The organism is Georgenia sp. X1117 (genome assembly GCF_057784635.1).
The window spans coordinates 1-57,110 of sequence record NZ_JBYMUV010000002.1 but is presented as its reverse complement, the minus strand read 5'-3'; the positions used below and the strand labels follow the sequence as shown (position 1 = coordinate 57,110).

At 69.7% G+C, this 57,110-nt stretch carries 49 protein-coding genes, 2 pseudogenes and 1 riboswitch (1 of these 52 running past the window's edge); of the genes and pseudogenes, 26 read left to right on the top strand and 25 right to left on the bottom strand.

What is annotated here, in order from left to right; translation table 11 throughout:
• Both AC3D3D_RS15345 and AC3D3D_RS15340 read right to left on the bottom strand, forming a co-directional pair.
• Positions 1–2,533: the 5' portion of a DNA methyltransferase gene (locus tag AC3D3D_RS15345; protein ID WP_463663508.1), read on the bottom strand. Its footprint begins 326 nt before the window's first position; 2,533 of the gene's 2,859 nt are visible here — the first part of the coding sequence; it begins with the start codon at positions 2,531–2,533; its stop codon lies beyond the left edge, outside the window.
• 881 nt (positions 2,534–3,414) lie between these two features.
• Positions 3,415–4,077 (bottom strand): helix-turn-helix domain-containing protein, encoded by a 663-nt coding sequence (locus AC3D3D_RS15340; RefSeq protein ID WP_463663509.1) that lies wholly within the window; start codon positions 4,075–4,077, stop codon positions 3,415–3,417.
• 403 nt (positions 4,078–4,480) lie between these two features.
• Between AC3D3D_RS15340 and AC3D3D_RS15335 the strand changes: the two genes are divergently transcribed.
• Positions 4,481–5,035: a hypothetical protein gene (locus AC3D3D_RS15335; protein WP_488512696.1), complete on the top strand. Its 555-nt coding sequence runs from the start codon at positions 4,481–4,483 to the stop codon at positions 5,033–5,035.
• A gap of 29 nt (positions 5,036–5,064) precedes the next feature.
• Here the strand turns inward: AC3D3D_RS15335 and AC3D3D_RS15330 are convergent, their stop codons facing one another.
• The 4 genes from AC3D3D_RS15330 to AC3D3D_RS15315 form a co-directional block, all read right to left on the bottom strand.
• Entirely contained in the window at positions 5,065–5,478 is a 414-nt protein-coding gene (locus AC3D3D_RS15330; RefSeq protein ID WP_463663511.1) for a ParB family protein, read from the bottom strand.
• Positions 5,475–6,233 carry a ParA family protein gene (locus AC3D3D_RS15325; protein ID WP_463663512.1) on the bottom strand — a complete coding sequence of 253 codons (759 nt, stop codon included), beginning with the start codon at positions 6,231–6,233 and terminating at the stop codon, positions 5,475–5,477. The genes AC3D3D_RS15330 and AC3D3D_RS15325 overlap by 4 nt, the downstream gene beginning before the upstream one ends.
• A complete protein-coding gene (locus AC3D3D_RS15320) occupies positions 6,230–6,610 on the bottom strand; it encodes a single-stranded DNA-binding protein (protein ID WP_463663513.1) in 381 nt (126 codons plus the stop codon). Before AC3D3D_RS15320 ends, AC3D3D_RS15325 begins: the two co-directional genes overlap by 4 nt.
• Before the next feature lie 100 nt (positions 6,611–6,710).
• Positions 6,711–7,256 carry a glutaredoxin domain-containing protein gene (locus AC3D3D_RS15315; RefSeq protein ID WP_463663514.1) on the bottom strand — a complete coding sequence of 182 codons (546 nt, stop codon included), beginning with the start codon at positions 7,254–7,256 and terminating at the stop codon, positions 6,711–6,713.
• 531 nt (positions 7,257–7,787) lie between these two features.
• On the opposite strand from AC3D3D_RS15315, the gene AC3D3D_RS15310 reads away from it, so the two are divergent.
• The gene (locus AC3D3D_RS15310) at positions 7,788–8,066 is read left to right on the top strand and encodes a glutaredoxin domain-containing protein (protein ID WP_488512694.1); all 279 of its coding nucleotides are present in this window, start codon (positions 7,788–7,790) and stop codon (positions 8,064–8,066) included.
• A 16-nt stretch (positions 8,067–8,082) separates the two neighbouring features.
• Here AC3D3D_RS15310 and AC3D3D_RS15305 read toward each other — a convergent pair whose 3' ends face one another.
• The 6 genes from AC3D3D_RS15305 to AC3D3D_RS15280 all read right to left on the bottom strand — a co-directional run bounded on the left by AC3D3D_RS15305 (position 8,083) and on the right by AC3D3D_RS15280 (position 12,863).
• The gene (locus AC3D3D_RS15305) at positions 8,083–9,111 is read right to left on the bottom strand and encodes a hypothetical protein (RefSeq protein WP_463663516.1); all 1,029 of its coding nucleotides are present in this window, start codon (positions 9,109–9,111) and stop codon (positions 8,083–8,085) included.
• Positions 9,112–9,331: 220 nt separating this feature from the next.
• Positions 9,332–9,577, bottom strand: coding sequence for a hypothetical protein (locus AC3D3D_RS15300; RefSeq protein ID WP_463663517.1), 246 nt, complete (start codon positions 9,575–9,577; stop codon positions 9,332–9,334).
• 56 nt (positions 9,578–9,633) lie between these two features.
• Positions 9,634–11,004: a MinD/ParA family ATP-binding protein gene (locus AC3D3D_RS15295; protein ID WP_463663518.1), complete on the bottom strand. Its 1,371-nt coding sequence runs from the start codon at positions 11,002–11,004 to the stop codon at positions 9,634–9,636.
• A gap of 13 nt (positions 11,005–11,017) precedes the next feature.
• The gene (locus AC3D3D_RS15290; protein ID WP_463663519.1) at positions 11,018–12,067 is read right to left on the bottom strand and encodes a M23 family metallopeptidase; all 1,050 of its coding nucleotides are present in this window, start codon (positions 12,065–12,067) and stop codon (positions 11,018–11,020) included.
• Positions 12,067–12,612, bottom strand: a complete 546-nt coding sequence (locus AC3D3D_RS15285; RefSeq protein ID WP_463663520.1) for a hypothetical protein — start codon at positions 12,610–12,612, stop codon at positions 12,067–12,069. The genes AC3D3D_RS15290 and AC3D3D_RS15285 overlap by 1 nt, the downstream gene beginning before the upstream one ends.
• Before the next feature lie 23 nt (positions 12,613–12,635).
• Positions 12,636–12,863, bottom strand: a complete 228-nt coding sequence (locus AC3D3D_RS15280) for a helix-turn-helix domain-containing protein (RefSeq protein WP_463663521.1) — start codon at positions 12,861–12,863, stop codon at positions 12,636–12,638.
• 325 nt (positions 12,864–13,188) lie between these two features.
• Here AC3D3D_RS15280 and AC3D3D_RS15275 point away from each other — a divergent pair, with 325 nt between their 5' ends.
• From AC3D3D_RS15275 to AC3D3D_RS15235, 9 genes and pseudogenes are all read left to right on the top strand, one after another.
• Positions 13,189–13,731, top strand: coding sequence for a DUF6668 family protein (locus AC3D3D_RS15275; RefSeq protein ID WP_463663522.1), 543 nt, complete (start codon positions 13,189–13,191; stop codon positions 13,729–13,731).
• On the top strand, positions 13,724–14,017 hold the full coding sequence (locus AC3D3D_RS15270) for a hypothetical protein (protein ID WP_463663523.1): 294 nt from the start codon (positions 13,724–13,726) through the stop codon (positions 14,015–14,017). Before AC3D3D_RS15275 ends, AC3D3D_RS15270 begins: the two co-directional genes overlap by 8 nt.
• 25 nt (positions 14,018–14,042) lie before the next feature.
• Positions 14,043–14,825 carry a DUF8175 domain-containg protein gene (locus AC3D3D_RS15265; protein WP_463663524.1) on the top strand — a complete coding sequence of 261 codons (783 nt, stop codon included), beginning with the start codon at positions 14,043–14,045 and terminating at the stop codon, positions 14,823–14,825.
• The gene (locus AC3D3D_RS15260; protein ID WP_463663525.1) at positions 14,822–16,507 is read left to right on the top strand and encodes a TrbL/VirB6 family protein; all 1,686 of its coding nucleotides are present in this window, start codon (positions 14,822–14,824) and stop codon (positions 16,505–16,507) included. The genes AC3D3D_RS15265 and AC3D3D_RS15260 overlap by 4 nt, the downstream gene beginning before the upstream one ends.
• Complete coding sequence (locus AC3D3D_RS15255; RefSeq protein ID WP_463663526.1) at positions 16,491–18,002, top strand: SCO6880 family protein; 1,512 nt, start codon at positions 16,491–16,493, stop codon at positions 18,000–18,002. Before AC3D3D_RS15260 ends, AC3D3D_RS15255 begins: the two co-directional genes overlap by 17 nt.
• A complete protein-coding gene (locus AC3D3D_RS15250) occupies positions 17,999–19,501 on the top strand; it encodes an ATP/GTP-binding protein (RefSeq protein ID WP_463663527.1) in 1,503 nt (500 codons plus the stop codon). Before AC3D3D_RS15255 ends, AC3D3D_RS15250 begins: the two co-directional genes overlap by 4 nt.
• 656 nt (positions 19,502–20,157) lie before the next feature.
• Positions 20,158–20,919: pseudogene (locus AC3D3D_RS15245) on the top strand (LAGLIDADG family homing endonuclease); the annotation flags it as partial.
• 255 nt (positions 20,920–21,174) lie between these two features.
• Positions 21,175–22,503, top strand: a pseudogene (locus AC3D3D_RS15240) (type IV secretory system conjugative DNA transfer family protein); the annotation flags it as partial.
• Positions 22,500–22,925, top strand: coding sequence for a DUF4913 domain-containing protein (locus AC3D3D_RS15235; RefSeq protein ID WP_463663528.1), 426 nt, complete (start codon positions 22,500–22,502; stop codon positions 22,923–22,925). The pseudogene AC3D3D_RS15240 and the gene AC3D3D_RS15235, both read left to right, overlap by 4 nt.
• Positions 22,926–22,947: 22 nt before the next feature.
• Here AC3D3D_RS15235 and AC3D3D_RS15230 read toward each other — a convergent pair whose 3' ends face one another.
• The 3 genes from AC3D3D_RS15230 to mobC are packed head-to-tail and all read right to left on the bottom strand — an operon-like array spanning position 22,948 to position 25,788.
• Entirely contained in the window at positions 22,948–23,769 is an 822-nt protein-coding gene (locus tag AC3D3D_RS15230; protein ID WP_463663529.1) for a coiled-coil domain-containing protein, read from the bottom strand.
• Positions 23,762–25,360 carry a relaxase/mobilization nuclease domain-containing protein gene (locus AC3D3D_RS15225; RefSeq protein ID WP_463663530.1) on the bottom strand — a complete coding sequence of 533 codons (1,599 nt, stop codon included), beginning with the start codon at positions 25,358–25,360 and terminating at the stop codon, positions 23,762–23,764. The genes AC3D3D_RS15230 and AC3D3D_RS15225 overlap by 8 nt, the downstream gene beginning before the upstream one ends.
• On the bottom strand, positions 25,357–25,788 hold the full coding sequence (mobC, locus tag AC3D3D_RS15220; RefSeq protein WP_463663531.1) for a plasmid mobilization relaxosome protein MobC: 432 nt from the start codon (positions 25,786–25,788) through the stop codon (positions 25,357–25,359). Before mobC ends, AC3D3D_RS15225 begins: the two co-directional genes overlap by 4 nt.
• Positions 25,789–26,220: 432 nt before the next feature.
• Between mobC and AC3D3D_RS15215 the strand changes: the two genes are divergently transcribed.
• Positions 26,221–27,294, top strand: a complete 1,074-nt coding sequence (locus AC3D3D_RS15215) for a hypothetical protein (RefSeq protein ID WP_463663532.1) — start codon at positions 26,221–26,223, stop codon at positions 27,292–27,294.
• Positions 27,295–27,319: 25 nt separating this feature from the next.
• Complete coding sequence (locus tag AC3D3D_RS15210) at positions 27,320–27,628, top strand: hypothetical protein (protein ID WP_463663533.1); 309 nt, start codon at positions 27,320–27,322, stop codon at positions 27,626–27,628.
• Here AC3D3D_RS15210 and AC3D3D_RS15205 read toward each other — a convergent pair.
• The 5 genes from AC3D3D_RS15205 to AC3D3D_RS15185 all read right to left on the bottom strand — a co-directional run bounded on the left by AC3D3D_RS15205 (position 27,625) and on the right by AC3D3D_RS15185 (position 36,189).
• Positions 27,625–32,472, bottom strand: a complete 4,848-nt coding sequence (locus tag AC3D3D_RS15205; protein WP_463663534.1) for a helicase-related protein — start codon at positions 32,470–32,472, stop codon at positions 27,625–27,627. The genes AC3D3D_RS15210 and AC3D3D_RS15205 overlap by 4 nt on opposite strands.
• 176 nt (positions 32,473–32,648) lie before the next feature.
• Positions 32,649–33,059 carry a TnpV protein gene (locus tag AC3D3D_RS15200; protein WP_463663535.1) on the bottom strand — a complete coding sequence of 137 codons (411 nt, stop codon included), beginning with the start codon at positions 33,057–33,059 and terminating at the stop codon, positions 32,649–32,651.
• A 351-nt stretch (positions 33,060–33,410) separates the two neighbouring features.
• Positions 33,411–34,217 carry an AAA family ATPase gene (locus tag AC3D3D_RS15195; protein WP_062946887.1) on the bottom strand — a complete coding sequence of 269 codons (807 nt, stop codon included), beginning with the start codon at positions 34,215–34,217 and terminating at the stop codon, positions 33,411–33,413.
• Positions 34,218–35,612, bottom strand: a complete 1,395-nt coding sequence (locus AC3D3D_RS15190; protein WP_062946888.1) for a Mu transposase C-terminal domain-containing protein — start codon at positions 35,610–35,612, stop codon at positions 34,218–34,220.
• 1 nt (position 35,613) lies between these two features.
• Positions 35,614–36,189, bottom strand: a complete 576-nt coding sequence (locus tag AC3D3D_RS15185; protein WP_463663536.1) for a recombinase family protein — start codon at positions 36,187–36,189, stop codon at positions 35,614–35,616.
• A gap of 133 nt (positions 36,190–36,322) precedes the next feature.
• Here AC3D3D_RS15185 and AC3D3D_RS15180 point away from each other — a divergent pair, with 133 nt between their 5' ends.
• The 5 genes from AC3D3D_RS15180 (at position 36,323) to AC3D3D_RS15160 (ending at position 42,502) form a co-directional block, all read left to right on the top strand.
• Positions 36,323–38,023 (top strand): transposase, encoded by a 1,701-nt coding sequence (locus AC3D3D_RS15180; protein WP_463663537.1) that lies wholly within the window; start codon positions 36,323–36,325, stop codon positions 38,021–38,023.
• A complete protein-coding gene (locus tag AC3D3D_RS15175; protein WP_463663640.1) occupies positions 38,020–38,952 on the top strand; it encodes a TniB family NTP-binding protein in 933 nt (310 codons plus the stop codon). Before AC3D3D_RS15180 ends, AC3D3D_RS15175 begins: the two co-directional genes overlap by 4 nt.
• Positions 38,949–40,193, top strand: coding sequence for a TniQ family protein (locus AC3D3D_RS15170; RefSeq protein WP_463653449.1), 1,245 nt, complete (start codon positions 38,949–38,951; stop codon positions 40,191–40,193). The genes AC3D3D_RS15175 and AC3D3D_RS15170 overlap by 4 nt, the downstream gene beginning before the upstream one ends.
• A gap of 125 nt (positions 40,194–40,318) precedes the next feature.
• Entirely contained in the window at positions 40,319–40,951 is a 633-nt protein-coding gene (locus AC3D3D_RS15165) for a recombinase family protein (RefSeq protein WP_463653448.1), read from the top strand.
• Positions 40,952–41,263: 312 nt separating this feature from the next.
• Positions 41,264–42,502, top strand: a complete 1,239-nt coding sequence (locus AC3D3D_RS15160; RefSeq protein WP_006590959.1) for an HAD-IIA family hydrolase — start codon at positions 41,264–41,266, stop codon at positions 42,500–42,502.
• Between the two features lie 213 nt (positions 42,503–42,715).
• On the opposite strand, the gene AC3D3D_RS15155 is transcribed toward AC3D3D_RS15160, so the two are convergent.
• The 4 genes from AC3D3D_RS15155 to thiM form a co-directional block, all read right to left on the bottom strand.
• Positions 42,716–43,417 (bottom strand): TenA family protein, encoded by a 702-nt coding sequence (locus tag AC3D3D_RS15155; protein WP_017824196.1) that lies wholly within the window; start codon positions 43,415–43,417, stop codon positions 42,716–42,718.
• Positions 43,414–44,259 (bottom strand): bifunctional hydroxymethylpyrimidine kinase/phosphomethylpyrimidine kinase, encoded by an 846-nt coding sequence (gene thiD / locus AC3D3D_RS15150; protein ID WP_006590957.1) that lies wholly within the window; start codon positions 44,257–44,259, stop codon positions 43,414–43,416. Before thiD ends, AC3D3D_RS15155 begins: the two co-directional genes overlap by 4 nt.
• On the bottom strand, positions 44,256–44,903 hold the full coding sequence (gene thiE / locus AC3D3D_RS15145; protein ID WP_463662511.1) for a thiamine phosphate synthase: 648 nt from the start codon (positions 44,901–44,903) through the stop codon (positions 44,256–44,258). Before thiE ends, thiD begins: the two co-directional genes overlap by 4 nt.
• A complete protein-coding gene (thiM, locus tag AC3D3D_RS15140; RefSeq protein ID WP_463662512.1) occupies positions 44,900–45,727 on the bottom strand; it encodes a hydroxyethylthiazole kinase in 828 nt (275 codons plus the stop codon). The genes thiE and thiM overlap by 4 nt, the downstream gene beginning before the upstream one ends.
• Positions 45,719–45,815, bottom strand: a riboswitch (TPP riboswitch). It overlaps the preceding gene by 9 nt.
• A gap of 648 nt (positions 45,816–46,463) precedes the next feature.
• Here thiM and AC3D3D_RS15135 point away from each other — a divergent pair.
• From AC3D3D_RS15135 to AC3D3D_RS15100, 8 genes are all read left to right on the top strand, one after another.
• Complete coding sequence (locus AC3D3D_RS15135) at positions 46,464–46,622, top strand: hypothetical protein (RefSeq protein ID WP_269365821.1); 159 nt, start codon at positions 46,464–46,466, stop codon at positions 46,620–46,622.
• The gene (locus AC3D3D_RS15130; RefSeq protein WP_062946889.1) at positions 46,619–46,708 is read left to right on the top strand and encodes a potassium-transporting ATPase subunit F; all 90 of its coding nucleotides are present in this window, start codon (positions 46,619–46,621) and stop codon (positions 46,706–46,708) included. Before AC3D3D_RS15135 ends, AC3D3D_RS15130 begins: the two co-directional genes overlap by 4 nt.
• On the top strand, positions 46,708–48,378 hold the full coding sequence (kdpA, locus tag AC3D3D_RS15125) for a potassium-transporting ATPase subunit KdpA (protein WP_062946890.1): 1,671 nt from the start codon (positions 46,708–46,710) through the stop codon (positions 48,376–48,378). The genes AC3D3D_RS15130 and kdpA overlap by 1 nt, the downstream gene beginning before the upstream one ends.
• 2 nt (positions 48,379–48,380) lie before the next feature.
• Positions 48,381–50,570, top strand: a complete 2,190-nt coding sequence (gene kdpB / locus AC3D3D_RS15120) for a potassium-transporting ATPase subunit KdpB (protein ID WP_062946891.1) — start codon at positions 48,381–48,383, stop codon at positions 50,568–50,570.
• A 19-nt stretch (positions 50,571–50,589) separates the two neighbouring features.
• Complete coding sequence (gene kdpC / locus AC3D3D_RS15115) at positions 50,590–51,204, top strand: potassium-transporting ATPase subunit KdpC (protein ID WP_062946892.1); 615 nt, start codon at positions 50,590–50,592, stop codon at positions 51,202–51,204.
• A 2-nt stretch (positions 51,205–51,206) separates the two neighbouring features.
• Positions 51,207–53,708 carry a DUF4118 domain-containing protein gene (locus tag AC3D3D_RS15110; RefSeq protein WP_062946893.1) on the top strand — a complete coding sequence of 834 codons (2,502 nt, stop codon included), beginning with the start codon at positions 51,207–51,209 and terminating at the stop codon, positions 53,706–53,708.
• Complete coding sequence (locus AC3D3D_RS15105; protein WP_062946894.1) at positions 53,705–54,406, top strand: response regulator; 702 nt, start codon at positions 53,705–53,707, stop codon at positions 54,404–54,406. The genes AC3D3D_RS15110 and AC3D3D_RS15105 overlap by 4 nt, the downstream gene beginning before the upstream one ends.
• Positions 54,407–54,580: 174 nt before the next feature.
• Complete coding sequence (locus AC3D3D_RS15100; protein WP_463663507.1) at positions 54,581–55,210, top strand: recombinase family protein; 630 nt, start codon at positions 54,581–54,583, stop codon at positions 55,208–55,210.
• A gap of 41 nt (positions 55,211–55,251) precedes the next feature.
• On the opposite strand, the gene AC3D3D_RS15095 is transcribed toward AC3D3D_RS15100, so the two are convergent.
• A partial coding sequence (locus AC3D3D_RS15095; RefSeq protein WP_488512685.1) for a class I SAM-dependent DNA methyltransferase occupies positions 55,252–57,110 on the bottom strand: 1,859 nt, incomplete at its 5' end.

The window sequence follows — 57,110 nt, the reverse complement described above, 5'->3', positions numbered from 1 at the left end:
GATCAGACTTCAGCCGGCCGCCGACGGTCTTCATCCAGGTGATGAACATCGACGACGAGGCGATCGCGAAGATGAAGCCGTCCTCGTCGGCGGCGCCGTAGACCTTGTTGGAGATGATCGTGCCTCCCGGGAGGTGCGCGACCGGGAGGTAGCGACGGTTCTCGCTACTGACCTCGGGGATGCCGACGAAGTCGGCATCGGAGGTGAAGCCGAACTGTCTGAACAGGTGATGGTGCGGGTAGCTACGAGTGGTCGCGGCCTTGCTCTTAGCCCGGAAGTCTCGCACCGCCTCGACGCGGCGGCGCAGTTCTGGGCTCCGGGCGATCTCGTGGCCTGTGGCGTCCACGAGCCAGAGACACCAGCGTTCAAGGCCGTTGATGAGTTCACGTGAGCCGATGTATGAGCGCACGTACGGAGCTGTCTGCGGATCTGCTCGAAGGTGCTCCGCCTCCGGCTGGTCAAGGACAAAGAATCCACCGTCAGTCGCCATCGAGCCTTTCTCAACAGTTGGCATCCCTGGCGAGAGCGGCTCCGTTCGCTTGCCGACGAGGACGTTGGGGCCGTCAACGAGGTACGCGTTGATCTGCCTGGCGGTCTCCTCATCTGGTTCGCCCCGCAACTGCTCGTACTCGAACAGGCGCGGCGCTGGTCGCTGTTCACGATCGAATCCGATGATCACGCAGTGCACGGCGGCAGCAGAGGGCGCCTCTGAGGTCCAGGAGAAGGTGCGGTGGGCGAAGCGGATACGCCAGTTCGCCGAGAAGATTGGGCCGAACAAGCGCCCGGGTTGGTCGCCCTGGGTGATGGAGTTGGTCGAGACGTAGGCCCACCGTCCGTTGATAGCTCCGAAATAGTCGAGGGCCTTCTTGTACCAGCCGGTCACGTAGTCGAGCCGCGACAAGGTGTCGGAGTCCCAGACGCGCTTGAGGTCAGCCAGCTGGTCCGCACCTCGGGTGTGGTCACCGAGGAAAGGGGGGTTGCCGAGCACGAGGACGCGCTCGCCGGGCGGAAGGAGGTCTTCCCATCGAGCGCGCAGGGCGTTGTCGACCTTGATAGTCGGGGTGTCGACCACGGGCAGCATCTCGGGAGCGAGACCGAGGGTGGTAGCCATGTCCTGGTTGGCCTGGTGGTCGACGAGCAGGAGTGCAGTCCTGGCGATGGTGGCGGGCCACTCTTCGAGCTCGATGCCGTAGAAGTGCGTCATCTTGACCTGGAGCAGCTCGGTGGCGTCCAGAACCATCTGCGTGCGCGCGGGGTCGAGCTGCTGGAGGCGTTGGAGGATTCGCAGCTCGAGGGAACGCATCTCGCGGTAGGCGACGATGAGGAAGTTCCCGCACCCACAGGCAGGGTCGAGGAACCGCAGTCGGCCCATCTCGTTCTGGAGCTTCTGGAGCCGGGTCTTGCTGTCGTAATCTCGTTCGAACCGCTCTTGCAGCTCGTCGAGGAACAGTGGGCCGATGAGCTTGAGGATGTTGGTCTCGGTTGTGTAGTGCTCGCCGAGTTCTCGGCGAGCTTCCCGAGACTTCACTGCCTGGAAGAGGCTGCCGAAGATGGCCGGCGAGATGCTGGCCCAGTTGAAGTCGCACGCCTCGAGGAGCTTGTCGCGCATCGCGCGGTCGAAGTACGGGATCTCGACCATTTCGCCGAACAGGGAGCCGTTGACGTAGGGGAACTCCGCGAGCAGATCATCGCCGCGGCTGTAGCGCTGCTCGAGGGGGCGGTTGAGGACCTGGAAGAGCGTGACGAGTGCGCCGCCGAGGTCGTGGCCGTCCGGGCTGGTGCGTTCTTCGAGGTACCGGGTGAAGGTGTCTCTGGGCCAGAGGCCGGCGTCGTCGGCGTACAGGGCGAACAGCACGCGCACGAGGAACACGCTGGCCTGATGGTCGGGGTAGCCGGTCTTGTCCAGCTCTTCGTAGAGCTCGGCCATGAGCTGGGCGGCCGCGATGGACGCGTCCTCCTGCTCCTGGGAGCCGAAGGTGCGTGGTCGATGGCCGGCGAGGAACCCGAGCGTCTCCACGTGGGAGGGCAGCTCGCCCAGGTCGAAGGTGACCACGGCCTGATCGTCGGGGCCCGCGCCGAGATCGAGGACGCGGATGCGGGCGAAGTCGCTGGTGACGACGTACCTGGGCCGTTCAGCCTCGGTGAGCGACTCCATATAGTCCAGGGCCTGCTGCTCAGCCGCTTCGAGGTCCTTACCGCGGGACTTCATCTCGAACAGCGCGGTCCCGCTGACAAGGGCGTCGATGTAGCCGCGGCCGCCGGTGGCTCGCTGCGCTCGGCGCTCGTACAGGGCGGCGGTCTCGTCCTTGATGCCGTAAACCGCGAGCAGGCCGCGGATGAAGCTCTGGGCCTCTCCCCGCTCGTAGCCCTCCGCGTCACGCCAGCGGGCGACGAATGCCTCGGCTGCCCGGCGGATGTCGGCGTAGACGAGAGGCTTGGCGCTGGTCACCGCACCATCGTCGCCCACGTTACCGGCCAAGTCGGCCACTTCGCAGAAGCGGGTGAACGTGGGCACCCCGGTCGGGGTGCCCACGTTCTAGTCCCTACCGCTGGCGGGTACGGGTGATGCGGATGCGGATGCGCACCGGCTTGGTTCGAATGATTCGTCGAGCCATCGTCGTCCTCCTTCCCTCGGATGTGCCCGAGGTGGAGGGGTGCGTACGCACCCTGACGCTCCGTATGATCCCGTAGTACAAACCGCACTCAATCGGTTCTGTAGCTCCGGGCTCGTCCTCGGGGTTCGGGGCGGGCCTGTTCCAGCAGGTCCGCCCCTTTTTCTATGACCCGCGCAGTGGCGGGTGTTTGTCGTGTCGGGCCAGTGGCGGGGCCGCTGGACCAGACGTGCTCCACGGTACAGCCGGGGGTCGACAATCGCGACGACCACCCGGTAGTTATCCACAGGTCTTTCGTTGCAACCCCGTGAAACCTGCGCCCCAGCGACTGCCGTACTTCTGGCACTTGCAGCCAGTCGAGGGCCTGTCCCGTCACCCTGGACGGCGTGAATCAACAGCTAGGACCTTCCCGTGTGTCAAGTACCGCTCGGCGTGTCGTCCACATCTCCAGCTCGTCCGAGGGGGGCCGCTGCGCTGAAGATCTGTCCGATCCGCTCGGTGGTGAGGTTGTGCTCGGTGGCGACCGACCGACGGGAACGGCCGTGCACGGTGATGGCCTGGACGATCTGGGCGTCTCTCTCGCTGTTGCGCTGCCCGTGTCTCGGTGATCCGTTCTTCGGTTCGTCTTCGGTGACCACAAGCGGGTGACCCCTACGGGAGCCGGCGTGGTGCGCGGTGGTGCGTACCTTCTGCCGACCGGCTACGGGGGGTGACCAGAGATGCCGTTGTTCCGTGGGAGGTCCAGCGTTGCTGCTGGAGGTCCACCAGGTCTACCCCTCCCCTGCCTTCGCTTGGTGGGTGGTCAGTCGCGTGGGGGGTAGCGGCGTAGTCGGTGGGTCACGGCGCGCAGCGTGATCCCGGAGGCTCGCGCGAGGGCGTCGAGCGTGATCGTGGGGTCGCTGTCGCGGAGCTCGCGTGCACGGTCGGCCCAGATCGGCAGGTGGTCCAAAGCGTTGAGGTAGGCCGCCTCGTCGGGAGTGAGGTCGCGGCCCACAGATACGCCGTAGGTCCGCACGGCTGCTGCCTGCTGTCGGTTGGGGGTGTGCTTGTCGCGGATCTTGCGCACACCGGTGGCGGTCATGCCGGCGGTGCGTGCCGCCTCGTTGACACTGAGCCCACTGGCGAGGGCGGCTCGGATCCTCTCGTGCAGGTGGTCGCGGGCGGCGATGTGGGTGCCCGTAGCCGCCTGGTAGGCGGCAGCGACCTGGACTAACCCCGGCTCGTCGCGCGGTGCGAAATGAGGGCGCACTCGGGTTCGGGTGCCCTCTTCTCGTGGATCGAGCTTCTGGATCATGGTGTTGGACAGGCCGGTGAGCTGCGCGACGCGGTAGGCCGACATTCCATCGCCGACGGCGGCGCGGATGCGGGCGTAGAGCTCCTGACGGGCGCCCTCGAGCACCTCGGCGGCTGCGGCGTGATCGTCGCTGGCGGCGTTCAGGTCAGCGCGCGGACGTGGCGGGGGCATGGTGTCCTCCGGTCGCTGAGCGGGGGTGTCTGACCACCGCACTACTGTCGCGGTTCGTGGCTGACAAGCGGTGGATGCGCGGGCCGGGCGGGGTCATGTTGGCACCACCAGCGCAGTGCCCTGGGTGCGGCTGGGGGTGGCCCAACCGGGGGCCGTTCCGACCCCGCGAGGGTTATCTGCCGTGCAGGTGCGGGACTGGTCCGCACACGCTGTGGACATGCACATGCGGCGCGCTGGTCGCCGCGCGCTGCCGGAACCTAGAGGCCTGGGTACACACCCATGTACCCGTTGGAACCTCGCTCGAGGACCGATTCTCAATCGAGGAATGAACCAAGATGTTAGGTCCATGACACCGATCCGCTAACTCTTCCGTGTTGCGGACAGGCTGAATAGAATATGCATTGTGATGAAACCCCTGCTTCGCGCCCCGATGCTGGCGCTGCTCTCTGTCGGCTTGTTGGCTTCCTGCGCAAGCTCGGAGGATGAGGACGCTGCGGTAGGGGCCAGCGCAGTGCCGGTCTCCGCCGCCCCCTCTACCGAGGCACCCACCACCGAGGCACCCACCACCGAGGCACCCACCACCGAGGCACCGGCTCCGGCAACAACGCCGGCGCCGGTCCCCCCGGCGCCCGATCCGGTCGAGGAGGCTGGTACCGCAGCACGGTACTGCGACCAGGCCTATGAAGACAGGTTCCGCGAGAACGACGCTGCGGTGGAGTACGAGATCCATCCGTCGACCGGTATCTATGTCGGCCCTACAAGCATCAACGGCGGTAACGACGGGTACGAGTACTACGCGTATGGCGAGGTGGAGGTCCTGTGGGACACCTTCGACGCGCCCGTCACGCTGGACTTCTACTGCGAGTTCGAGACCACCAACTTCATCGTGTGGGACACGGCCGGTGGCCGACTGCTCCCGTTGAACTGGGACCTCGACATCCCCGAGCCCTGGAACTAGACCGCGCTGTCTGCCCGATTGGTCGCCGCTCAGCGTCCGCTGCCGGCCCGGCGGCCGGGCGGGAGTGCCCGGGTCGGCGAGGCGTAGGGCTCGCCGTTGTTGTGCTTGCGCTCGAGGGCGGTCAGGCCCTGGTCGATGAAGTGGTTGACCAGGTCGGACAGGCCGAGGATGCCCTGCTGCTGGAGTTCGGCCGGGATGGCCAGGGAGGCTCCGCGCAGTCGGTCGATGTTGTCCAGCGTCATCGAGTAGCTGGTGGCCCTGCGCGCGGGCACGGCCCTGGCCTTCTCCGTCTCACGTTGCGCGCTCGCGCGTGGGGCCGTGGACTTCCTGGACTTGTCCGGCGCGGAGTCGACCGGTGCCGGCTCCACCGGAGCCGGCGTCGAGGTGGGCTGGTCGGAGCTGCGGCCAGCGAGGACGCTGACCTTGCGTTCGGGGCGGCTCATTTGAGGATGTCCTTCAGGTACTGGGTGTAGGTGTCGGCGATGCGTCGGGCGGTGCGGCTGGGCCACTCGTCCAGCCCGATCCGTGCGTCCATTGCGTCGCGCACCGCCACTGCTTTGGGGATGTAGGGCTCGAGCAACGGCAGTCCTGCCTCTCGCAGGTCTGCCTCGACCTGGCCGGCGCCGACGGTGTTGGCCTCGTGCTGGTTGATGAGGACGGCCCGCAAGGCTAGGTCGGGGTTCTGGTTGCGCGCGATCCGCTCGATGGTGTCGCGCAGGCGGACCAGGCCGAGGACGGCCGCGGTCTGGCTGTGAGTGACGACGACGGCGCGGCTTGCTGCGGTCAGGGCGTTCGTGGTCAGGCTGTCCAGGCTGGGTCCGCAGTCGATGAGCACGAGTTCGGCGTCGGTGGTCTCGATGATCTCCCTCAGCCGGCCGTGTGTGTCCTGGCCGCGGGTGAGATCGTCACGGGCGACGGTGAGGGTCTCCCCCGTGGTCGGCGCGAGGCTGATCCCGTCCCACAGTCCGGGAACGACCACCTCATCGAGCTCGGCCGCGCCGATCAGGACGTCGGCGATGCCCGCCTGGTCGTCTGGGACATTCTCTTCGGCCAGGTACGTCGTCGCGTTGCCCTGGGGGTCGAGGTCGACGACCAGGGTTGATCGGCCGGACAGGTGCGCTGCTCGGGTGAGGTGGTAGGTGGTCGTCGTCTTGCCCACTCCCCCCTTCTGGTTGCACAGCGCGAGGACGGTGCTCATTCGGTGGGGTCCTCCTCGATCGTGCTATCCGTGCGCGCGGTCAGGGTGGCGGTGGCGAACTGGAGCGAGGCGCCGATGGCCTGGGCGTTGACGACGACCTTGGTGCGCCGGTTGCCTTCGAGGTCGTAGGCCTCGGTGCGGGTGGTGCCCGTGACGAGCACGCGGTTGCCCTTGTGCAGGCTCTCGGCGATGTTCTCGGCCAGCGAGCCCCACGCGGTGATGTTGTGGCCGGTGGGCTCGTCGTCGGTGGTCCACTCCCCGCCCTGCCGCGAGCGCGTGGATTCGAGCACGCGCAGGTTGACCACGGCCTTGCCGTTGGGCGTGTATCGCAGCTGTGGCTCGTCGGCGAGGTTGCCGTGGATGGTGATCGTTGCCATGTCGTGTCTCCCCCTGTGTTGGTCCTGCGCGTGCGTTGCGTGGTTCGCGTGTATTGCGCGTAGGTCGTGCTAGGCGCGTCATGAATGTATAGCGCGTGGTTTAGTTCTCGCGTCCCGGCTCGCCGAGGCCTTTGATCTTTTCGGGTCGGTAGCCGCTCCACTTCTCGGTGCCGGTGTCCACGACGGGCAGCTGGGCGTGGCCCTGCTCCCTCATCTCGTCCAGGACTGTGGTGGGGACGTCCTTGATGTCCAGGACCTCGTAGTCGATGCCGAGCTTGTCCAGGGCGCGGCGCGTCATCTTGCAGGCCTGGCAGTCCTCCGAGCTGTAGATCGTCAGGGGTTCGTGGCCGGCTGCGCGTGACTCTGTGGCGGTGTAGTAGCGCTCCCACTCCGGGGATGCCCAGCCGTCCCGCGCGGCGATGTCGTCGACGGCGCTGCCTTTGTACTCGGCCGGGTCGATTCCGGCCGGCCAGGCAGCGGTGGTGCTGCCGGTGACGGTGACCTCGAGGCGGAGGTCCTCCCCTGCGGTCGTTGTCGCGCCGTAGGTGCCGGGCCTCAGTTCGCGCCATGCCTGGCCGGCGGGTCCTTCGTACCGGGTCGGTGCGTCCTTCGTCCCGTCGACCCTGATGGTGTCGCTGGCATTCATTGCTGATCCCCCTTGTCGTGACGTGCGTTGCGTGGTTTACATGTGGTGCATGGCATACATGCTACCCGTGTTCTGCATGCACCGCCTGAGTAGCGTGCAAGCCACGCATATCGTGTGGAGCGTGCGTCGCACGTGATAGGCGCATACCACGTGGTACGTGTGAACCGCGTTGACCGTGCTGAGCGGGCTTTGCATGTGTGGCACGTACTGGGAGCGATGTGCTGTGCCGTGGCGTTGTGCTGCCCACGGCGCGGTGGTGCGGTGAGGGCGAGCTGGTGTGCGGATCGGTGCCCGCTGCGCGGGCCTGGGTGCTGCTTCCTCTTTCCCTCCTGGCGTTCCACTGTGGCGGCTTCGGCTCGGTGCGCAAGGCCGCTGCGCGGCCCGCCTGCGGGGCGTGCTCGTGCGCTGCTCACTGCGTTGCGCTGCTGACTCACTCGCCCCTGGTCGCCCTGCGGGTGGCGCCCCGTTCCTCTGGCCGCCGTCGTTTCCCTCGCCAGGAGGGAAAGAAAAACGCTCGTCGAGGGGGAGTGGATGGTCATGGGTGGAACGAAGAGGTCTGTGGTGGTGTACGGGACGGCGCAGTGCATGCGGTGCAAGATGACGGTCCGTGCGCTGCGGCGTGGTGGGGTTGGGGTCGAGGTGGTGGACCTGGACGAGGCGCCGGCGGCGCGTGCGGTGGTCGAGGCGATGGACTTCACCGCGCTGCCGGTGGTGGCCTCGGCCGACCGGTGGTGGCAGGGCCTTGAGCTCGACCTCATCGAGGCGACGGTGACCCGGTATGGGACGCGGTCGGCGCCCGCTCGAGGGTGACAACGCGGTGAGCGGGTCATGGCCGGCGCCGATCGGCCTGGAGTGCGGCGCGTAGCTGGGCGATCGCTCGTCGGCCGGGGGAGTGGTCGCCGGCCAGGGTGCGCTCGGCGATGACCTGGGCCAAGTGCAGGTTGTTCTTGCGACGTCGCGCTTCCTGGATGGCACGCTGCTGGACGCGTTCGACTGCGGCAATCTGGCTGCGCGAGCGGATGGGCTCGCCGTTGTGGCCGCGCCAGGCGGCCAGGCGGTGGGCAAGCCAGCCGCGCGGGCTGTGGACGTCCGTGGTTCCGTCGTGGGGCCAGGGCGTGCCGTCGGGCCAGTGGTCGATCGCCCAGGCGAGGTCGACCACGGTCCAGCCCGAGCGGAGGAACCGCACGAGCTGGTGGCGCACGTCGGTGACCCGCATCTGTCCAAGGACCGGGAGGCGACGTCTCAGCTCAGCGGCAGCCAACGCCATGTCGTCCGGGCTGCTTGTCGTCTCATGAGCTGGCCACTTCGCGCCTGGTCGATTGACCACCAGGGTGCCCACTCGCGGCGCTTGCGCCGCCTGAGAGGGGTGATGGCCGCGTAGCGGCTCCTGATCAGTGAGTGCAGGTGTGGATGAGTTGGGGTGTGGGGTTACGGAAGCCCCTCTAGGGGGAGGGGTGACACTTTTGTCCCCAGACCAGGTGCGTGGGGCGGTCATGGCGTAGACGGGGGCGTCGTTGTGGCCCTCGTTCGAGCGCGGTGCGTACTGGCCGCGCCTGCCGCCGGCGACGGTGCGCAGCCAGCCGGCCTGGCGTAGGCGGGCCAGCCAGCGCGCGACGGTGCGCGGGGTGCGGCCGATCATCTGCGCCCAAGTCGCCCAGGTGCCTCGAGTGGTGCGGCTGGTGCCCTCGCAGGTGGTCAGGATCGCGCGGGCGAAGGCGCGCAGGGTGCGCTGGCCGGCGGCGTTGCAGCTGGGCTCGAGGACCTGGACCACGGCCTCGACCCAGACGCTGGCGCGGTTGATCCGCACGACGGTGGGGTCCAGGGCACGCGCGATGGTCAGCGGGTGCCGCTCCATCGCACGGCAGACACGCCGGAAGCGCGGGCGCGTCGGGGTGTGGACAGGCGGATTTGGGGTCGCTAAAGTCAGCAACGAACCTCCTGGCTTGGATAGGGGCTCAGTAGGACCGGCTGACTCGCTGGTAACGGGTCAGGCGGAACAAATAGGCTTCGGCCTCAGACTTCGACAGATGGCCACCGTTGCCGCGGTGGCCTTTGTCTTGTCTGGACCGGCTGGGCTAGCTGGTCATCGCGAGCTCCTCGTCGTCGGAGAACAGGCGCTCCTGCGCGCCCTGCGGTGCAGGCTCGGTCGCTACGTGATCAGCGATCACGTGGGCGAGGTAGTCGTTGACGCTGAGGCCGGAGGCATCTGCGCGCGCGTGGATCTCGAGGTGAAGTCCGACCGGGACGCGGGTGATGAGCGCTCGGCGCTCTCCGCGCGACCGGCGGCCACCGGTTCCCTTGCGGTACTCGAACTCAGCCATGCTGGTGAACTTACGCACCGGGGATTCAGATTCACGGGAGGCGTGTGGGCGTGTCGTCATGGCTGGTCCATCCCTCGGGCGAGCTCGGCGGCGGCGCGTAGCCAGGCGCGCCGGGTGGCGGGGGCCAGGGAGTCGTAGGTCAGGGGCCGCCCGCTCATGGCGGGGTCGTAGGGGATCGCGACGGCGGTGCGGGCGATGGCCTGGAAGGCGTCGGTGGCCCGGGTGGGGTTGGGGTCGTTGGTCGAGGCGTGGGAGACGACGGCGAGCGCGTTGTCGGCCAGGCGGGCTGAGCGCTGGTCGCGGCGGGCGAGCTCAGCGAGCAGGAGTCGGCCGGACTCGGCGTGTTCTTCGCGGGTGGTGGTGGCCACGACGAGGTGGTCGGCGTGGTCGATCATCCGTAGCCAGGCGTCGTCGGACTCGTCGTTGCCGGAGTCGATGAGGACGAGGCGGAAGTACTTGGTGGCGATGCGGTGCAGCTCGTCGAACGCGGCGGCGGTGATGCGCTGGTCGGGGGCGAGCACGGTGGGGTTGGAGCGCAGCACGTCGTAGCGGTCCTCGCGCTGGTGGTGGACCCAGCGGGAGAGCTCGGCGGTGCGGGCTCCGGGGGCGAGGAGCTCGTCGGTGTGGGGGAGCAGGTCGAGCACGGTGTGCTCGTGGGGTCCTTGTTCGGTGCGCCAGCCCAGGGTGCCGCGGGTGGGGTTGTTGTCCCAGGCCAGGACGCCGGAGCCGCCGTAGCGGGCCAGGACGGCGGAGAGCAGGATCGTGGTGGGGGTCTTGTTGGCACCGCCCTTGCCGTTGACGACGGCGATGGTGCGGGGGCCGGGCCAGTGCTGGGCGACGGCGCGCTCGTCCTCGCGCAGGGCGCGTTCGGCGGCACTGGGGGTGGTCTTGAGGCCCATGCGGGCCAGCAGGCCGCGCCAGCCGGTGGTGGCGGGGGCTTCTTCGCGGGTGACGGTGAGGAAGCTCTGCTCGCGCAGCTCGCGGCGCGTGGGGTGGTGCTGGGCGGGTGCCGCGGCCGCTGGTGTGGGCTGGTCGTAGGCCGGCAGGACGGTGCGCGTGTGCTCGGCCTCGGGGGCGGGCTGGGGGGTGCGGCCGGCGAGTGGCTGGCGGTCGGGGGGAGTGGTGGTGATCAGCTCGTCCTGGGCCGGGTCGTCGTGCTCGTCGACGGGGCGGGCTGCGGGGGTGGTGGGTTCGCGGGTGCCGTCGGGGTGGACGAGCATGTCGACGGCGGTGCCGTCGTGGTCGTCGATGCGCACGTGCAGGGGGCGCTGGTGTTCTTGGGCGGCGGTTGTGGCGGTGTGCAGGACGCTGCGCACGAGGTCGTCGTAGTTGGCTTCCTCGAGCTCGAGGGCGCGGCGTCCGACGCGGACGGTGGCGTGGGTGTGCTCGACGCTGGCGTGGACGATGGGTCCGTGCGGGACGGTCATGGCGTGCTCCTGGTCAGGGGATCGTGATGCCGTGCTGGGCGAGGTAGGCGACGGGCTCGACGGGGGTGCCGTCGATGCGGATCGCGAAGTGCAGGTGGGCGCCGGAGGAGTAGCCGGAGTTGCCGACGTCGGCGATGTGGGTGCCGGCGGTGACCTCTTGGCCGACGGTGACGTGGATGCCGTCGGGCCAGGAGTGCACGTAGCGGGACTGGACCCCGCCGCCGTGGTCGACGGCGACCATGTGGCCGGTGTTGCCTCCGGTGGAGGGGCCGGCGATGGAGACCACGCCGTCGGCGACGGCGTAGATCGGGGTGCCCTCGGGGGCGGGGAAGTCGACGCCGTCGTGGGGGCCGCCGGGGCGGGGGTCGCCGAAGACGCCGCTGAAGGCGACCTCGTAGGTGCCCATCGGGTGCGACCAGCCCTCGGTGCTCAGCTCGCCGGAGTTGGTGGTGCAGTGCTCGGCGGTGAGTCCTTCGAGCTCGTCGAGCCCGACGCCGGCCAGTGCGGCCACGACCTCCGTGGCATCGGACCAGTACCGGGTGTAGTGGGTGGGGTCGGCGTTGCGTTGGACGGTGTGGGCGACGATGGTCGGCTCCATGTCCTCACGTCCGGCTACTTGTTCGAGGGCGTCGTAGAACATGCCTGAGGAGCGGGCGGGGTCCATGCGGTCCTCGTAGGTGCCCCAGGCGCCGTTGTCGCGCTGCTGGAACAGGCCGCGGGAGTCGGGGCCGACAGCGTCGCCGTGGTCGAGGACGATCAGGCCGCTCTCGCCCATCGCGGTCATCACGGCGATGGTCTGGTCGCGCACGGACAGGCCGCGTTCGTGGCCAACGGAGATGATGATCGAGGCGTTGACGAGCTGGTCGCCGCTGTAGCCGGCCACCTCGGTCAGGTCGCTCAGGCGGGGGTCATCGACGTCCAGGCCCGGGACGGCCTCGCCTTCGAGGGTGCAGGTGGCGGCCTGGGCCTGGGGGGTGTCCCCGGCCAGGGGGAGGTAGAGCAGCAGGCCGAGCAGGAGCGCGCCAGCGGCGCCTGCTCCTGCGACGGTCTTGCCGGCGCTCATCAGTGCAGGCCCTCGGGCGGGGTGATGGTCTCGACGAGCCAGGGGTCCCCGGCCACCTGGCGGGTCAGGGCGAGCCGGTAGGTGCCCAGGTCGGTGGGGACATCGACCAGGGCGATGGTCGGCTCGGAGGCGTCATCGAGGGTGGCGGGGCCGGTGATGGTCGCCGGGGCGATCGCCTCGGGCGGGACGAGCTGGTAGAGGTCCAACGCGGTGGGGCTGAGGTGCTGGGACCAGTCCGCCCACCAGTCGTCCTCGTGCCGGTCGGTGTCCAGCTGCGCGGCGAGGGTCTCCTCGGCGACCGCGAGCGCTTCGGCCTCGGCGCCGTCGTCCCAGGAGGGTGCGGGGGCGGGAGTGTAGCCGGGTGCCCCGGGTCCGTCGCCCTCGCTCCAGGTCGGGGACTCGCTGGCCGGCGCGGACGGCGCCGGTGCCTCGGTGGGTGTCTGTGTGGGCGCTGGGTTGCTGGGTGCGTCCGTGGGGGCCTGGGTGGGCGTCTGGTTGGCGGGCTCGTCGGCGTCGTCGTCGGCGCTTCCGCAGCCGGCGAGCAAGGTGGCCAGGAGAAGGGCGGCGGTTAGTCCTCGAAGGGGCGCGGGGTGCCGTCCTCGTCCTGGTTGCGCTGCCGGAGCAGGTAGCCGCGCAGGTCGGACTTCAGGATGCGCCAGTTCTTCTCGCCCACGCGGTAGCCGGGCATCTCGCCCTCGCGCAGCCAGGTCCGGACGGTGGCCTGACGAAGGCCGAGGAGCTCGGCGACTTCCTGCGGCCCGAGCACTTCTGGCAGCGGTGCCAGGAGTCGGTCCAAAGCCTCGATAGTCACAAGCGCACACAATAGCCAGCCCCCCTCGAGCCAACCGGCGACGCCAAATGACGGTAACGACAACATCGCCGGCATCGACACTATAGACGCAAACACCGTAGTAGCGCTAGAGTGCTGTCACAGCCGCTGAGCGACCCGGGGGGGGATCGTGCTGAGGAACAGGGACCGATCGCAGTTTTCCGCTGTGACAGTAACCCCAACTGAGGACCGGCGTGCCGGTTCGACGGGGGAGAAGCCAGCGGGTAACGAGCGGTGGCTGACCACGCCGCTGGAAGACCCTGCACAGCCGGCGCCCGAGCCCAAGGAGCCCGTGGGCCCGCGGCGCGAGCTGCGCCCGACCGCTCCGCAGGAGGGTGTGCCGGCGCCGGCCGAGGGCCTTCCCGTGTGCGAGAGCGATCGGTCGGCGACCTTGTGGTGGGTTGGCGTGCATGGCGGCTCGGGGGAGAGCACGTTGGCCGGTGCGGTGTCGGGGAGCGCAGCGTCGGGGCATGTCTGGCCGACGGTGCCCGACGGGTCTGCCCGCGTGGTGCTGGTCGCGCGCACGCATGCGGCCGGGCTGCGCGCGGCGCAGCGGGCGGCGACGCAGTGGGCCTCGGGCGGTGTGCCCGGGGTCGATCTGCTGGGCCTGGTGCTCGTGGCCGACGCGCCTGGGCGGTTACCGCGTGAGCTGCGTGATCTGGCGCGTCTTGTCAGCGGCGGTGTGCCGCACGTGTGGCACGTGCCGTGGCTGGAGGAGGTGCGTCGTGGGGCCGCCGAGGTGACCTGGCCGCGCGGCGTGCGGTCGATGTTTTCCGAGCTGCTGTCCGGCAGCTCGGAGGTGCAAGACGAGAAGCAGGAGGGGACCGATGGTTGAGGTGCTGGCTGGTGTGCAGGGGGCCGCGCTGAGGGTGATCACTGCGGTGCCGGACCCCGGGGGACCCTCGGCCCCTCCGGGCACTGGTGGGTTCACGACGATCTTGCAGTGGGTGATGTGGGCCGCGTTCGGGGTCTGTGTGCTGGGGCTGATCGTGGCCGGCGGAATGATGGCGATCGCCTCGCGCCGGGGCGAGTCCGGCGAGCACGTGGGCAAGGTCGGATGGGCGCTTGCCGGCGTGATCGTGATCGGTGCCGCGGCGGGTCTGGTGCAGGCGCTGGTCTGACCGGCGCCGGCGAGGGGGGAGCTCTATGGCGAGCGACGACGAAACGCAGGGCAGCCCGTTCACGCAGCCGTGGTTCTTGGCCGCGGCGGTGTTCGTGCTCGCGTTGGTGGTGATGCTGGGTTGGCTGCTGGTGCGGGGAGGCTCGGAGGAGTCGGATCCGGCGACTGAACCGACCACGACCAGCGCACCCAGCACGGAGAGCCCCAGCTCCTCCGAGACGCCGACGGAGTCGGCGAGCGGGGAGTCACCGACGGCCGGCGCGAGTGAAGCGAGCTGGTGCGGCTTGGAGGAGGTTGCACTCGAGGGCACGCTGACGCGTGCGCCGGCTGATACCGAGTGGCAGTACATCGGGACAGTGGCGGTGCCGGCGGTCGAGGGGCACGGGCCCGGGGTGATCGAGGACAGCGGCCTGCGGCACTGCTTCGCACAGACTCCCGAGGGCGCCGTACTGGCAGCGATGAACTACGCCGCCGCTGGAGCGGACCCAGCCGTTTATGAGCAAGTGGTTGAGCTGCTGGTGATGCCCGGCGCTCTACGCGACGAAGCACTGGCGAATATGGAAACGCGGTCGACATCAACAGCGCGGGTGAACTTCGAGGGATTCCGACTTCTCGAGTACTCAGGGACAGAGGCAAGAGTGGATGTCCTGATGAGTTCGAACACCACCGAGGGGTACACGAGCGCACTGGTGCCGCTTGTGTGGCACGACGGCGACTGGCGAATGAACTTCCCTGATACCGCTACGCCCGAGCAGCTCTACGCTCCGGTCGATTCCCCGGGTGGGTATGTGTTGTGGCGGGCAGCATGAGCGTGCCTGGCCCCGGCGAGGACGAAGGCTGCGGCACCATCGATCCGACCTGCTGGATTGGTGAGGGACTTAGTTGGCTCGGTGGACGGGCCACGGAGGCTGTGGCGAACAGTGCGGTGGACAGTTTGGCGAGTTCGGTTGGTGAGGCTGTCTCGCAGATTCTGGGGTCGTTGTCGACGTTGTGGATGGATATCCCGACGCCGGCGATCACGGATTCGAGCTCTTCGGCGGCCTTTGGGGAGGGCGAGGTCCCGACCGGCTCAGTGATCATGGGCGTGGGTAGCGCGCTGAACTATCTGTGGTGGATCGGGCTTGGTGTGGCTGTCTTGGCGTTGATGGGGCTGGGTGCGCATATGGCGATCCAGTCGCGTCGCGGTGAGGGCGAGCGACACCTGGGTCGGATCGGGATCGTGCTGGTGGCGGTGCTGCTGCTGGGTTCGGCGTCGGCGCTCGTGGGGATACTCGCGCCGGCGAGCAATGCCGGGGTGGGCGCGTCGCCGGCGGTGGCGTTCTTGCAGGGGTCGACCTGGTACTTGATGGCGGCGATCGCGGTGGGCTCGGTGCTCGTGGCGGCGATCAAGATGGCGTGGGAGCAGCGAGCTCAGCCGGGTAAGGACCTGCTGCGCTCTCTGATCACGCTGGTGGTGGTCACGGCAGTGGGCCTGAACTTGGTGATGCTGTTGATCCAGGCCGGGGACAGCTTCGCGGACTGGATCATTGGTCGTTCACTCGATGGTGGGACCTTTGCTGATGGCATCAATCAGATGGTGTCGACTCCTGACGGCGCGATCCTGACGGCGATCGTGGTGATCGTGGTGGGGCTTCTGCTGCTGCTGACGTCGATCATCCAGATCATGATCATGGTGATGCGTGGCGCGATGCTGGTGCTGCTGACGGGTGTGCTGCCGATGGCGGCAGCGTCCACGAACACGGAGCAGGGCAAGCAGTGGTTCCAGAAGGCGTGCGCGTGGTTGCTGGCGTTCATCTTGTACAAGCCGGCTGCGGCTCTGGTGTACGCGACGGCATTCACCCTGTCGGATCAGGGGATGACCGGGGCCAACGATGAGACCGGGATCGTCACGCTGTTGGCGGGGATGATGCTGATGGTGATGGCCGTGCTCACGCTGCCGGCGCTGTTGCGGTTCATCAGTCCGGCGGTGGGTGCGATCGGTTCTGGTGGTGGTGGTTCGACGGGTGCGGCGATGGTGGCCAGTGCTGCGCTGCCGACCGGGGCTGCGATGGTGGCTCGCCGCGTGGGTGGTGGGGCGGCTGGCGCTGCCGCGACGGGCGCGGCGTCGAGTGGTGGCCGTGGAGCGGCTGGAGCTCCTGGTGGAGCCGCGAGCGCTGCTGGTGGGTCGACGGGCGCCTCGGGTGCCGGCCCGTCTGGTGGTCGCTCTGGGGGTCCCTCGGGTGGCGCCTCGGCGGCGGGTGCGCCGAGCGGTACGCCGGGCCCGCAGGGCTCATCGGGCTCCGACGGCAAGGACGGCTCGACGGGCTCGACCGGGGCGTCTGGCTCTGCCGGTGCTGCTGGCGCAGCTGCGGCTGCGGCCGCGGGGCCGGCCGGCGTGGCGGCTGCTGGGGTCGCGAAGGGTGCCCAGGCGGCTGGTCGCGCGGTGAACGAGACGGCCAGAGAGGCCAGTGAGTCGGATCAGGGGGGTGGCCCAAGTGGCAGTGGCCGATAGGGCGGTGCAGGCACCGCTGACGTACGGGAACTGGCGCAAGCCGACGAGCCCGGGGATGTTGGGTCTGGGGTCGTTGGGCACGGCGGTGCTGTTCGCCGGATTGATTGTGGTGGTCATCGTGGTGGCGGTGACCAACCTGGTCGGTGGCGTGATCGCTGCGGTGCCGATGGGGGTGCTGCTGCTGATGGTGGTGGTGCGGGACAAGCACGGGCTCAACGCGGGGGACAAGGTCAGCGAGCGGGTCGCGTGGTGGGGGCAGCGCTCCCGCGGTGAGCATCTGTATCGCTCGGGGCCGTTGGGGCGTAGCCCGTGGGGGACGTTCCAGCTGCCGGGGGTGGCGGCGTCGACGCGACTCTCGGAGCACTCAGATTCGTATGGGCGGCCGTTCGCGCTGTTGGAGGTGCCGTCGAAGAGCACGTTCACGGTGGTGCTGGGGTGTGACCCGGACGGGTCGGCTCTGGTGGATGTGGAGCAGGTTGATCGGTGGGTGGCGCATTGGGGGATCTGGCTGGCTCAGCTCGGTGATGAGGCGGGGCTGGAAGCGGCGTCGGTGACGGTGGAGACGGCGCCGGACTCGGGCTCGCGCCTGCGCCGGGAGGTGCTGAGCCATCTGGATGAGGAGTCGCCGGCTTTCGCTCGGGAGGTGCTGGCGGAGACGGTGGCGACCTACCCGGCGGGGTCGTCGACGATCACGGCGTACGTGGCGCTGACGTTCCGTGCGACCGCGCGGACGGGGTCGCGGCGGCGGCAGGCGGAGGAGATGGGCCGGGATTTGGCGTCCCGGCTGCCGGGGTTGACGGGGTCGTTGTCGGCTACGGGTGCCGGTTCGGTGCGGGTGGTCGATGCGGCTGAGCTGTGCGAGGTGGTGCGTACCGCGTATGACCCGGAGGTGGCGGCGTGGATCGATCGTTCGCATGCGGAGGGTGAGCCGGTGGATCTGAGGTGGAGTGATGTTGGGCCGGCGGCGCATCAGGCGTCGTGGGGGGCCTATCAGCACGACTCGGCGACGTCGGTGACGTGGGCGATGACGATGGCGCCGCGCGGTCAGGTGCAGTCCCAGATCCTGGAGCGGTTGCTGCGGCCGTCGGCGGAGATCGCGCGGAAGCGGGTGACGTTGCTGTATGGGCCGTTGGATCCGGCCACGGCGGCGGGGATTGTGGAGGCGGACGTGCGGGCGGCGTCGTTCAAGGCGTCGAGTTCGCAGCGGCCCTCGGCGCGGGACTCGTTGGACAAGCGGGCGGCGGAGCAGACGGCGGCCGAGGAGGCCGCCGGTGCGGGGTTGGTGAACTTCGGGATGTTGGTGACGGCGACGGTGCTGGACGCGGACGGCTTGCCGGATGCGATGGCGACGGTGGACAACCTCGGGGCGACCGCTCGGCTGCGGCTGCGGCCGGCGTACGGGGCGCAGGATGTGGCGTTCGCGGCGGGGTTGCCGTTGGGGCTGGTGCTGAGCAAGTACCTGGCCCTGCCGAGCCAGGTGAGGAGCAATCTGTGAGCCGGAAGAAGACCGCGGTGAAGCTGCCGCGCCGGCCGCTCTCGCGTGGCTGGTCGGGTCGCGGCCGCGGGCGTGCCGGGGCGATCCCTGCGGTGCAGGAGTGGCGGGGGTCGACCTCGCAGGTGTGTGGGCTGTGGCCGTTCGCGGTCGGTGCGGGTACGCCGATGGTGGGGGTGCCGCTGGGGCGGGACATGCTCACCGGGGCGACGCTGTGCTGTGACCCGGTGAGCTGGTTCCAGCGGGCCCAGTTGATCGCGAACCCTTCTGCGTTCGTGCTGGGCCGTCCGGGCCTGGGCAAATCCACGCTGGTGCGTCGGATGGCGATCGGTCTGGCGGGCTTCGGGTCGTTGCCGCTGGTGCTGGGGGATCTCAAGCCGGACTACGTGGCCACGGTCGAGGCGCTGGGTGGTCAGGTGATCCGGCTGGGCAACGGGCGGGGGTTCATCAACGTGCTCGACCCGGGCGAGGCTCGGGCGGCTGCGGAGCGGCTGACCGGGGCCGCGCGGGCCGAGGTGTTGGCCGATGCGCACAGCCGGCGGGTGACGATGGTGTCTTCGCTGATCACGATCGTGCGTGCGTCGCCCCCGTCGGATCGTGAGGAGACGATCCTGGACCGTGCGCTGCGGGTGCTGGACGACCGGCACGAGGGGGTGCCGGTGATGGCGGACCTGTTGCAGGTGCTGCGGGAGGCCCCGCAGGAGGTGCGGGAGGTCGCGCTGGACCGCGGGAGCCGGGAGCGGTACGAGGAGATCACGGAGAACCTGGAGGCGTCGATCATCTCGCTGCTGCACGGGGGCCGGCTGGGCGGGACGTTCTCGCGGCCGACCTCGGTGCCGATGCGGCGTGATCGGGCGGTGGTCTTCGATGTGTCTTCGATCGATGACAACGAGACCGAGCTCCAGGCCGCGGTGATGCTGGCGTGCTGGTCGACCGGGTTCGGATCGATCGCGGTGTCCAACGCGCTGGCCGACGCGGGCCTGGAGCCTCGCCGGCATTACCTGGTGGTGCTCGATGAGCTGTGGCGGGTGTTGCGCGCGGGCCGGGGGATCGTTGATCGGGTGGATGCGTTGACGCGGCTAAACCGCACGCGGGGCGTGGGGATGGTGATGGTCTCGCACACGATGAGCGACCTGATGGCGCTGCCGAGCGAGGAGGACCGGATGAAGGCGCGCGGGTTCGTGGAGCGCTCGGGGATGGTGATCGCCGGCGGGCTGCCGGCGGCGGAGATGCCGATGCTGACGCAGGCGATCGCGATGTCGCGGGCGGAGCAGGCGATGCTCTCCTCGTGGCAGGACCCGCCGGCGTGGGACCCGCGCACCGGGGCGGAGGCCGATCCGCCGGGTCGGGGCAACTTCCTGGTCAAGGTCGGTGGCCGGCCGGGTATCCCGGTGCACGTGGGGCTGACGCGGGCTGAGGGGCAGGTGCATGACACGAACCGGCTGTGGCACGAGCAGTCCCGGGTGGGGGACACCGACCTGTTGGGGACGGTGGCGCCGTGAGCGGGCAGCGGCCGGGGGATCGCCGGTCGGCGGGCGACAGCGACGAGGCGGTGGTCCTCGCCATCGCTGTGGGCGTGCTGCTGCTGGCCGTGGGTGGGACCTGGGTGGGCGCGCACGCGGGGGCGGCGCTGGCCGGGCGTGCGGCGCCGCCGGCGAACCCGGTCGAGCTGGTGATCGGTCTGGTGCGCGGGGAGGTGGGCTGGCCGTGGCAGGCCACGGCGGTGCTGGTGGCGATCGTCGTGGTGCTGGCGCTGCTGGTCGTGGTGGCGGTGTTGCTGCTGGGCCGGCGGCGGGCGAAGCGCTCGCGGGTCGATGACGCGGCCAAGCAGCTGGCGCGCGGCCGGGACGTGCGCCACCTGACGGGCAAGGGGGCCTCTGCGTCGGCGGCCCGGCTCGGGGTGGCCGATTCGCCCGGTCTGCCGATCGGGAAGTCGGTGCGCTCGGGTCAGCTGCTCTACCACGGGTGGGAGGACGTGTCCGTGGATATCTGGGGGCCCCGCACCGGGAAAGCTCTGCCGAGATCGACGAAGGTGCTCACGCCACACGGGTGGACGCCGATCGGTGAGCTCGCACGTGGGTGCCGTGTGATCGGGCGGGATGGTCAGGCACACACGGTGACGGGCGTGTACCCGCAGGGTGTCCGTCCGGCATATCGGATGCACCTGTCAGATGGGACGTCGATCGTGTGCGATGCGGAGCATCTGTGGACGGTGCGACCGAAGCTGCGAGCGGACAAGGTGCGGCCGGCGATGTGGCGGGAGTGGACGACGGCCCAGCTGCTCGCCAACGGTCTGCGCCGTCCGTCGGGGGGAGCGAAGTACTACCTGCCCATCGTCGGACCGGTTGCCTTCGAGGGCCCGTTGCCGGTGGGCATCGAGCGCCGGCCAACGCCCACCGCCGGCAAGGGGAACAACCGGGGGCTGCGGCCCGACGCGGGTCCGGTCGGTCAGCGCCGGGCAGCCGGGGTCCTGGAGCGAGAGAGTCGCGCCGACAGGGCGCTCCCACTCGACGCGTACCTGCTGGGCGCGCTGCTCGGCGACGGCGGCATGAGCACGTCCTCGGTCAGATTCACCACCGCCGACCAGGAGATGCTTGACCTGTTGCAGCCACGGCTGCCGGCGCAGGTCGAGATCGTCCCGGTGCCCGGAACGGAGTACGACTACCGACTCCGCCGCCGGCCGGGCACGGCGGGCAACGCGGTGATCGCGGCGCTGCGCGAGCTGGAGTTGATGGGCCACACGGCGCTGACGAAGTTCATCCCCGAGCGCTACTTGCTGGCCCCGGTGGTGGATCGTTGGGCGCTGCTGGCAGGCCTGCTGGACACCGACGGGTCGATCGACGCTCACGGGGCAATCGAGTACTCGACCTCCTCCGAGCGGCTCGCGTCGGATATCCGGTTCCTTGTTCAGGCGCTGGGCGGAACCGTGACTAGCGCTCGCCGCGAGACGGCGTGCGCGTGGTCGTGGCGGTTGCATATCCGGCTGCCGGTTGGTGGGGAGTCCCCGTTCTGGCTGACCCGGAAGCGGCAGCGGTGGGAGGCAAGGGCCACTCGGCGGCGGCACGCGGTGCCGGTACGTGCGATCACGGCGATCGAGCCCGAGGGCGAGGCGGAGATGGTGTGCATCTCCGTCGATGCTCCCGACCAGCTGTACGTCACCGAGGAGTGCATCGTCACGCACAACACGACCGCGCGTGCGGTGCCGGCGATCCTGGCTGCTCCGGGGGCGGTGCTGGCGACGTCGAACAAGCGGGACCTGGTCGACGCCACGCGGGATGTGCGCGCGGAGCTGGGGGAGCGGGTGTGGGTGTTTGACCCGCAGGGCATCGTTGACGAGCCGCCGCGGTGGTGGTGGAACCCGTTGACGTATGTGACCGATGAGGTCAAGGCCGCGATGCTGGCTGACATCTTCGTTTCGGCCGGGCGCGACCCGAACGCCCGCACGGATGCGTACTTCGACTCCGCGGCCAGCGACCTGCTGGCCGGTCTGCTGCTCGCGGCCGCGGTCGGGCAGCGGCCGATCACTGAGGTGTACATCTGGTTGACCCGGCCCACCGATGACGAGCCGGTCATCTTGCTCAAGGAGGCCGGGTACCCGCTGGTGGCTGGCAACGTCGATGCCATCATCCAGGCGCCGGACAAGCAGCGGGCCGGCGTGTACGGGTCGGCGCAGCAGACGGCGTCGTTCCTGACGAACCGCGCGGCCACGCGGTGGGTGACGCCCGGCGCGCGCGAGGAGTTCGTGCCGGCCGCCTTCGTGCGGTCGAAGCAGTCGCTGTACTCGTTGTCCAAGGAGGGCCGGGGCAGTGCCGGCCCGTTGGTCACGGCGTTGACCGCGGCGGTGACCGAGGCGGCCGAGGAGGCGGCGAAGACGGCGCCGGGGGGCCGGCTGGCGACGCCGATGGTCTGCGTGCTCGACGAGGCGGCGAATGTCGTGCGGTGGCGCGAGCTGCCCAACCTGTACAGCCACTACGGCTCGCGGGGCATCGTGATGATGACGATCCTGCAGTCCTGGTCCCAGGGCGTGGAGGTGTGGGGACGAGAGGGGATGCGCAAGCTGTGGTCCGCGGCGAACGTGCGGGTCTATGGCGGTGGCGTGTCCGAGGCGGAGTTCCTCGGCGAGCTGCGCCAGCTGATCGGTACGCGCGACCTGGATCAGGTCTCGATCTCGTCGGGCCGTGGGGGCCGCTCGAGGAGCCGGACCCCGGGCGGCCGGACGAAGGACATCCTGGATGTGGCCGAGCTCGCGGCTCTGCCGCGCGGGCGGGCGATCCTGTTCGCCTCGGGTGCCCCGCCGGCGCTGTTGGAGACGATTCCGTGGATGGCGGGCCCGCAGGCGGAGCAGGTGCGGGCGTCGATCGCCGCGCACGAGCCGGGCGGGGTGGCGCCCTCGGCTGCCACGCCGGAGGCGCCGGAGGCGCTGTTCCCGACCGACGTCGGCCCGGAGAGGGAGGCCGATCCGCTCGATGAGTGGCGTCCGAGCCAGGGGAGGAGCGCGGTGTGAGCGAGCAGGACGAGGGCTGGGACGACGACGCGGAAGCGGCTGAGCCCGAGACGAAAGCAAGCGAGGCCGGCGGGGATGAGTCGGAGCCGACGCTGCTGTTTCCCTCGTTGGGGGAGTGGTACGAGGGCTGGTTCGTCCAGCTCTACGAGCGAGACGTGGCCGGGGGCCGGTTGTGGTGCCCGGAGTGGTGGCTGCACGCCGAGGCGGTCTACCGCCTCGACGCGCTGTGGCGGGCGTGGGAGCACCTACGTCAGGACGGCTCCCTGGGCCCATCGACGTGGCTGCGCGACCACCTCGACCCGCACATGGCCCAGCTGATGAGCCAGGACGGCCCGTTCAAGGGCTGCGACCCGGACCGGGGCCACCGCCGGCGCCGCACCGGGCACCTGCCGGGGACGCCGCCGGCAGGACTGTTGTCCTAACGGGAACGCGAGCCAGATCGGACTAGCGCCCCACGCCCATGTCCCGCGCACGGGGTGTGCCCCGGGTGGCGGTGTGGGCCCGGCCCTTCTTGTGCGCGTGTCCGAGGCTTTCTTGTGGGGACTGCCCGGTGCCGGTGTCCGCGGTCATGCGGGACTTCACCGCTTCCTCGGAGTGGCCCTGGGAGCGCAGGCTCTCGGAGAGCTTCTCGCGCCGCTCGGAGCTGTCCCACCCGCGGTCGGCCTCAGTGTCGGCCTGTGTGGTCTCTCGGGTCAGGGCCTCAATGTCGGCATCGGTGATGGTGCTCTCCTGGTCCGGCAGTCCATCGCCGTCACGGTCCTGCTGCCGTTCAGCGTCCTGCTGCTCGCGCGCGGCTTCCTCCCGCTGCTGAGCGGTGTCGGCCTCGTTGACCGCCTGCTGAGCTTCCGCCTCCTCGGAGGCGGCCCGGTTGTTCTCCTCGCGCGCCTGACGCAGTAGCTCCTCGGGGTCAAGGTTCCAGCGCTGCTGCATGTGTTCACGGACGTAGTCGGCCACGCGCGCGGCCTCGGGGTCGTGCTCGCGCCAGATCTGGGCGCGGGCGTAGATCGTGGTGCCCTGCTCCTCGGTGAGGTTGTCCCAGAACTCCTGGTTGCGGCCCAGGCCGCTGGCGGCGCGGAACGCTTCCTGTTCGGCGGCCAGCTGCTCGCTGGCGCGCCGGGCCTCCTCCTCTGAGCCGCGGCGCTGCTGGTCGCGCAGCCGCTGGATCTCCTGCGAGTACCGTTCCGTGGCTTGCGCTATGGCCATGACGAGCATGCGCAGATCACGCTCGCCACGGTCCATGAAATCGTTGTCCGGGTTCTCACTCACGACTGCTCCCCTGCTCGACTGCTGGTTGTGTCGGTGACGGTGTGGTGGCGTCGGGCCGCACGGCGCCCGGGATGGGCGCCTGGAGCGGCGCGGTGCCCTGACGGGCGACGCGGGCGGCGCTCAACGCCTGCTCGCCCTGCGGGGTGGCGGCCAGTTGCGTCTCTCGACGCTCGGCGCGCCAGGCTCGCAGGTCCTCCTTGACGGCTGAGGCTGTCAGGGCCGCGGAGCGGGCCTCCTGGCCGGCCTCCTGCGCGTCGTGCAGGGCGCGCAGCGTGCGGGTGAGCTGCTTGATCAGGGCCAGGTCGGCGCCCGCCGTGTCGGGCCGCAGGGCCACGGCGCTGAACAGATGGGCCTGCACGCTCAGGTCCACGCGTGGCCGGCCCTCGTGTGCGGTCTCGCGGTGCGTGCGTGCGTAGCTGCGGATCTTGCGGGAGGCCGCGGCCAGCGGCCCCGGCTCGGGCTCGAGCCGGTGGGACCAGGCGGCCAGTGCGCCGCCGACCTGGCGGGCGACCTGGGTCCATGCTTGGCGGTCCTCGAGCGGTACGGTGCGCAGCTTGTCGGCCAGGGCGGTGAGCTCGGTTGCCGCCCGCTGCCGTGTCTGCTCGCTGGGGGTCTCGACCTCGCGGCCGCGGCCGACCGGCTTGGTGCCTCGCCAGGCGGCCTGCCACTCGGCCAGTGCGGCGGGTGTCTGGGTCTCGGTCCAGCCGCGCCGCATCCTCTCTAGCGACAGGTCGGGACTGAGCGTGCCGCCACCCATCCAGATTGGCCGTCCACCCTTGGCGGGGCGTCGGGCGAAGGCGACACCGGTGACGGTGTGCTGGCCGCCCTTGCCGAACCGGGGTCGGATCAGTGCGCCGGAGGCGCGCACGCGCCGGACGAACTCATCCTCGGTGCGCGAGGCGGTCGCAGCGCCACTGACCACGCGCTCGAGCCAGCGTCGGTCGGGCTCGGCGCCGTTGGCCCGTCGCAGCTCGGCGCGGCTGACGGCGCTCTGGCCGCGGTCGTGGTCGCGTCCGTCGATCACGTGCAGGCCGAACTCGCGCTCGATCGTGCGGCACGCATCTTGTGCGCGTTGGAAGTCGCGGTGGGTGTTGAGTTTGGTCCCGTCCTCGCGCACGCGGGTGACCACGAGGTGGATGTGGTCCATGCCCCCTTTGCCCTGTCCGTGGTGCACCGCGACCCAACGGGCGTCGGAGCGCACACCGTCGTTGAAGTCCATCAGTTCCACGAAGCGGTGCGCGATGTCGGCCCAGGTCTGGTCCTCGATGCGGCCGTCCTGGGCGGCGGCGGAGAGCGGGCAGTGCCACACGTCCGCCTTGCGGTGTCCGACGGTCACCTTCTCGCCGGCGACCTTGTCGAAACCCTTGACGGGGTCGGTGACCTGGGTGCCGAACAGCTTGCGCGGCTTGTCCAAACGGGCGGCGATCTCGCGGGCGTCGTGAACATCTAGCTCGGCGTCGTCCCACCACGCCATCACGCCGTCGCTGCCGGCGACCAGGTGTGGGTTGGTGTGCTCGTTCTCCTCACCGGGGCCGACGAGATAGCGCATCAGCCGCTGCATGCTGTCGCCGTGGATGACCTTGGGAATCATGTCGCCGCCACGTCGTCGCTGATGCCTTCGAGGTCCATCACGAGTGCGCGCATCTGCGCGTAGAGCAGCCGGCCTTCTTCGATGAGCTGTGCCGCCTCGGTGTGGGTGAAGTCGTCTCGTGAGTTGAGCTGGCGGGCGACCTGGTTGATGTTGTTCGCAACGCCGGCCAGCTTCCGATTCACGCTGAACATCTCCACGTACAGCTCTCGTCGCTGCGCGAGTGGGACACCCACGGTCTCCTCGTCGGCGACGGCCAGGCCGGCCTCCACGAGCAGCCGCGGCACGGTCGCTCCTTGCCGTTGCGCAGCCGCGGCAAGTCGCAGCTCCTCGGCCTGGCTGACCACGACCTCGTGGCGCACGCGGCCCTCGCCGGCCGGCACATTGGCTCGCCGGCGACGAGCGAGGAATCCCCGGTCCTGCGTACCCATCGTGTGCTCCTTCGGCCCAGCGCAGCGACCCCCATCCATCGGGGACCACACGACCAGTGTGCCGCGGCCGACGACGGAAGTCGAGCCGCGAGCCGACATACCCCGGGTATGTCTTTAACTTGCTAGCGGGTGGAGGTTGCGTGGTGGGGTGGCCTTGGGTGGGTGCTCGACGGTAGGATCGGTGGTACGTACCGGCCGGGGGGGCTGCGGTTCAGTCGGGCCTTCGGCATCGATCGAGCGACAAGGGAGCGCAGTGATGAGTGCTGAAGGTTCAGGCGGGGGCCCGCGGGAGACAGATGGGGCGGCCGGCGGGTCGCCGGTCGAGGACGCCATGCGCGACCGGCTCGCCGCCGCGGGGGACGCGCGTGGGGTGGGTGCGGCGGACGTGGTGCACGCCCTTGGCGTGCACGTGGACCTGGATGGTGACGCGCGGTGACCGCGTTCGACCTTCCCGGCTACCTGGCGCAGCTGCCGTGGGAGTTGGGCTATCAGCCTTCAGCACAGAACGTCACGGTCGTGACTCAGCAGGCTGACGGCCTGCGGATCGCGTCCGACGACGGCACCGATCGGGTGACGCTCGTCGACAGTGAGGCCGAGCGGATTGCCGAGGCGTCGTACGCGGGACTGGACCCGCGTCCGACGTCCGCGATCGTCTCGGGCTACGGCCCGGATGGAGCCGAGCACGCGACGCAGGTGGCCGAGGCGCTGGGGCGCATCGACCCGGCACTGACCATCGTGCGCACGCACGTCGAGGGCGAGACCTACCGCGTGTGCGGTCCGGGCGGTGCCTGGTCGGAGCCGGCGCAGTTGCCGGCGCCGGACATCGAGCTGATCGTCGAAGGCTCACCGCCACCGGCGCCCACTCGCGCTGCGCAGGCAGCGAGCTTCGCTCCGCTGCCGGAGCCGGCGTTTGAGGCGTTCGACCCGGATCGTCGGCGCGCATACGAGGCGGCCTCACCCACGGACCGCGTGCTCATGGCACGCGAGGCTCTGGGCCGGCTGACCGTGCCCCGAGGGGTCCGGGAGGTGGCGGATTTCGAGGTCGTCGCGATGGCGGCGTCTGATCAGGAACGCGCGGTGCGCGATCACCTGTTGGCCAGCAGCCTGGAGAGGCCCGAGCACGTCGACGCGCTCGTGCAGACCTTCCGCCGTGTCCCAGCGGCGCTGCGCGGCGAGGTCGGGGCGACGGCCGCGGCCGCGGCGCACCTGTCCCTCGGAAGGAGCCTGCGGACCTTGACGGTCCTGTCCCACCTGCCCGAGCACAACGAGCTGGCTTCGCTTGTGCAGCAGGCGGTCGAGCAGGGCGTGGGCGGACACGTCGTGCGGGAGGGCGTTGCCCAGGAGGCGGAAAGGGCCCTGGCGAGCGCGGAGGCCCGGTTCCAGGAGAGCCGGGCCAATCACGTGCGCGGGTTCTCCAGCGCACCGGGCGTGACGCGGACGGGACACGGGCAGGACTCGGCCCGGCCGCAAAGCGGGACCGCGCACGAGGACGGTCTGGAGCGATGACGACACACCTTCGATGGAGGCAGCGATGAACGGGACGAGCAGCGAGGACAAGCTGCGCCAGGTGCTCGACGAGCGCATGGGGCTGGCACGTGAGCTGCTGGAGGTCTCGGCCCGGCTGGACCGTGCGCGCGAGGAGCTGACGACGATGGAGCGCACCTACGCGGAGGCGCACAAGGCGGCGCTCAGTGGTGGTTGGAGCAGTGCCGAGCTGCGTCGGGCCGGCCTGCCGGCTCCGAGCAGTACCAAGGCGCGGTCGCGGCGCTCCCGGTCGGCCCCGGCCAGCCGGGCCGCGGCACCGGCCGAGGCGCCGGCGCCTGACGGGCCCGAGGTCTAGCGCTCCAGCCCCTTCACGGGGGCGGCACCGGTCCCGTGCGAGGGTCGCGCGTGCGTCGTCGTGCGCGTCGAGGTGCCGGGGGCCGCGTTGTGCGCGGTCAGCCGTGCGCCGCTGACGGGTTCCTGGTGCGGTGTCGGGGCCGGGTCCTCGGCGGCGTGTTGAGCCATCGCCGCGTCCACGCGCGCCACCTCGGCGCGCGCGACCTCCAGCGCCTCGGCATGTTTGAAGGGTGCCGCGAGCATCTGGGTCGCGTCGTCGATCTTTTGCTGGGCCTGCTCGGCGCGGCGCCGGGTCTGCTCGGCGATCTGCGGGAGCGCGCGCACGCGGTTCTCCAGTGTCCGGATCGCGCCGACGCCCCCAGCCCGGAACGTGTCCAGCGACATGGTGTGTTGAGAGCGGGGGACGCCGGCGACGGCGAGCTCGACGTCGGGGATCTTGTCGCCGAGCGCGGTCATCAGTCGGACCGAGAGATGGTGACCACCGAGCTCGGCGAAGATCTCCGGTTCACCTCCCCAGCGCACGCGCGTGGACATGGTGGGCCGGCTTTGCGCCCAGGCGGCCAGCGCCTCGCCGGCTGCGGCGCGGTCGGTGTATCGCTGGCCGCCCAGGGAGATGACGAACTTGTCTCCCGCGGTCTCCCGGGTCGCAGCGGCGGCCTGCTCGAGGGAGACCACGTCGCCCTCGGCCAGGGCCTTGGCCTTGGTCTCCTCGGTGACGGTGAATCGGAGCGTGTGCTGGCTGCGTTGATGGGCGCGCTCGAGCCGGGTCAAGCGGGTCAGTTCCCGGTCGGCATTGGCCTTCTCCAGCACGAGCGGGTTGCCCGAGGTGATCGCTTTCGCCTCGGCGAAGCTGAGCGTGTTCTCCCCGATGTCCTCGATCTCGCGGACGTCGAGCCGGCCTTTCATCACGGAGTTGATGAACCGTGACTTGCGTTCCAGGCCCTGCCACATGAACGCGTCGAAGGAGCCGACGGTGATGATCTGGCTGATGCGGACCTCGTCGTTCTGGTTGCCCTGGCGCAGGATGCGGCCGTGGCGTTGCTCGACGTCCGCCGGACGCCAGGGGGCGTCCAGGTCGACCAGGTGCACGGCCCTCTTCTGGACGTTCGTGCCAACGCCCATGCGCTGTGTGGACCCGACCAGGACGGAGACGTGGCCGGCGCGAGCGGCGGCGAATAGTCGGGCCTTCTGGGCATCGTTGGTGGCTTCTTGCATGAACCGCACGCGGTCGGCCGGCACGCCGCGGGCGGCGAGCTCCTCGCGCAGCGCGTCGTAGACGTTCCACTGCTCGTTGGGTGTGCCCTGGTCGCAGAACACCAGCTGCAACGCCCCCCGCGTGGCCTCCTCCTGACCGTCGACGTCGAGGTAAGGCTGGTCCTTGGTCTCGTGGTACACGCCGGCGATGAGGTCGGCCGCCACGTCGACCTTGCTGGCGCCGCTGGGCACGATGTCCGGGTCGATCAGGCGCATGTCCAGCGCGGCACGACGCCCGTCGCTGCTGACCTTGAGCATGTTGTCCACGCTCGGGTCGACCCCGCGGGCGGCGATCCGATCCACGCGATCGCCGATGTCGTGGACATAGTCGCTCAGCTCGGGAGTGGGATCGACGTCGATCAGCTGCGGTGCCCGTTCGCCGCCGGGGCCGCGGGCCGCCAGCGTCGGGACGGGCAGGCCGAGGTCGGCCTGTGTCTTGACGTCGGCGAAGGTGTGGGACATCTTCAGCAGCTCGGGCACGTTCTGGAACTTGGCGAACCGGGCCTTGATCTTGAACCGGTCGCCCCCGGCGACCGTGAGCTCCATACCCTCGACCACCTGGCCGAACGTGGCTGCCCAGGAGTCAAAGTCCTCGATGCCGGCCTCGCTGAGCAGGTCGGGCCGCAGGTACCGCTGCATCACGTACATCTCGGTGACCGAGTTCGCGATCGGCGTGGCCGTGGCCGCGGTGATCACCCGCCGGCCCTCGCGCCGGCGGAGGTAGTCGATCTTGGCGTGCAGGTCCGTGGCGCGCTTGGAACCGTCGATGGCCGCGCCAGCGATGTTCGTCGGGGTGGTGAGGTTCTTGTAGTCGTGCATCTCGTCGATGACGAGGTAGTCGATCCCGGATTCCTCGAAGCTGATGCCCGGGTCGCTGGCCTTGTCCTGGAGCTGGCGCAGCTTCTCCTCGGCGCGGGCGGTCTTCTTCTCCAGTCGCTTGACCAGGGAGCGGCCCGCAGTCCCGCTGCCGGCCTCCTGGGCGCGCTGGGTGGCCGCCCGCAGAAGATCGACCTCGGTGGCGTTGTACTTGGCCATCTCCTCCGGGCTCAGCGGGAGCCGCTCGAACGCGGTGCGGGTCATCACCACGGCGTCCCAGTCGTGGGTGGCCACGCGGGCGACGAACGCTCGCCGGCGATCGCGGCCCAGGTCGTCGACCGACGCGGCCAGGATTCGAGCCCCGGGGTAGATCGCCAGCCACTCGCGGGTGAACTGCTCGAGCATGTGGTTGGGCACCACCACCGCCGGCCGGCGGGCCATGCCGAGCCGCTTGAGCTCCATGACTCCCATGACCATCTCCGCCGTCTTGCCGGCACCGACCTGGTGAAACAGTCCAGTGGCCGGCTCGGCGAGCATCCGGGCCACCGCGGCGCGCTGGTGTGGCCGGGGGCTGAACGTCCGGGCCATCCCCGGCAGGGTCAGGGCCTGACCCTCGGCGGTGTAGTCACGCAGCACCAGAGCGTTGAACCGCTCGTTGTACTCCTCCAGCAGCCTGGCCGCGCGTTCGGGGTCTTCCCACACCCACTCGGAGAACCGTTCCTGGAGCAGTGCCGCCTTCTCCTGGGCGGCCGCGGTCGCCTCGGGGTTGGGGATGCTCTTGCCGTCCTCGGTGTGGTCGTTGACCACGATGCTGCGCTGCTCGAGCAGCCGTTCGAGCAGCGCGCCCGCGGGCATCCGGTCGGTGCCCCACTGATCGGTGGCCAGCAGGCTGTACCGACCGCCGGCGACCTCCCAGGAAGATCCTGCGCCGGCCACGGTCGCGGACTCGTCGCGCACCAGCTCGCGCAGGAACCGCTCGTGGTCGGCTGGGCTGATCCACACCGCGCCGATCCGGGCCTCGACCTCATCCATCCGCAGCGGTTCAGGCAACGCCTCGCGCAGCGCGTCGACGTTGACCCGGTAGGTCTCGTCCTCACCGGCCGCGGCCTCGGCCGCCGCGAGCTTGTGCCGCACGTTGCCCGAGAGGTAGGCGGCTCGCGTTTCCAACTCGTCGGTGCCCGGCACCTCGAACACGCTGGTGCCCAGCCGTTGACGGGCCTCGGTGGTGTCGGTGCCGAGCAGGTGCGCGATCCGGTCGAGATCGACGCGGCCGGTGTCCTCCACGGTCACGGCCAGGGCGTCCTCGGCGCTGTCCGTGCCGAGCACCGGCTGGCGCGGGGCGACTTGGCGGCTGTGTTGGATGGCGGCCGGCGTGGCCTGCTGGGTCTGCTCGTCGAAGACCTCCAGCGCGGCGACGAGCGGCGCGAAGGGGTCGCGACGGAACTTGCCGACCGCGGGTGGCACACGGCGGATGACGATGGGGTCCCCGGCTGCGTCCCGCCGGCTGGAGGTGGTCTGCGAGAAGCGGTTGATCGGGCCGAACCGCGCGACATAGCGGGCATAGCTGTCCCGCAGCTCAGTGCGGGCTCCGGCCAGCTCGTCGGTGTCCTCGCGCTGGATTGCTTCCAGCTCCAGCACGGTGCGGGCGTGGTCCCGCAGCTCAACGAGGTGGGCCATCTCCTCGGCCTGGGAGCCGGCCTTGGCCTGGCGCCCCTGGACGCCGGGCACGGCGAACGGCATGGCGACGCCGTCGCTGACGACTGTGAACCCGTCGTCGGTGCGGGCGATGTGCCCCTCCCACTCTGCGCTGGGCTCGGGCACCCACGCCGCTGCGTCCCGGGCCGGCGCGCTCGCGGTCGTGTCGACCGTCAGCGCGGCCTCTCGCGCGCGATCGGTGATGTCGTGCAGGCGGGCAGAGAACTGTTCGCCGACATGCTCGGGTTGGTCGTTGACCACTTGGAGGGTGCTCGAGCCGTACATACCGTCCCCGACGCGCAGCTCGCCAAGGACGTGCTCGGGGTGGTCGAGGAAGTACCGGTTGATCCGCGCCCGCCCGCCGGGCAGCTCAGCCTCCCGCACGGTCTCCCAGGCCGTGTCCGCAGGCTGCTGACCCTCGTCCCGCCGGCGCAGGATGACCAGGTCCATGACGGCCTGGGTGCCGCTGGTGCGCTGGTGTGAGCCGGTGGGCAGGCGCACCGCCCCCACGAGGTCGCCCAGTTCGCTCATCTCGCGCCGGGCGGCCGGGTTCTGGGCATCGAGGGTGTAGGAGGAGGTGAGCACGGCGACCATGCCCCCGGGCCGGGTCAGATGCAGCGCCTTGACGATGAAGTAGTTGTGCAGGCTGTGCCCGCGCGCGTTGTGCGTGGGGTCGTAGGGCGTGACGTCGGCGAATGGCACGTTGCCGATGGTCAGATCGAAGTGGCCGGCCGGCCGCCGGGTGTCCACGAAGGACTCGGCCTCGATGCGGGCCTCGGGGTAGATGTGTGCGGCGATGGCGGCCGTGATCGGGTCGAGCTCGACGCCAGTCATCCGGGCCTCGTCCGGCGCCAGTCCGATGAACGTGCCCACCCCGGCGCCCGGCTCGAGTACGTTTCCGCCGGCGAAGCCCAGGCGCTCCAGCGCGTCCCACATCCCCGCGGCGTAGGCCGGAGCGGTGTAGTGGGCGTTGATCGTGGTGCGTCGGGCCGCGGCGTACTCGCTCTCGCTGAGTAGCTCGCGCAGCTGGTGGCGGTCCTGGTCGTGTTCGGGCCGGCTGTCGTCGAAGACCGCCGGCACCGCGCCCCATCCACTCCACCGGGCCAGGGCGACCTTCTGGGCGTGCTCGGCAGGCCGGCCCGCCGCCTGGAGTGAGCGCAGGATCGTCAGCGCCTCGATGTTGGCGTCGATCCGGGCGCGGGCGCCCGAGGGGGCGGCCGGCGTGACCCGCGAGGGACGGTAGCGGCTCTGCGCGGCTACCGACGCTGGGTGGTCGCGTCCTCCTGCTCGGCCGCCCTGCGGGCCTCCATCCGGTCCTCCTCGCTCTCCCGGGCCAGGAAGAGGTCCTTCTGCATCTCGAAGTACTCCTGCGCGGCTCGGTCCTCCGCGGCCGTCGGCTGCTCCTCCTCCACGGCCGGCGGCATCAACAGTTCGCTGCGCACGATCTCCTCGGCCTGCATCCGTGCCGCGTTCAGCCGGCCCACCTTCTCCAGGTACGTCTCGCCCGGCTGGTCCGGGCCCGCGATCTGCGGCTCCAGCTCGCTCATCATCTGCTCGGCCTGCTGGCCCAAGCTCTGAAAGAAGGTCGCCCTGTCCGCCAGGGCCTCGTACGCGGCCGGCGCCGTCGATCTCCACAGGTGCTCGGCCTGCTGCGCGTAGCTGGTCATCTCGGTCCGCCTCCGGTAGTCCCCACAGGGCATCGAGGTCGAACGCCTGCTGCCCCTCGTTGTCACGGTTTCGTCGCGGCACGTGGCCCCCCTGCCCGGTTGTGGACCCCACGCTAACGGAGCATGTCCACGTTCGGGCCGGGTGGCGGCAAGCTTCCGCTCGAGGCCGTCGAGGTGGCTCCTGTGCAGCGGCATGACCCCTCCCCTGGCGTCCGGCGCGAGCCGGTGGTGTATCGATAGGGTACACCCAAACGCTACAGCAGCCGGCCGGCGAATCTCCGCGTGTCAAAAGGTCGCCTCGGCTGTGAAGCTGATCAGTAAATGGCGCGCTTCTGGTGGGGGTGAGTGGCGTTAGCTGGTGATGAGGGTGCTGGCGGCTGCTTCGATGACGTCGTCGGTGATGGTGTCGAGTTGGTTGATCTTCAGGACGCGTCCGATTTGAGGGAAGAGCCGTTCGAGGAGGCGGAAGTTGCCTCGGGTGATGCGTTCGATCGCGGCGATGGCCTGGGCGTCGGTGAAGTCTTCGGGGTCGAGGGTGCGACCGAGGCGCTTCCAGTGGCGGGTCAGGACGAACAGCAGTTCCTCACGTGCGAGGGCGCGGTAGCGGTGGGAGAAGCCGAGGCGGCTGTAGAGCTGGGGGTAGTGGCGGAAGCGTTGGTCGATGCCGGGCATGCCGATGAACATGAGGGCGACGTGGTGGCGGTCGTGGAGGTCTCGGAGGAGTTCGAGCGAGGTCGGCGTGAGCCTTTCGGCCTCGTCGATGATGATCAGTTCGGTGAAGTCGATGGTGCGGGGAACGTCGGTGGTCGTGATCTTCCCGGTTGCGCAGAGGTGCTCGTAGATCAGCACTCCGACCTTGCCGCGGTAGAACTCGATGTCGCGCATGAGATCGCGGTGCTTGGCGAGGACCTCGGGGGTGTAGAACACGGTGCGGGATCGGTGGGCGGCGGCGTAGTGCTTCAGGTCGGCCTCGGTGCGTGGCCCCCAGGCGTGGATGAAGGGTTCGAGGGTGTCCCAGTGGGCGTACCGGCGGGCGGACTGCGTCTTACCGACCCCGGCCTCGCCGTGGCAGATGCCGATCGTGACGTCCTTGCGGATGGCGCCGGCGAACTCGGTGAAGCGGCGGTGTTCCTTGGTGACGATGAAGTCGCGGTTCATCTACTCGTCCTCTTCGTAGGTCTTCAGGCGCTTCCTGGGCCGGCGTACGGAAGTGGCTGGAGTGGGAGGGTCGGCAGGGGGTCGTGGAGTCGTGGGGATACGGTCGTTGATGTCCTTGCGCAGCTGCCGGCGGCGGGCCCGTCGGGCGGTTTCGATGTCGTGGAGGCTGTACCGCTGGTTGGGGTGAGCTTCATCGATCGCTGTGCATACGAAAGTGTCGTGGTCGTACACACGGATCTCGGACAGGTCCCGGGGGTCGTAGCGGATGGTGACCGTACGTCCGACGAACGAGGCGAGCGTGGGCGAGAGGTAGCGCTGACCTTGGAAGCGGATCCCATCGCGCTGGACGGTGCGATGCTTGGAGACCCGCAGAAGCAGCCCGTCGAGTTCCTCGAGACTCTCGGGGAGTCGCGGCAACCATCCCTCAGCGATCCAGGCCGCCTTCGGGCTCGTGCGGATCGCGGTGTGCGCGCGCTGGTTGTACTGGTCAACGAACTCGCCGACGGCCCGGTCGAGACCAGGAAGGTCCAGCACCGGCACAGGGTGTGGGCGTCCAGGGGTGAGGCGCCCGGGCAGGGTCGCGAGCAGCTCGGTGTTGACGGTGTGGAAGAACCGCTCGATCTTCCCTCTGCCCTGGGGGCGGGCGACGGCGGAGTGGATGATGCGGATCTTCAACGCGATCGCGGTGTACTCGAGGTGACGGCTGGTGAAGTCGCTGCCGTGATCGACGTAAAGGACGTCGGGGATGCCGCACATCGGCAAGGCGGGGTCGCTCTTAGGCCAGATCGCTTGGCGCAGCGCCAGCGCGGTGTTCATCGCCGACGGTGCGCCCTCGAAGACCATGTACCCGCAGATCGCCCGCGAATAGTCGTCCATGACCGTGGTCAGCCAGGGCCTGGATGGTCTCCCACTGGGGTCCTTGATGAGGATGTCGAGCTCGGTGTGGTCGACCTGCCACAGGGCATTGGGCCGCTCAGCGCGATGGCGGAAGACGAGCTCGTGGCGGTCCCGGTAGGACTCTGGCCCCTCGAGAGCGAGCGTCACCATCCCTGGATCCAATGCCTGCACGACCGACCGCACCGTCGCGTAGCTCGGCGTACTCACGCCTCTTCGTGCAGCCTCGGCTACGGCCAGGCGGTGCAGCGTCGCGATGCTCGGGCGAGGCTTGGTCAGAGCCAGGTGCTCCACGAAAGCCACCAGCTCAGGCGCGGTCCGCCGCACGCCGGCATCGGCGCGCTGCGCCCGCTCAAGAGCCGAAATGCCACCTGTCCGGTAGAGACTGTGCCAGCGCGAGAGCGTTCGCTCTCCCACCCCAGTCTCCCGTGCGAGACTCGCCAGCGGGATGCCGTCTTCGACGTGGAGCCGCAGAATCTTCCACTTCTGCGACCCGTCCATGTCACGCCTGCGCGATGCTCTCGCGAGCAGCCGCGTCCCGCTGGTGGCGGTAGAGCGTCGCCCGTGACCACCCCACCAGGCGCGCCGCCTCCTCAGCGGTACGGCCCTTGGCTCTCTCTTCGGCAGCGATCGCCAGCTTGCGATCCACGACCTCCGGGTTCACGGGGGGTCGGCCGAACTTGGTGCCCTGGGCCCGGGCTGCTGCGATTCCCGCGTTGACGCGCTCGGTGATCAGCTCTCGCTCGTACTCCGCCAGCGTTGCCAGCATCCCCAGCATGAGCCGGCCCGACGACGTCTCGGGATCGATCCCGTCGGAGACCGACTGGATCTTCACGCCACTGTCCCGCAGCAGGCTCACGGTGTTGAGTACGTCGATGAGCGACCGGCCCAGTCGGTCGATCCGCCAGACCACCACCGTGTCCTCAGGTTCCGCGTAGGCCAGGAGCTTCTTCATGCCCGGACGCTCCGCCGCACTCTTCGCCCCGGACGTCACGTCCGAGAACACGTCCCGCTTCTGCACCCCCGCCGCATGGAGAGCGTCGAGCTGCAGCGCCGGATCCTGCCCCGCCGTCGACACCCGCGTGTACCCTGTGAATGTCCGAAGTCGTCTGCACAGGTGACCTGGGCGTTCGGGGTCGTGTGCACAGGAGTTTGATGTTCCCGGCGTGTCCGTACCCGTGTGCACGACCGGCACGTTGTTCCATAGTCCTGTGCACGACGAAGCCGTCGATGAGGGCCGGGTTCCTGAGCGCGGTCTGTTGACCGTTCCCGATGAGGTGTGGGCGCTGGCGGTGCGTCGGGCGGAGGTGATCGGCCCACTCGCCGACGCCGGGACAGCCGGCGAGGAGGCGGTAGACGCAGCAGCCGACCAGCTGGACATCTCGCGCCGGCAGGTCTACGTCTTGCTGCGTCGGTGGCGCGAAGGACATGGCACGGTCTCGGACCTGATCCCGGGTCGCTCCAGCGGCGGGCGCGGCGGGCAGCGGCTGCCAGCCGAGGTGGAGGCGGTCATCCGTGAGGTGCTGCGTAAGCACTACCTGACTCGGCAGCGGAGGACGACCGCCGCGGTCCACCGGGAGGTCATGCGGCTGTGCCGCACCCGCAGTCTACCAGTGCCGTCACTCGGCGCGATCGTGCGCCGCATCGCCGGCCTTGACCCGGTGGCCGAGACGACGGCCCGTGAGGGAGCAGACGCGGCCCGGTCACTGAAGTCGGCCGGTGGGCGGGTGCCGCCGATCACCGGGGTGCTGGAGCAGGTGCAGATCGACCACACTGTGGTGGACCTAATCGTGGTCGACGAGCACCACCGTCTGCCGATCGGGCGGCCGTACGTGACGGTCGCGATCGACGTCTTCTCCCGGTGCATCGTGGGCCTGGTGATCACCTTGGAGGCACCCTCGGCACTGTCGGTGGGGTTGTGCCTGGCGCACATGGTTACCGACAAGCGGGCCTGGCTGGAGCGCCTGGGCATCGAGGTGGACTGGCCGATGGCCGGCAACCCTGGCGAGCTGTACCTGGACAACGCCGCGGAGTTCAAGAGCGAGGCCCTGCGGCGGGGATGTGAGGAGCACGGGATCACGCTGCGCTACCGGCCACCGGGACGTCCGCACTACGGCGGCATCGTGGAGCGGGTCGTCGGCACGGTGATGGAGATGGTCCATGAGCTGCCCGGTACGACGTTCTCCAACCCGGCCCAGCGCGGCAGCTACGACTCCGACGCCAAGGCCGCCTTGACGCTCGGGGAGCTGGAGAAGTGGCTGGCCCTGGCGGTAGCGAACTATCACGGGAAGGTCCACAGCACCATCGGGCAGACCCCGCAGGCCCGCTGGGCCGCCGGTACTGCCCAGACGCCGGTTGTAACGGTGGCCAATGAGACGGCGTTCCTGGTGGACTTCCTGCCGGTGTTCCGCAGGACGCTGACCCGCACCGGGTTCGTCATCGACCACGTGCACTACTTCAACGACACGCTCAAGCCGTGGATCGCCCGCCGCGACCGACTGGACCGGTTCGTCATCCGCCGCGACCCACGCGACCTCAGCCGCATCTGGGTCCTGGATCCCGAGGGTGCGTCCTATCTGCCGGTGCCCTACCGGACGCTGTCGCATCCGGCGGTGAGCGTGTGGGAGCACCGCGCCGCACTGGAGCGGCTCCGGGCCGAGGGCCGGGCACAGGTCGACGAGGAGGCGCTGTTCCGGATGGTTGAGCAGATGCGCACCATCACCGACACCGCCGAGTCCACCACGCGCAAGGCCCGCCGAGACACCGAACGCCGCAACAACGCGGGCAACGCAGCCTCACGGGCGAAACCCGCCGCCGCGCCGCCCGATGACATCCCGGCTGCCGTTGACGAGAACGGCAATGCTTCTGACGCGGAGTCCGTGGCACCGTTCGAGGTGATCGAACAGTGGTGACCGAGGGCCACTACTGGTCCGGCGCGGATTTCACGGTTCACGACCTGGACCATCTGCATGAGAGCGCTCGGTCGGTGGCGCGGCTGCCGGCACAGGAGCGGCTGCGGCACGTCCGCGCCGATCGGTGGATCGGCTACACGCGCGCCACCGCGGCGCTGGAGCGACTGGAGACGCTGTACGCGTGGCCGAGCAAGCAACGCATGCCGAACCTGTTGCTGATCGGCCCGACGAACAACGGCAAGTCGATGATCATCGAGAAGTTCCGCCGCCTCCACCCGCCCACGTCCCACGCCGATCGTGAGCAGATGCCGGTGCTGGCCGTGCAGATGCCCTCGGAGCCCACAGTGAGCCGGTTCTACGTCGCGCTGCTGGCCGCGATGGGTGCGCCGCTGCGGTCCCGGCAGCGTGTGGCCGAGCTGGAGCAAGCCACACTGTCGCTGCTGCGCGCGGTCGGGGTGCGGGTCCTGGTCATCGACGAGCTACACAACGTCCTGGCCGGCCGCGGGAACACCCGACGAGAGTTCCTGAACCTGATCCGGTTCCTGGGCAACGAGCTGCGCATCCCGCTGGTCGGGGTCGGCACCCGCGAGGCGTACCTGGCGATCCGCTCCGATGACCAGCTGGAGAACCGCTTCGAGCCTGTCCCGCTGCCCCGGTGGGAACCCGGCGAGGAGACGCGTGCGCTGCTGGCCAGCTTCGCCGCCGCCTTCCCGCTACGCCGCCGCTCGGCCATCGCCACCGAGGACATGGCCCGCTACCTACTCACCCGCAGCGAGGGCACCATCGGCGAGCTCACTCATCTCCTGACCGACGCCGCGGTGGCCGCGATCGAGTCCGGTGAGGAGTCGATCAACCAACGCACTTTGCTCATGGCGTCCTACGTCGGCCCTACCGAACGACGCCGGATGTTCGAGCGCGAGCTGGCGTGACCGGCCGCTGGCCCCTGCACCCACCACCAAGGGAAGGGGAGGCGCTGACGTCCTGGCTCAACCGGCTGGCCGAGGTCTACGACTTGAGCGTCGAGGAACTCATCCGGCACAACCTCACCCCACCGGGCGCCGATCTTCCCGACCACCACACCAGTGCCCTGGACCTGGACCCACCCGCAGACGTGCTTCCCGCGCTGGCCGAGCGCACCGGCGTACCGCTAGACCAGCTACGCCACATGACAATCGCTGGCCAGGTGCCCTGGCTCCTCGACCCCCTCAACCCGGAGCCGACACCCGGAGCAGCGTTCAACACCTACGTCCACCAGGACTCGGTACTCCTGACCGCCAAGGAGCGGCCCCGTCGGCAAGTACACGGCTGGCGTGCCTGGTTGCCGAGCGACCCCAAGCGGGGGCCGCTGCGTCGGGCCTGTCCGACCTGCCTGAGCACCGCCGCGGCCGGCACCTTCGGCCTCACCCTGGTCTCCCAGCTCCCGCTGACGCTCAGCTGCCCGCAGCACGGCTGCCGCCTCGAACCCGCCTTCGCCGGCCTGGGTGCCTTCGTGGCCTGGGAGAAGCAGGACACCCACGCCCGCGGTGCACCGGCGCCGGTCGTCGTCATGGACGCCCGCACCCAAGAGGCCCTACGCACCGGCGCCGTCCTCCTGCCTCGCCGGTCCGTGCACGCAGGGGTGTGGTTCCGGCTGCTGCGCACGCTCATCGACGAGCTCTCCGCCCCCGTCTCGGCGCTGCGCACCCGCTCCCACCGAAGCGTCCAGCGCATCTGGCGGCTGACTGGCCACCCCGTACGCGCCGGAATCGTCGCGCCGTGGCGTCCCCACGAGGCGCTGTCGTGGGAAAGGCAGCAGATGCTCCTCGAAGCCGCCGCCACCGCCATGCACCTCATCGAAATCGGCGAGGTCGCCGCCCACGGCACCCTCGCCCCGCTCCTGACCCCCGAACCACACCGACCCGTCCCCGAGGGCACCCCACCGGCCCGCAACTACTGGCAGGAGGCAGAGGACGCGCTCAACACGGCGATAGCCCTCGCGCAGGAGGACCCCGACGCCGCCCGGCAGCTGCTGGCCACCCTCACCGCCCTGACCCGCAGCGAGGCGAGCTTCCAGCGCCGCCGCGAGGACCTGATCGCCCTCGACATCCCGGCACACCACCTCCCACGGACGCTGGCCGAGGCGCGTGCACGCCAGACGCCGACCGACCCGCAAGTGGCTGTCACATCTTGAGCGACGACCACCCTTCGCAGGACTTAGAATAGATGACTGGTTAAGTGACATGTGCGCCATGGACAGCCACCCGGCTGTCGACTGTCACGTAATCGGTCGTATAAGTGATAGATGGGAGGCACCTCGTGCTGGTCGGCTACATGCGCGTCTCGAAGGCCGACGGATCGCAGACCACGGACCTACAACGCGACGCCCTCCTGGCTGAGGGCGTCGACCCGGAGGCTCTGTACGAGGACAGGGCCTCGGGCAAGAAGGAGGACCGTCCCGAGCTTGCGGCGTGCCTGAAGTCCCTACGTCACGGGGACACCCTGGTGGTGTGGAAGTTGGACCGGCTCGGCCGCGACCTGCGTCACCTGGTCAACATCGTCCACGACCTCACCCAACGCGGCATCGGCCTGAAGGTCCTCACCGGTCAAGGCGCGGCCATCGACACCACCACCGCATCCGGCAAGCTCGTCTTCGGCATCTTCGCCGCCCTGGCCGAGTTTGAACGCGAACTCATCTCCGAACGCACGATCGCCGGCCTAGCCGCCGCCCGGGCCCGCGGTCGCAAAGGCGGACGCCCCTACAAGATGACCCCCGCCAAGCTCCGCCTCGCCATGGCATCCATGGGACAGCCCGGTACCAACGTCGGCGCCCTGTGCGAGGAGCTCGGCATCACCCGCCAGACCCTCTACCGCCACGTCTCACCCACCGGCGAACTCCGCGAGGACGGACGCAAGCTCCTGGCCAAGGACCGCAGCAAGGTAGCCAGGTAACCTCTGTTGTCCGGAACCTACGAACGTCAATGAGCGGAATACGTTCCCGCGACTCTCGCACACCCCGGGGCACTTCCACCGCTCAGCTACCCCGGAAATCGCGCGGCACCATTCTTCGCGTCGGGTCGGTTAGGATTGTGGGCGAGCCGGGAGAAGGCAGCTAGGGTTCCGCCCCAGCCGGCTGGGGGTCTGTGACCGAGCGCTGCAGCTTCCGCCGAACAGGCGGGAGGGCACCTATTGGCACAAAATGCCCGAGGGGGATGGCTCAGCGCCAGCATGCGCGCTGACTGTCCCTTGACCTCGGAGGTTGTTGTGCTCGTTGACCAGTTCGATGTTTTTCTGCTTGATCTTGACGGCGTGGTTTACGTCGGAGACACCTTGCTTTCCGGCGTGACCGAAGCCTTGGCCAGCCTGCGGAGTCGGGGCCGGGTGGTCCGGTTCGTGACCAACGATCCCCGCCCGTCCCGCAAAGACGTCGTCCACCGTCTGGGCCGCCTGGGCGTGAGGGCCACCGTCGAGGAGATCGTATCTTCCGGGTGGGCTACGGCGTGCTGGCTGCGCCAGCAGGGCATTACCCGCGCCTATGTGGTGGGCAGTGATGGCCTCCGCGGCGAACTCGCGGCCCAAGGCGTGGAATCCGTGGAGGGGTCTGGGGCCGAGGCGGTGGTGGTCGGTTGCGACGAGACGGTGACCTACCGGGACCTCGCCCAGGCCACCGCCCTCCTGCGTACCGGCGTGCCGTTCGTGGCCACGAACGTGGACGCCACGTTCCCCACAGCGAGCGGCCCGTGGCCGGCCACCGGCGCGGTCGTCGCAGCGATCCAGACCGCCAGTGGGCGCCGACCGGTCGTGGTGGGCAAGCCGGGACCGGAGATGTTCCGCCTGGCCCAGCGCGGGCTCCCTGCTACGACGAGAGTGGTGGTCGTGGGGGACACCCCGGCTACGGACGTCGTCGGGGCGCACTGCGCGGGCCTGCCGGCGATCCTCGTCGCTCCCGCGACGCCGAGCAGCGGCCGTCGGCAGTGTGATCCCACCGTTGCGGAGGCCACGGTCACGGGCCTGGCCGGGCTGTTTGATCCGGCCCTTGACATCGGCCCGATGCGCCCGTCGCCGTACCCGTGGCCGGACGAGGTGCGGGCGGGTGTGGCCGCGGTGGTCTTCGACGAGGCCGGGCGCGTGCTACTGGGGCGCAGGCTGGACAACGGGCTGTGGGGACTGCCTTCGGGACACGTCGAGGTGGGCGAGACTGCCGCCCAGGCGGCGGTGCGGGAGGTCGCCGAAGAGACCGGCTTGCAGGTGCAAGTGCAGCGGCTGGTGGGGGTGTACTCGGACCCCGCCTCGCAGGTTTTCGCCTATCCCGACGGGAGAGTGACCCAGTTCGTCACCACCACCTTCGCCTGCCTCCCGCGCGGCGGTCAGATGCACCCTGATGGTGTGGAGACCTCACAGGCGGGTTTCTTCTCCCCGGATGAGCTTCCGGCACCGTTGCTCCCCATGCACCCGCGGTGGCTCACCGACGCCCTCTCAGGCGACACAGGACTCATCGACTGATAGGACGCATCCCCTTCGGGGCGCATGGTGTCAAAAGCGCTGGCGCTTCTCGTGCGGAGCACCGGCCTGAGCGCGCCGTTTACCTTGATCAACCCCGGGTCCGGTCTCCCACCGTCCGAGCAACACCACCGGACGGTAGGAGTCTCCAGGGCGGCGACCAGCTCTCGAAAGATCATGATGAGCGCGCGCCCAAGGGCGCACCGACCAATGACCTCAGATGGGCCAGGTCTCCTGCCGGTGGGCGGCGTCCCAGAACATCCACTCGTACTGGGTGGCGCGGTGGAACGCGGTGTGCATGCGCGCCAGTGTGCCGGGGCTGGCCTGGTCGGCGAGGTGGTCCACGATGTCCCGGGCGGTGTCGGTGGCGGCGGTGAAGTCTGGATCGCCGTAGGTGGCGATCCAGTCCCCGTACGGGTGCGTGCTCAGGTCACCGACGGCGGCCTTCAAACGGGTGCCGACGTCGTCGTAGACCCAGAAGCACGGCAGGATGCCGGCCGCGAGGACCGGGTAGTTTCCGGCTGTCGCGAGGCTCAGCAGGTAGGAGGTGTAGGCAACCGTGGTCGGTGAGGGCTCGGCGGCGGTGAGGTCGGTGACGTGGGTGGCGTGCAGCTGCCGCTCGACCTCGACCACCTCCCGCGCGGCCTGCGCCCAGAATGCCATTTCCTCCGACGCCTGGGCCTGAGCGGCGGCCGCGGCCAGGACCCGGCCGTAGTCGGCCAGGTAGAGCGCGTCCTGGGCGAGGTAGTGCCGGAACGTCTCTTCCGCCAGGGTCGCGTCGCTCAGCTGGTGCAACAAGGGCAGCGCGTCGATCGCCTCGCGGACCCTGGCCGTGCGATGCCACGCCACGGTGCTGAACACGCCAGTGTCGTCGTGGTCGCGAATCGTCTCGGGCATGGAGGTGTGTGGGCTGGTCATCGGTCGCTGTCCTTCCAGTCGTTCTCGTCTTTCCAGATGTCGTGGCAGTGGTGCACGGGGCCGGGTCCGTGGCCGATGTGGAGCGCGTCGGCGGCCCGCAGGGTGCCGGTGAGCCAAGTCTTGGCCTGGCGGGTGGCCTCTAGCAGGGACCCGGTGCGCGGGGCGAGTGCGGCGATCGCGGAGGACAGGGCGCACCCGGTGCCGTGGGTGTTGACCGTGGCTACCCGCGGGCCGGTCAGCAGCTGCTCGCCCGCGTCGTCGAGCCACAGGTCGGTGGCGTGTGCGTCGCCGCCGAGGTGGCCCCCCTTGACCAGCACCCGCGCGGCGCCCAGCTCCCGGAGCGCGATGGCCTGGGCGCGCATGGTGTCGAGGTCTTCGGCGGGGTCGGCGTCGAGCAGCACGGCGGCCTCGGGGACGTTCGGCGTGATGAGGGAGACGTACGGCAGGAGTTGGCGCATCGGCTCGACGGCGTCCTCGGCCAGCAGCCGGGAACCGGCGGTGGACACCATGACGGGGTCGAGGACCACAACCGGCACCGCGTCGGAGCGCTTGTCGAGGAAGGCGAGGACGGTCTCGATGGTGGCCGCGGAGGCGAGCATCCCGATCTTGGCGGCGTCAACCGCCACGTCGTCTACGAGGGTGTCCAGCTGGGCGCGGACGAAGTCCGCGGGGACGACGTGGACACCGGTGACTCCCTGGGTGGACTGGGCGGTCAGTGAGGTGAGCACCGCGGTGCCGTAGGCACCCAGTGCGGAGAAGGTCTTGAGGTCGCCTTGAATACCGGCCCCGCCGGAGGGATCGGAGCCGGCGATCGTCAGCGCGATCGGTGGGCGGGGGTTCACGGTTGCCCGTCCCACGCGGCCCGCAGGCTCGCGGCCGCCACGGCTGGTTCCTCCGCGGCGCACACCGTCGAGACGACCACCACGCCGGCGGCGCCGCTGTGGCGCAGCATGCCGGTGCGTTTCGTGGTGATGCCGCCGATGGCGACGACCGGCCACGGGCTCGCGGCGGCCACCGCAGCCACCCCGCCCGGGCCGATCGGAGTGCCGTGGTCAGGCTTGGTCGCCGTCGGCCACACCGGTCCAACGCCGAGGTAGTCCAAGACGCCGTCACCGAGCCCGCGTGCTGTGCGAACCTGCTCGATCGTGCTGACCGACAGCCCGACCATGGCGTCCGGCCCGAGCAACTGCCGGGCCTGAGCAGGCGGCATGTCGCGCTGACCGACGTGGACGCCGTCGGCGCCGATGTCCTGAACGAGGTGGACCCGGTCATCGATAATCAGCGGCACCCCGGTCCCCGCCAGCACCTCGCGGACCGCCACGCCGAGGGCGACGAAGTCGGCGTCGGTGGCGCCCGGGTCACGCAACTGCACCACGCTGACCCCGCCCGTGACCGCAGCCTGCACGGTCGCGGGCACGCCCCGTGGGCCGCACAAACCGGTGTCGGTGACCAGGTAGAGGCTGAGGTTCACCGGTCGGCGGGTCACCGGAGCACCACCTTCTCGGTCAACTTCTGCGGGTTGAGGGTGGCGAGAGAGTCGAGCAGCGCGACGGCGAAGCTCCCCGGCCCGGCGGCACGCTCGGCCGCGACCTCGGCGGCCACGGTGTATGTCGCGGTCGCGGCCGTGGCGGCCAGGAGCGGGTCGTCGGTGGTGGCGGCGAAGGCAGCCATGAGCGCGCCCAGCGCGCACCCACCGCCAGTGACCTGGGTCAACCATCGATGGCCGTTGTCCACCCGCACCAGCCGGGTGCCGTCGGTGAGGTGGTCGACCTCCCCGGAGACCGCGACGATGGTGCCGTGCTCCCGGGCCAGCGCCCGGCCGGCGTCGAGGGCGTCCTCGGCGGCGTCGACGCTCTCCGGGCCCCGCCCACCGCTGCCCCCACCGGCCAAAGCGAGAATCTCTGAGGGGTTGCCACGGACGAGTGCCGGGGAGGCGTGGGCGAGCAGGTCGACGGCAACCCGGGTGCGCCAGGCGAGCCCACCCACCCCGACCGGGTCGAGCACCCACGGGGTGCCGGCCGCCGCGGCGGCACTGACCGCGCCGTGCATCGCAGCCACCGTCGCCTCTTGGGGCGTGCCGAGGTTGACCAGGACCCCGTCGGCGACGGCGGCGAACGGCCCGGCTTCCTCCGGGTTATCCACCATCGACGGACTGGCGCCGACCGCGAGCAGGACGTTCGCTGTCCACTGAGCGACGACGACGTTGGTCAGGCACTGCACCAGCGGGGCATGCCCGCGCATCGCGGCCAAGGCCTCGCCCACAGCGGCAGCATCGAGTGGGACAGTAGGGACGGAAGAAGGTGCCGACATCGGCGACGTTCCCTTCGCTAGTACGAACTAGATCAGGTTCAACGGGTGTGATCTCAGCCGTACCAGCACGGCACCCCGCGTCATTCACCAGCCTAACATCCGCACCGTTCCCCGCACCGTGCCCTCGCTTCAGCGACCGCAAAAGGGTCGCGCCTCGGACCGTCCGGGCGTGCTGTCACCAGTGCCCGACGCGCGTTCCTTGGCCGCCGCAGCCCTCACCATGGCGCCTCACCAGACAACGGCTGCGCAACCTTTGAATGTGCAGTCGACTTCGGACGATCGTGCAGTGGACTTCGGAACCTGACATACCCCAGAAGCCTCATCACCACATGATGCCTCACAAACTCGCTGCTCTGGAAGATCTGAGACGCAACACGGTGCGACGACTTCACGAGACACCGCCGCTCGGTATCGACCCAGCTCGAGACGATCCCTTCGCCGCTCGGCTGTGTGTCTCGTAAAGCTGTAGGTTTCCGCAACGCGACTAGGTAGGCCGTCGGCAGTGTGTGGCGTGGAACGCTGCGAGTTGTGTTGGAGGCCCTATCTAGCGTCCCCACAGCGAATGGTGACGGTTTTGCAGATTCCGGTGTGTGGGAGCCCAGTGTGGTGTCGCACCGAGTGCTGTCGGTGACCTGAGCCCCAGCCGGGGGACGACTGGCGTAAGCAGTCCATGAGGATCGGCTCGAGAGCCGTATGGATTCCGTGAGGACGCCTGTCCCGCCGCCGTGAACGGTGTGTGCTCGGTATCGCGCCGCACCTCGGCGTGCGACCGCCGGACGGCGGCCGCCCCTACTCAGAACGGAGTCCTGCTGTGCTCGACGTCCTCTCCGTGGTCGGCGTGATCGCCCTATTCGCGGTCGTCGCCCTCATCGCGCGGGCGGTGGAGAAGCTGTGATCGTACTCGAGATCCTCGCCCTCCTCCTCGGTCTCGCCGCGATCGTGTACCTGTTCATCGCCCTGCTTGCACCGGAGCGTTTCTGATGGACTGGCTCTACCTCGTCGCGAGCGTCCTCACACTCGTCGCCGCTCTCGCGGTCGTGTACCGCCCGATGGGCGACTACATGGCCTGGGTCTTCACCGCCCCAGTCTCCTCGCGCTGGGAGACGCGCGTGTTCGCCGTCCTCGGCGTCGACTCCTCCCGCGAGCAGTCCTGGCCCGCCTACCTGCGGTCCGTGCTGCTGTTCTCCCTGGTGGGCGTCCTCGCGCTGTTCGGTCTCCTGCGGCTCCAGGAGCTGTTGCCCTACTCCCTGGGCAATGAGTCGATCGATTCGGGGGTCGCGTTCAACACCGCGATCTCCTTCGTGACGAACACCAACTGGCAGGCGTACTCCGGCGAGGACCTCTCCTACACGGTCCAGTTCGCCGGTCTCGCGGTCCAGAACTTCGTCTCGGCCGCCACCGGCATCGCCGTCGCGGTCGCGCTGGTGCGAGGCCTGGCCCGGCGCCGCACGGGAACGATCGGGAACTTCTGGGTCGATCTGCTGCGTGGCACCTTCCTGGTGTTGCTGCCGGTATCGATCCTCAGCGCCGTCGTGCTGATCGCAGGCGGCGTGGTGCAGAACTTCCAGGGCTACGTGGACGTCACGACCGTCGCGGGCGGCACCCAGACACTCCCGGGCGGTCCGGTCGCGTCGCAGGAGGCGATCAAGGAGATCGGCACCAACGGCGGCGGCTTCTACAACGCCAACGCCTCCCACCCCTTCGAGAACCCGACCGGCTGGACCAGCCTGTTCCAGGTCTTCCTTATCCTGCTGATCCCCTTCTCCCTTCCGCGGACCTTCGGGACGATGGTCGGCGATCACCGTCAGGGCTACGCGATCGCCGCGACGATGGGGACCCTGTACCTCGCCTCGGTGTCCGTACTGGCCGCCTTCGAGTTCGCCGGGCAGGGCACCGCCCCTGAACTCGCCGGCGCCGCGATGGAGGGTAAGGAGACCCGCTTCGGCCTGCCCCAGTCCGTGCTCTACGCGGCGACCACCACCCTCACCTCGACCGGCTCCGTGAACTCGATGCACGACTCGTACACGGCGCTGGGCGGAATGGTCCCGATGGTGAACATGCTCCTGGGCGAGATCGCCCCCGGCGGCGTGGGCGCCGGGCTGTACGGCATGCTCGTCATCGCGATCATCGCCGTGTTCGTGGCGGGCCTCCTCGTCGGTCGCACCCCCGAGTACCTCGGGAAGAAGATCGGCCCCAGGGAGATGAAGCTCGCAAGCCTCTACATCCTGGTCATGCCGCTGCTGGTGCTCGGCGGTGTCGCCCTCAGCTTCGCGGTTCCTCCGCTGCGCCACAGCATCGAGAACGTCTCGCTGACCAACACCGGCTCGCACGGCCTGTCCGAGGTGCTCTATGCCTTTGCCTCGGGCGCGAACAACAACGGCTCCGCCTTCGCGGGGCTGACCGCCAGCACGCCGTGGCTGACCACCGCGATCGGCGTGGCGATGCTGCTGGGCAGGTTTCTCCCGATCGCCCTGGTCCTTGCCCTGGCCGGCTCGTTCGCCGCGCAGGACCGGATCCCGGCGACCTCCGGCACCCTGCCCACCCACCGCCCGCTGTTCGTGGGCCTCACCGTCGGCACGGCGCTGCTCGTGACCGCACTCGTCTTCTTCCCCGTCCTCACCCTGGGACCGCTCGCTGAAGGGCTGCAGTGACCATGCCGACCATCGACAAGACCATCCACTCCGAACACTCCGACCCGTCCTCCGCGCCGACGCCCACGTCGTCGCCGGCGCAGCCCCCTGCGCCGCGCCGCACCCTCACCCTCGCGCAGCTCCGCGCCGCCCTGCCAGGCGCGCTGCGCAGGATGACCCCCCGCGCCCAGTGGCGCAACCCCGTCATGCTGATCGTGTGGGTCGGTGCTCTATTGACCAGCGTGATGACCGTCGTCGAGCTGATCGGCGACGGCCCGGCCCCGTCCGGCGGCACTGCGGTGCCGGCGACGTTCTCCGCGGCGATCGCCGGCTGGCTGTGGATCACCGTGCTCTTCGCGAACCTCGCCGAGTCCGTCGCCGAGGGGCGCGGCAAGGCCCAGGCCGCGACCCTGCGCCGCACCCGCACCAGCACCCTGGCGCGCCTCGTCGACGGGTACGACGCTACGGCCGACCCCGGCGCGGAGACCGTGCCGACCGAGGAGATCTCCTCGGCGGACCTCGCCCGGCACGACATCGTGGTGGTCACCGCGGGCGATCTCGTCCCCGGCGACGGCGACATCATCCAGGGCATCGCGAGCATCGACGAGTCCGCGATCACCGGCGAATCCGCGCCCGTCGTGCGCGAGTCCGGCGGCGACCGCTCCGCCGTCACCGGCGGCACCCGAGTGCTGTCCGACCGGATCGTCGTGCGCATCACCTCGACGCCAGGCCAGACCTTCGTGGACCGGATGATCTCGCTGGTCGAGGGGGCCGCCCGGCAGCGCACCCCCAACGAGATCGCCCTAAACATCCTGCTGGCCTCGCTGTCCATCGTGTTCCTCGCGGTCGCGATCACACTGAACCCCATCGCCTCCTACCCGGCGAGCCCGGCCTCGATCACGGTGCTCGTGGCGCTGCTGGTCTGCCTGATTCCCACCACCATCGGCGCCCTGCTGTCCGCGATCGGGATCGCCGGGATGGACCGGCTCGTCCAGCGCAACGTGCTGGCGATGTCCGGGCGCGCGGTGGAGGCGGCGGGCGACGTGACCACCCTGCTGCTGGACAAGACCGGCACCATCACCTACGGCAACCGACGGGCGACGGACTTCGTCCGCGTCGGCGACGCCGGGATGCACGAGCTCGTGGAGGCGGCCGCGCTGTCCTCCCTCGCCGACCCCACGCCCGAGGGCAGCTCAGTCCTCGAGCTCGCACGGGAGCGCGGCGTCGACGTCGGCACCGCGCCGCGGGGGGAGGTCGTGCCGTTCACCGCCCAGACCCGCATGTCGGGCCTGGACCTGCCCGACGGCACCCGCCTCCGCAAGGGCGCGGGCTCTGCGATCCTCGCCTGGCTCGAGACCGAGGGCGTCGTGCCCTCGGCCTCCGACCGGGCGACCCTCGAGGAGCACGTCGAGCGCATCTCGTCCTCGGGCGGCACCCCCCTGGTTGTCGCCTGCCTCACCGGGGACGGGGACGGAGCCGTCCTCGGCGTCATCCACCTCAAGGACGTCGTCAAGGACGGTCTCACCGCGCGGTTCGCCGAGCTGCGCGCCATGGGCATCCGCACCGTGATGGTCACCGGCGACAACCCTCTGACCGCCGCGGCGATCGCGAAGGAGGCAGGGGTCGACGACTTCCTCGCCGAGGCCACCCCCGAGCAGAAGCTCGAATACATCCGCGCGGAGCAGGAGGGCGGGCGGCTCGTCGCGATGACCGGTGACGGCACGAACGACGCCCCGGCGCTCGCCCAGGCCGACGTCGGCGTCGCGATGAACACTGGCACCTCCGCCGCGAAGGAGGCCGGGAACATGGTCGACCTCGACTCCGACCCGACCAAGCTCATCGACATCGTCGCGATCGGGAAACAGCTGCTCATCACACGCGGCGCACTGACCACCTTCTCGATCGCCAACGACATCGCGAAGTACTTCGCGATCATCCCCGCGATCTTCATGGGCGTCTTCCCCGGCCTGTCCGCGTTGAACATCATGGGGCTCAGCTCACCCGCCTCGGCGGTCCTGTCCGCGGTGATCTTCAACGCGATCGTGATCATCGCCCTGGTGCCGCTGGCCCTGCGGGGCGTCGCCTACCGCCCGATGATCGCCTCGAAGATCCTCGGCCGCAACCTCGCGATCTACGGCCTCGGCGGGATCGTGACGCCCTTCGCGGGCATCTGGCTCATCGACCTGCTCGTCCGGCTGATCCCCGGCTTCTGACCTCCGAGAGGACCCTCCCGTGAACACCACCCTCCGCAGCACCCTGCGGACCACCGCCGTCGCCGTGCGGACCCTGCTCCTGTGCACGCTCGTGCTGGGCCTGGGCTATACCCTGCTCATCACCGGCATCGGACAGCTGCTGCTGCCCGCCCGTGCCGACGGGTCGCCCCTGCGCGACGGCGACGGACAGATCGTGGGCTCGACCCTGATCGGCCAGTCCTTCCTCGACCAGGACGGGGAGCCGCTGCCGGAGTACTTCCAGCCGCGTCCCTCCGCGGCCGGCGACGGCTACGACGGCCGCTCCTCCTCCGGCACCAACCACGGACCGGAGAACCCCGAGCTGATCGCCGCGATCACCGAGCGTCGCGCCGAGATCGCCGAGTTCAACGACGTGGCCCCGAAGGAGGTCCCCGCCGACGCCCTGACGGCATCGAGCTCGGGCCTCGACCCCCACATCAGTCCTGAGTACGCCGCCCTCCAGACCGCTCGGGTCGCCGAGGCGCGAGGCCTGTCGCTGGACCGGGTGGAGGACCTCGTGGCTGAATACACCGAGGGTCGCGATCTCGGCTACCTCGGTGATCCGACGGTGAACGTCGCCGCGCTCAACCTGGCCCTGGACGAACTGGAGGACTGACGATGACGGCACGGGGGCGGCTCCGGGTGCTGCTGGGAGCCGCTCCCGGCGTCGGCAAGACCTGCACCATGCTCGAGGAGGGCCATCGCCTCGCCGCCGAGGGCCAGGACGTCGTCATCGGCATCGTCGAGACCCACCGCCGCGCGGACACCGCACGACGGGTTGAGGGACTGGCCAAGCTGCCGCTGCGTCGGCACCAGCACCGAGGGGTGCCCCTCGAGGAGATGGATCTCGAGGCCGTGCTCGAGCGCGCACCCGACATCGCGCTGGTCGACGAGCTCGCCCACACCAACGCCCCCGGCGCCGCCCACGCCAAGCGCTGGCAGGACGTGGACGAACTGCTCGCCGCCGGGATCGACGTGATCTCCACGGTGAACATCCAGCACATCGAGTCCCTCCACGACGTGGTCGAGCAGATCACGGGGGTGCCGCAGCGCGAGACCGTCCCGGACGGATTCCTGCGCCGCGCCGATCAAATCGAGGTCATCGACCTCGCGCCGCAGGCGCTGCGCGACCGGCTCCGCAGCGGCCTGGTCTACCCTGCCGAGCGGGTGGACGCGGCGCTGTCGAACTACTTTCGCCTCGGGAACCTCACCGCGTTGCGCGAGCTGGCCCTGCTGTGGCTCGCCGACGAGGTCGACCAGGCGCTGAAGGACTACCGCTCCGAGCACTCGATCGACAACCGCTGGGAGGCCCGCGAACGGGTGGTCGTGGCGCTGACCGGCGGGCCCGAGGGGGAGGCTCTGCTGCGCCGCGGCGCCCGTGTCGCGGCGCGCTCCGCCGGCGGCGACCTGATCGCCGTGCACGTCACCAGCCAGGACGGGCTGCTGCGCAGCAGCCCCGGGGCGCTCACCCGGCAGCGTGCCCTGGTGGAGGAACTCGGCGGCACATATCACCAGGTGGTCGGGGAGGATGTCCCCGAGTCCCTGGTCGGCTTCGCCCGCTCCGTCGACGCGACCCAGCTGGTGATCGGGGTGAGCCGGCGCGGCCGCCTCGCCGCCGCCCTCACGGGCCCCGGCATCGGGGCGACCGTGGTGCGCGAGTCCGGGGACATCGACGTGCACATCGTGACCCACTCCGCCGCGGGCAGGCGCCTCGCCCTGCCCAGGATCGGAGGCGCCCTCACCCCCGCCCGGCGCCTGGCGGGGTTCGTCCTCGCGCTGCTGGGCGGTCCGCTGCTGACCGCCGCGCTGCTGGCCCTGCGCACCGAGGAGTCGATCACCTCCGACGTGCTCAGCTACCAGCTGCTCGTGGTAGTGGTCGCGCTGACCGGCGGGATCTGGCCCGCTCTCTTCGCCGCGCTGCTCTCCGGTCTCACCCTCGACTTCTTCTTCATCGACCCGCTGCACACGATCTCGATCGCCGAGCCGCACCACCTCCTCGCGCTGCTGCTGTACGTGACGATCGCGGTGCTGGTGAGCGTCGTCGTGGACCGTGCGGCACGGCGCACCCGGGCCGCCCGACGGGCCGAAGCGGAGTCCGAGCTGCTGCAGACCGTCGCCGGCAGCGTGCTGCGCGGTGACGACGCGATCCAGGCCCTCGTGGACCGCACCCGCGAGGCCTTCCGACTGGACGCGGTTGAGGTCCTCGGGGAGGACGGCACCGTGCACTCCACCTCGGGCGATCCCCGGGCCGAGGCGGGGACCACGACCGTCCCGCTCGCCCAGGACGCCCGCCTCATGCTGCACGGCGGGGACCTCCGCGCCTCCGAACGGCGCCTCCTCAGCGTGGTCGCCGCGCAGATCGATGCCGCGATCGAGCACCGCCGGCTCGCTGCGACCGCGGAAGAGATCGCTCCGATCGCGGCCTCCGACAAGGTGCGCGGTGCGCTGCTTTCGGCGCTCAGCCACGACCTGCGCCGCCCTCTCGCCGCCGCGGCGACGGCCGTGGGCGGGCTCCGCACCGCCGACGGCGACCTCTCCGCCGAGGACGCCCGGGAGCTCCTGCTCACGGCCGAGGAGAGCCTGGACTCCCTCGCCGCCCTGGTGGGCGACCTGCTCGACGTCAGCCGGCTGCAGGCCGGGGTCCTCACCATCACGACCCTCCCCACGGATCCCTCCTCGGCGATCGCCCCGGCGCTCGACGAGCTCGGTCTCGGCCCCACCGAGGTGCATCTCGCCCTCGCCCATGACGAGCACACCGTCGGGGCGGACCCGGTGCTGCTGCAGCGGGTGCTGGTGAACCTGCTGGCCAATGCGGCCCGCCACTCCCCACCGGACCGACCCGTGACCCTCACGACCAGCACCTTCGACTCCCGACTGGAGATCCGGATCATCGACCACGGGCCGGGCATTCCCCCGGACCGCCACGACGACGTCTTCGTCCCCTTCCAGCGCCTCGGCGACACCGACAACACCAGCGGCCTCGGCCTCGGACTTGCCCTGTCCCGCGGCTTCGTCGAAGCGATGCACGGCTCGCTCACCCCGGAGGACACCCCCGGCGGCGGCCTGACGATGGTGGTCTCGCTCCCCCTCGCTCCGCTCCCGACACAGGAGACCCCATGAAGATCCTCATCGCGGACGACGACCCGCAGATCCTACGCGCTCTGAGGATCACGCTCTCGGCGAAGGGACACACCGTGGTGACCGCGACCGACGGCGCCGACGCGGTGAACACGGCGATCGACGAGCACCCCGACCTCTACCTCCTGGACCTGGGCATGCCCCGCTTCGACGGGGTCGAGGTGATCCAGGCCGTGCGGGGGTGGTCGCAAGCTCCGATCCTGGTGGTCTCGGGGCGGGCCGGCGCCTCGGACAAGGTCGAGGCGCTCGACGCGGGCGCCGACGACTACGTGACCAAGCCGTTCTCCGTCGAGGAGCTGCTGGCCCGCATCCGCGCCCTCACCCGGCGGGTCCCGCAGGACGAGGAGGTGCTGGTGGTCCGCCTCGGTCAGGTCACGATCGACCTCGCCGCCCGCAGCGTGGTGCGCAACCTGCCCTCCGGCCGCCGCCAGATCCGGCTCACGCCCACCGAGTGGCAGGTTATCGACACCCTGGTCCGCCACCGCGGCAAGCTCGTCTCCCGCCGCACGCTCCTCACCCGCATCTGGGGCACCGAACACGTCGAGGACACGGGATATCTCCGCCTGTACATCTCACAGCTGCGTAAGAAACTCGAGGACGATCCCTCCCGCCCGCGGCACCTCCTCACCGAGCCCGGCATGGGCTACCGCCTCGAGAATGCTGTTCGGGAACGGTCGTGAGGTATCAACGGGGCCGCATCGCCCCCTGACCCTCATGGCATTCGACCCCAACGGGGAGACGCAGATTGACAAGGGGCGCACCGAGCCAAGTAGCGCCGTAAGAACGCGGCCATCAACCGTGCACATCCACACGCCTCGGCAGTTCCGACACATAGTCGCAGTAGGGTCTAAAGCGTGACGACACAGCATGCGGGGCAGCGGGTCGGCTATGTCCGGGTCTCGACGGCGGAGCAGAATCCTGCCCGCCAGCTCGAGGCCGTCGGAGAGTGCCACCGCATCTTCACCGAGTACGCGTCCGGGAAGGACGTCGACGGCCGGCCCCAGCTCGCCGCCCTCATCGCACACGTGCGCGCCGGCGACGAGGTAGTCGTCGCCTCAATGGATCGGCTCGCACGATCAGTGATCGATCTGAACTCGATCGTCCAGCAGATCACCGGGGACCCCGGCCAGCACTCCCCCAGCGCACCGCGCAAGGGCGCGACACTCACCTTCCTCAAGGAGGGACTGACGTTCCGGCCCGAGGGAGCCGATGCATTCGCACAGTTTCAGCTCAACCTCATGGGCGCGTTCGCGCAGTTCGAGCGCGACCTCATCCGACAACGCCAGGCCGAAGGAATCGCGGCAGCCAAGGCACGCGGCGTCTACAGCGGACGCCCCCCATCACTCTCCGCTGATCAGGTCGACGAACTGCGCGCCCGGGTGGCCAGCGACGAATCCAAGGCTGCTCTCGCGCGAGAGTTCGGTATCAGCCGGGCGACCCTCTACCGCTACCTCCGCTCGACTACCGGCCAAGTGCAACCGTGAGGCTCACCCGTGATTGATCACCCAGCAGCGGGGGTGGATCGTCATTGCCGGCCCTTGGGTGCCGGCAGGGCGCCTGCCGTGGTGAGCTCGGCGTATCGCTCGAACAGGATGCGCTGGCGCTCCTGTTCCGAGGCGCAGGTTCTGCGGGCGCCGAAAGCCCTGTCCACGACGGCGTCGAGCTTGTCGTGGGCGCTGAGGAGCGCAGGGTCCATCGCCAGCGGGTGGTAGTGCTGGGCGAGCGATCGCTCGGCGTGCTGGTCGCGCGCGGCGAGAATGGTGCGTCCAGCGGCGATGATCTTCTCCCGCACGGTCTCGCTGACCTCCGGGAGCGGGAAGTTGTTCCAGGTGATGGTGCTGGAGAACGAGGGATCAGACTTCAGCCGGCCGCCGACGGTCTTCATCCAGGTGATGAACATCGACGACGAGGCGATCGCGAAGATGAAGCCGTCCTCGTCGGCGGCGCCGTAGACCTTGTTGGAGATGATCGTGCCTCCCGGGAGGTGCGCGACCGGGAGGTAGCGACGGTTCTCGCTACTGACCTCGGGGATGCCGACGAAGTCGGCATCGGAGGTGAAGCCGAACTGTCTGAACAGGTGATGGTGCGGGTAGCTACGAGTGGTCGCGGCCTTGCTCTTAGCCCGGAAGTCTCGCACCGCCTCGACGCGGCGGCGCAGTTCTGGGCTCCGGGCGATCTCGTGGCCTGTGGCGTCCACGAGCCAGAGACACCAGCGTTCAAGGCCGTTGATGAGTTCACGTGAGCCGATGTATGAGCGCACGTACGGAGCTGTCTGCGGATCTGCTCGAAGGTGCTCCGCCTCCGGCTGGTCAAGGACAAAGAATCCACCGTCAGTCGCCATCGAGCCTTTCTCAACAGTTGGCATCCCTGGCGAGAGCGGCTCCGTTCGCTTGCCGACGAGGACGTTGGGGCCGTCAACGAGGTACGCGTTGATCTGCCTGGCGGTCTCCTCATCTGGTTCGCCCCGCAACTGCTCGTACTCGAACAGGCGCGGCGCTGGTCGCTGTTCACGATCGAATCCGATGATCACGCAGTGCACGGCGGCAGCAGAGGGCGCCTCTGAGGTCCAGGAGAAGGTGCGGTGGGCGAAGCGGATACGCCAGTTCGCCGAGAAGATTGGGCCGAACAAGCGCCCGGGTTGGTCGCCCTGGGTGATGGAGTTGGTCGAGACGTAGGCCCACCGTCCGTTGATAGCTCCGAAATAGTCGAGGGCCTTCTTGTACCAGCCGGTCACGTAGTCGAGCCGCGACAAGGTGTCGGAGTCCCAGACGCGCTTGAGGTCAGCCAGCTGGTCCGCACCTCGGGTGTGGTCACCGAGGAAAGGGGGGTTGCCGAGCACGAGGACGCGCTCGCCGGGCGGAAGGAGGTCTTCCCATCGAGCGCGCAGGGCGTTGTCGACCTTGATAGTCGGGGTGTCGACCACGGGCAGCATCTCGGGAGCGAGACCGAGGGTGGTAGCCATGTCCTGGTTGGCCTGGTGGTCGACGAGCAGGAGTGCAGTCCTGGCGATGGTGGCGGGCCACTCTTCGAGCTCGATGCCGTAGAAGTGCGTCATCTTGACCTGGAGCAGCTCGGTGGCGTCCAGAACCATCTGCGTGCGCGCGGGGTCGAGCTGCTGGAGGCGTTGGAGGATTCGCAGCTCGAGGGAACGCATCTCGCGGTAGGCGACGATGAGGAAGTTCCCGCACCCACAGGCAGGGTCGAGGAACCGCAGTCGGCCCATCTCGTTCTGGAGCTTCTGGAGCCGGGTCTTGCTGTCGTAATCTCGTTCGAACCGCTCTTGCAGCTCGTCGAGGAACAGTGGGCCGATGAGCTTGAGGATGTTGGTCTCGGTTGTGTAGTGCTCGCCGAGTTCTCGGCGAGCTTCCCGAGACTTCACTGCCT

Excerpts from the sequence above, each read along its gene's own strand:
- AC3D3D_RS15340 (WP_463663509.1), bottom strand. The coding sequence starts at position 4,077 with ATGCCCCCGCCACGTCCGCGCGCTGACCTGAACGCCGCCAGCGACGAT.
- AC3D3D_RS15330 (WP_463663511.1), bottom strand. The coding sequence starts at position 5,478 with ATGAGCCGCCCCGAACGCAAGGTCAGCGTCCTCGCTGGCCGCAGCTCC.
- AC3D3D_RS15325 (WP_463663512.1), bottom strand. The coding sequence starts at position 6,233 with ATGAGCACCGTCCTCGCGCTGTGCAACCAGAAGGGGGGAGTGGGCAAG.
- AC3D3D_RS15320 (WP_463663513.1), bottom strand. The coding sequence starts at position 6,610 with ATGGCAACGATCACCATCCACGGCAACCTCGCCGACGAGCCACAGCTG.
- AC3D3D_RS15315 (WP_463663514.1), bottom strand. The coding sequence starts at position 7,256 with ATGAATGCCAGCGACACCATCAGGGTCGACGGGACGAAGGACGCACCG.
- AC3D3D_RS15310 (WP_488512694.1), top strand. The coding sequence starts at position 7,788 with ATGGTCATGGGTGGAACGAAGAGGTCTGTGGTGGTGTACGGGACGGCG.
- AC3D3D_RS15305 (WP_463663516.1), bottom strand. The coding sequence starts at position 9,111 with ATGGAGCGGCACCCGCTGACCATCGCGCGTGCCCTGGACCCCACCGTC.
- AC3D3D_RS15300 (WP_463663517.1), bottom strand. The coding sequence starts at position 9,577 with ATGGCTGAGTTCGAGTACCGCAAGGGAACCGGTGGCCGCCGGTCGCGC.
- AC3D3D_RS15295 (WP_463663518.1), bottom strand. The coding sequence starts at position 11,004 with ATGACCGTCCCGCACGGACCCATCGTCCACGCCAGCGTCGAGCACACC.
- AC3D3D_RS15290 (WP_463663519.1), bottom strand. The coding sequence starts at position 12,067 with ATGAGCGCCGGCAAGACCGTCGCAGGAGCAGGCGCCGCTGGCGCGCTC.
- AC3D3D_RS15270 (WP_463663523.1), top strand. The coding sequence starts at position 13,724 with ATGGTTGAGGTGCTGGCTGGTGTGCAGGGGGCCGCGCTGAGGGTGATC.
- AC3D3D_RS15265 (WP_463663524.1), top strand. The coding sequence starts at position 14,043 with ATGGCGAGCGACGACGAAACGCAGGGCAGCCCGTTCACGCAGCCGTGG.
- AC3D3D_RS15260 (WP_463663525.1), top strand. The coding sequence starts at position 14,822 with ATGAGCGTGCCTGGCCCCGGCGAGGACGAAGGCTGCGGCACCATCGAT.
- AC3D3D_RS15225 (WP_463663530.1), bottom strand. The coding sequence starts at position 25,360 with ATGATTCCCAAGGTCATCCACGGCGACAGCATGCAGCGGCTGATGCGC.
- mobC (WP_463663531.1), bottom strand. The coding sequence starts at position 25,788 with ATGGGTACGCAGGACCGGGGATTCCTCGCTCGTCGCCGGCGAGCCAAT.
- AC3D3D_RS15210 (WP_463663533.1), top strand. The coding sequence starts at position 27,320 with ATGAACGGGACGAGCAGCGAGGACAAGCTGCGCCAGGTGCTCGACGAG.
- AC3D3D_RS15200 (WP_463663535.1), bottom strand. The coding sequence starts at position 33,059 with ATGACCAGCTACGCGCAGCAGGCCGAGCACCTGTGGAGATCGACGGCG.
- AC3D3D_RS15195 (WP_062946887.1), bottom strand. The coding sequence starts at position 34,217 with ATGAACCGCGACTTCATCGTCACCAAGGAACACCGCCGCTTCACCGAG.
- AC3D3D_RS15190 (WP_062946888.1), bottom strand. The coding sequence starts at position 35,612 with ATGGACGGGTCGCAGAAGTGGAAGATTCTGCGGCTCCACGTCGAAGAC.
- AC3D3D_RS15155 (WP_017824196.1), bottom strand. The coding sequence starts at position 43,417 with ATGACCAGCCCACACACCTCCATGCCCGAGACGATTCGCGACCACGAC.
- thiM (WP_463662512.1), bottom strand. The coding sequence starts at position 45,727 with ATGTCGGCACCTTCTTCCGTCCCTACTGTCCCACTCGATGCTGCCGCT.
- kdpA (WP_062946890.1), top strand. The coding sequence starts at position 46,708 with ATGGACTGGCTCTACCTCGTCGCGAGCGTCCTCACACTCGTCGCCGCT.
- kdpB (WP_062946891.1), top strand. The coding sequence starts at position 48,381 with ATGCCGACCATCGACAAGACCATCCACTCCGAACACTCCGACCCGTCC.
- AC3D3D_RS15110 (WP_062946893.1), top strand. The coding sequence starts at position 51,207 with ATGACGGCACGGGGGCGGCTCCGGGTGCTGCTGGGAGCCGCTCCCGGC.
- AC3D3D_RS15105 (WP_062946894.1), top strand. The coding sequence starts at position 53,705 with ATGAAGATCCTCATCGCGGACGACGACCCGCAGATCCTACGCGCTCTG.